Here is a 57671-nt window from a genome sequence, read left to right on the forward strand (position 1 = left end):
TGCCATTTCGCTTGTTTTAAAACGATTGTATCTTATTTAAAAAGAACTGACTATATAAAAAGTTTATGAATAAATCTAAGCGTATTGAATATAAAAATGAGTATTGATTCTAATGATCTTTACTTTCTCGGCTAAATTTGTTCTTAATAATATGAATTTAGCCAAACATCACTATTAGAACCTCTAATAGCGATATAAGTATCAAATATCGGTGTAAGAATCTTAAGCATCAAAGCTGTAGCCAAACCACAACCTTGATTAGTAAAGTTAACGAGTAATTATAAACTATCGGGATAACCCCACAGTCAAGTAGTTGAGCGCAGAATTTATGGTTAGAAATCGTAATATCAGCTTTTGTGAATGCATGAAATGCTGTCATGGCAAGCGCCATCTTCATTAACAGCTAATGTACAGTCATACAACGGTCAATGAGAAATAATTGTAAACTTTTGTGAAAATAGCATAACCATATAGATTGTAAGGTCTTTAATTAATGATAAATAAAGTTTGCCAACAAAACAAAAACTTTAGCAACTATTAACTGTGACCATTAACACAATTACTCATTAATGGTCTTTACCAACAGTTAATGGCTGCTAGCCGCAAGTATTGACAGCTGTTATGACCATACTGACTACAGCAAGCGTGCGCTAGCCAATTCAGTCAATTGATATAAACCTGTGCGATAACGATTGTCAGGTAGCGTACTCAGTGATTGTTGCGCCAGCTTGGTTTCTTCCCAAGCGCGTTGCTTACAGTAATCTAATGATCCTGAGCGGCGTACTAACTCAATAAGCTGCTCAGCGTTCGGTGTCTTTCCAGTTTGTACAGCCACACGCAACTGCTCATAGCCTTCGATGTCGCTGTCTTTTAGCAGCTCAAGCGCTTTGATGGTTGGTAGGGTTGGCTTACCTTCAGCGAGGTCGTCTCCTAAATTTTTGCCCATTACCTCACTATCACCACTATAGTCGAGCACATCATCGATAATTTGAAAAGCATTGCCAAAGTGTTGACCAAAATCGCCTAAAGCCTGCATATACTCTATTCTGTCTTGTAAAATTGCAGCGCCCTGAGTGGCCATCATAAACAGCCGCGAGGTTTTACCGTCAATAATGCGCAAGTAATCCTCTTCTGTCGCGGCAGGGTTATGCTGATGCTGGAGCTGTAATACTTCGCCTTCAGCGATATCGCAGGTGCCATCTGAGAATACTTGCAACAGTGGCAGGCTTTGGAAGCCAACTAATAAATTAAAGGCACGAGCTATCAGATAGTCACCGACCAGTACCGCAGTGGCATTATCCCAAGTGGCATTAGCAGTCGGCTTACCACGGCGCTGTCCTGACTCATCAATCACATCATCATGAACCAAGGTCGCTGTATGCAGCATTTCAGTAATAGCGGCTAGATGCATGGCTTTTTCTGAGGGCTTGTCCTCAAACATGCGTGCACATAACAAGGTAATCAGCGGGCGCATGCGCTTACCACCAGCATTGATTACATGCTGTGAGACGCTCATTACCAGCTGAACTTTGGAATTAAGACTACCGAATACTTGCTTGTCCATAATCTCAAAATCATCCGCCACGATACTTTGAATATCAGCATAATTAGGCGTTGATTGAGTCATTGAATCTGTTTTATGTGAAGGGATGCTGGTCATAATAAATAGTCATATTAATAAGAATAAAGAGAATTTTTTATAGCCTTAGTTTTATAGATAGGTAAGGCATTATTTTCTATAATAGCATAGCTATGCCTTTAGATTGTGGGTTAAAACGTGCCTAAAACATCGCGCCTATCTTTCATATAAGATTTACTATATATAGAAATTGACATAAAAACTGTAAAAATTGGCTGAAATTCCACTAGAGTTAATGGTCATTTATCGGCGGTATTTAAGGTCATTTAAGAGATGTATAAAAGGCTGTAAGTCGCTGATTATATAAGTTATAATAGCCGCTATTATTATATAGTGTTTTTTTGTTGGAGTAGCATCTTAGATGCGCTCCTAATCAGCAGTAGATATAATAAAAAGTGAGGTGGTTATTCGTGTAACTGCCTTACAAAAATCAGTCAAACAAGTGAGATAGACGGCTTGCTTTTATGAGCAAAAAGCCGTAAAATCTTGCCTTTAATTTTTCCCTGTCGTGTTCGTCGTAAAAGCGTTGGTATAACATCAGCCACGGCACACGGGTTAAACGGAGTCATACAATGTACGCAGTAATCAAAACTGGTGGTAAACAGCACCGTGTAGTTGTCGATGAGTTGCTTAAAGTTGAACTACTAAAAGCGGAAACTGGCGCAACAATTAAATTCGAAGATGTGTTGATGGTTGTTGACGGCGATAACGTCAAAATCGGTCAGCCTGTTGTTGACGGTGCTAGCGTAGAAGTTGAAGTTGTTGAGCATGGTCGCGGCGAAAAAATCCGTATCATCAAGCACAACCGTCGTAAGCATTATCACAAAGAACAAGGTCACCGCCAATGGTACACCTTGTTAAAAATCAAAGCGATTAATGCCTAATTATCCACTTAGCAATTATTGCTAAATAGCGCACTAAATGCTTAAGAGTTATCGCATCAGCGATAAGTCAAATTAACAAGGAGATTTTCTCATGGCACATAAAAAAGCTGCCGGTTCGAGCCGTAACGGTCGTGATTCAAACCCAAAAATGCTAGGCGTAAAAATCTTTGGTGGCCAAGCTATCACAGCTGGTAACATCATCGTTCGTCAACGTGGTACAGAATTCCACGCAGGCGAAGGCGTTGGCATGGGTCGTGACCATACTTTATTTGCACTGAATGACGGTGTTGTAAAGTTTGCGACCAAAGGTAAATTTAACCGTCGTTATGTTACGGTTGAAAACGCATAATTATCTATTTAGGTCGTTTTATTCACTGAATAGAATGATCAGATAATTAAAAAAGCCCTTACTGCCTTATGGTAGTAGGGGCTTTTTACGTTTGTAGGGTGATATAAATTAATAATAATTCTTTTGAGCGATATTTTTAAGGCCACTATTAGCTTAATTACTGTAGCTAACACTTATAAATGCAAACTTTTACCGTGTAACTGTATTGGTTACAAGCGTGTATGGCAGCCGTAGTAAAGATTGCAAATCATGACTAGGCGCGTAATAAAAAAACTGGCACACTGTTGTCATTGTTTATGAGCACCCGTTTTATGGTTGTTAGATAAACATTTATGGAAAACAAAAATTTTAATAAGATGTCTTATTTTTAAGCGACAATTTTTAAGCGATTATGCATTTTTAGAGAGGATTTATAATGACTTTATTAACCAACAAAACAACTTTAAAACAAAAAATGATGAGCGGTGCTTTAGCTGGTGTATTAATGACATCGCTCGGTATTGCAGCCCCGATGATGGTGTTGACACAATCAGCTACTGCTGCACCAGCTGATAACTTGACCGCTGCCAAACGTTTAAACAAGCTGCTGACACATACCAAAAGCATGACGGCTAACTTTAGCCAAACGACCAAAGGTGCCAACAGTGGTACTTTTACGGGTACGATGAGTGTACAACGTCCAAATAATTTTCGCTGGGAAACAAAGTCGCCGTCACAGCAATTGATCGTTGCTAATGGTAACTCCATGTGGGTTTATGACAAGGATTTAGAGCAAGCGACCAAGCAAAACGTTGACAGCCAAGTTGGTAATACGCCAGCACTGCTGTTATCAGGCGACCCAAGCCAAATTGACAAGAATTTCAAAATTACCCAGCCATATGACAATAAAAATTACTACGTGTTGTATCCAAAATCAGACAGTGCCAGCTTTAAGAGCTTATCAATGAGTTTTAGCGGTGGGAAGCCCGTAATGATGGTGCTAAATGACAGCCTTGGTCAAACCACTTCTATTAAATTCAGTAGTATCAAACTAAACCCAAGCATCAGTAGCGGTCAGTTTAAGTTTACGCCACCAAAAGGTGTTGATGTTATCAATCAATAATAGGCCGTTGGCAAGAGCCAATTGTTAAAAATCAATTAAAGACTTTATTGATTAAATGAAAAAGACAGATCCTATGTGGTCTGTCTTTTTTTTGAATGAAGATTCTCTGGAGAATAATGCTAAATCTCTTCTATATCATGTTTTAAATGCTTAATGATTTTTAAAGGCTTCACGCTCTAAAGGCTTAAGACATCGCTTTTATGGCGCTGATATCTGGCATCGGTGGTAAATCGCTCAACTCACTCAGTCCAAAGGCATCTAAAAATTGTGGCGTGGTATGTAGCAATGCTGGGCGACCCAAGGTTTCTTTGTAACCTTTCTCTTCAATCCAGCCTTTATCAAATAGTTGACGCAGTATATTGCTTGATAGCGTCACACCGCGCACGTGCTCTATGTCGCTACGGGTCACTGGCTGTTTATAAGCAATCACACTAAGCGTCTCAAGTAAGGCTTGGCTCAAGCGTTCTTGGCGCTGCGGGAAGACGCGTTGAATTAAGGCACTATAGTTATTCGCGATTTGCAGTCGATAACCGCTGGCAGTTTCGTGCAAGCTTAGTACGCCCATATCCAAGCGCTGTCTTAGTAGCGCCAAAGCCTGTGTTAGCTCTTTAGCCGTTAAAGACAGGTGTTTTCTTAAGACAGTGGCGGTGAGGGGCGCTTCGGACGCATGTAATAGCACTTCGATATGCTTGCTTAAGTCTTCTAGATGCTGTCGCTGCTCATCGGTCAATGACAGTAAAGCGCTAGATAATGAGGGTGGTTTGTCATAATCTTGCTTGGTATTGTCAGTATCTGTCATTAGAAAGCGACTCTTTTTAAATGATAATGTGTATCGATATTTATAGGAATATACAGGTCGATAATAACTATGCCAACCACTGTAACGTTAAGGGTTTAGTATGACGGTCTTCAGCATCATTATTGTCAGTGGTAGGGTGACTTTCTAACTCAGTATTTACGATACCAACCAACTGTCGTTTTATCAGCTCTAGTATGGCGACGAAGCTGACAACCACACCTATTTTACCTTGTGTTTTATCTAGTAGCTCATAAAAAGAGTGCTCACCATCCGTACTGAGCTGTCGGCTAATACTGGCAATACGATCAGCAAGGGGAACAGCGTCGACTTTAATGGTATGTATTTGATAATCGGGCTGCAGTTGCATTTTAAATAAGCTGTCAATCAAAAGGTTTGGCGAATAGCTAGGTAATTCCGCATTCATGACTTCTTGACCGGGCATACTGACCATGGCTAAAAACACATCACGCTCAAGACGCACCAGATTATCTAAGCGTTGACTGGCTACTTTGATTTGCGCATATTCTTCAAGGCGCTCAATCAGTTCTGCTTTTGGATCACGCTCATCGCTCGGAGTTTCAGGCTTGGGCAGCAACAGCTCGGTTTTAATGGCAATCAACGTGGACGCCATCAACAGATAATCGCCTGCCAATTCAAAATGCTCGGTATCTAATTCGCTGATGTAAGCCAAATACTGCTCCGTTATGGGTAGTATCGGCATTTGGGTCAGATCAACATTATTTTTTTTGACCAAATATAGCAAGAAATCTAATGGTCCGGCAAACTGCTCAAGCCAAATGGCAAAGGCTTGCGGCGGCACATAGAGATCTTCTGGTAGATGTTGTACGGATGTCTGGTAAATGCGTAAAGACATATCATTGATAGCTGAGCCGTCGTGCGCGCGCTTAATATCTAAAGAATCAGAGGCTTGAGGTACAGTTAGAGGAAGAGCGGCTTTTGGTAAAGCCGCTTGTTCATTCTTTAGCTCAGTCTGCACGCTTAGCATCCATCTTGGTTAACATAATCAAATGATTATTTAAGTTTGGCAAGTGGACGGATACCAATGGCACGACGAGTCTTATCTAATTGCTTACGGCTATGACGACGGGCTTTTTCTGCACCCATTTGTAAGATTTCTTCTAGCTCTTTTGGGTTAGCCATAAGATGCTCATAACGCACGCGGAAGGGTGCTATTTCCGTATTTATTTTCTCAAACAGGGCTTGTTTGGCATCGCCCCAGCCGATACCAGCGGCAAACTGCGCGCGCATATCAGCAATTTCTGTAGGAGTAGCAAAGGCTTTATAAATCTCAAAAATAGCAGAGTCATCAGGGTCTTTTGGCTCGGAAGGCAGTTGTGAGTTGGTCACAATTTTCATGATGGCTTTATGTATCTGTTTTTCGGCGCTGACTTGTGGATTACCATCACCAAATAGCGGAATGGTATTGCCATAGCTCTTGCTCATTTTGCGACCATCCAAACCCGTTAGTAATGGGATATCGTCATCTACAACGGCAGATGGTAAGGTAAAGAGCGTTTTATAGCGATGGTTAAAGGTACCAGCAATATCACGTGCCATTTCGACATGCTGAATTTGGTCGCGACCGACAGGTACATGTGTGGCATTAAACATCAAGATGTCTGCTGCCATGAGTACAGGGTAGCCAAATAATCCCATATTAATACCTTGATCAGGATCGACGTCTTCTTTTTTCATATTAGTATCAACAGCTGCTTTATAAGCATGAGCACGATTCATTAAACCTTTGGCACATGAGCAGTTTAAAATCCAAGCAAGCTCTGGTATTTCCGGCACATCTGATTGACGGTAAAAAGTGACGCGCTCAGGATCAAGACCACAGGCAAGCCAAGTCGCTGCAATGGCTTTAGTCGATTCGTGAATAATAGCAGGATCATAACAGCCGATAATGCCATGGTAATCTGCTAAAAAAAAGAATGCTTCGTCATCACTGTTTTGGATAGACTGAATGGCTGGACGAATCGCGCCAACGTAATTTCCTAAATGCAAGGTACCCGTCGGTTTGATGCCCGTCAAAATGCGCTTGGCTTGCGTTGAGTGATCAGGAGCTTGGTTGTCAGAACTTTGGTTATCAGAAATATGAGTATTATTCATGGTAAATCCATTATGTGGTTCATCAAGGTTTTATTTATAAAAGTTTCGTTTTTCAATTTATTATAAATTCATTGTTATTTATATGCAGGTAATATAAAAAATATAAGCTGCAAAGTATAGCAAATTTTCTGGCGATTTTTCGTAGCAATACACGCTTACTTATAGATATCAGTACGACCATCAGGACCATTTTTGAAACGACGATGGAACCACATCCACTGAGTGGGATCAATACGAATCAACCCCTCTAGCAACTCATTGACTCGCATCGCATCAGCCAATTCATCGTTACTTGGATAGTTTTGAATTTCTGGGGTAATCGTTAGATGATAGTGCGGGCGTTTGCCTTTAGGTAAACTGTCTGGTGTCTGCCGGTAAGTATGCAGCGCCATTAATGCGGGTGGATGTGCCTTGTCGCCTAATTTTGCCATGCGCCGTGATGCTGTAATAGTCGCTGCTGGCACACCAAAGAATGGTGCCATGACGCCTTGTTTTAGACCATAATCTTGGTCAGGTGAGTACCAAATCACGTGACCAGCTTTAATTGACTCAACAAAACTGCGCATGTCACGACTGGCTATTTGCTTGCTAAGAATACTGGCACGACCATTATAAACAAACCAATCAAGTAGCGCGTTATTCTGCGGTCGATACATCCCATCCATCGGAAAAAACTGCGTACAGAGCATGCCGCCCAGATCAAGCATCGTATAATGAGCGCCCAGTAAAATAACAGGACGACCCTCATTCTGTGCATTGACAACGTGCTGTAATCCCGAAATTGAAACGGTACGAGTAAAAACATTTGGACGATACCAAGCACATAAGGTTTCAAACACACCAATGCCTTGATTGACAAAGACCTGTTTTGCCATCAATTCGCGCTCGACGTCTGGCTTTTCTGGAAAAGCCAGTTTCAAATTGATAAGCGTATCACGCCGACGTGAGCCTGCTACTTTATAGATAAATATGCCCAGCTGACGTCCCAGCCAAAACTGCCAACGTAGTGGCAAATATATGATGGGTAAGATCATTGCTGCCAATAGCCAAATGCCCCAATATTTAGGCAACAAAAACTGCCATTGAAAAGGCTTTTTTTCGATGGGTGCTGTGCGCTTATGATTTTGGGTAATCGTTGGCATGCCAGCAGGTATCGCTGGGGACTTAGCAGGCTGCTGCGTACTTGACGGTGGTAGGCTGCTTTTGGTAGGTGGTTTGCTGGGGTCGTATTGTTCAGGCGCTTTCATAAAATTGTTACTAATAATGAAAAGTTATCATCATGATGGGGTAGTCAGCATTGCTTTGCAAGGTGATTTACGCACAAAATCACGAGCAAATGCAAAAGTCATCAGCCATAAAAAAACCTTATAAGCTGCGGACAGCTTATAAGGTTTTGCAAATCTACTCTTTTCTTTAAAATTGTGACTGTCGCTCTGAGATAAAGACAACAGCCGCAAAAAGATAAGAGATAGCTTTGATTAACGTTTCGAGAATTGTGGACGTTTACGTGCTTTACGTAGACCCAATTTCTTACGTTCAACTTGACGTGAGTCACGAGTAACAAAGCCAGCTGCTTTTAGTGCAGGTTTGTTGGCTTCGTTTAGCTCAATCAATGCACGCGTGATGCCGTGACGGATTGCGCCAGCTTGACCACTAATACCGCCACCTTTTACAGTGATGTAAAGGTCATAAGCAGTAGGTGAGTCAAGTAATTCTAGAGGCTGACGAACAACCATACGTGAAGTTTCACGGCTAAAATACTCATCAAGTGGCTTACCGTTAACAACGATGCTACCAGTACCTTTAGCTAAAAAGACACGAGCAGTAGACGTCTTGCGGCGACCAGTTCCGTAATTGCGTTCCATAAGTATATCCTTAGATGTCTAGTTCTTTAGGTTGCTGTGCAGTATGTGGATGTTCAGTACCCGCATATAGCTTCAGCTTCTTGATCATCGCATAGCCAAGAGGGCCCTTTGGAAGCATACCCTTAACTGCTTTGTGTAGAACATCTTCAGGCTTATGTGCAAGCAACTTACTGAAGTTGGTTTCCTTGATACCACCTGGGTAGCCACTGTGACGATAGTATTTTTTATCTTGCGCTTTTTTACCCGTTACCGTGATTTTATCAGCATTGATGACAACAATGAAGTCACCAGTGTCAACGTGCGGCGTAAAAGAAGGCTTGTGCTTGCCACGTAAGCGACTAGCGATTTGAGTGGCTAAGCGACCAAGGGTTTTGCCGTCAGCATCTACGACATACCAGTCATGGGTCACTTCAGCTGGTTTTGCACTAAGTGTTTTCATGATAAAACCTTAAAATTAGAATTCGTTGAGAGTTTAGCTGGGAACGGGGCTCTCAAAAAACAGACTGCACATTATAAGCAGTAGTGCCTACGCTTGCAAGCTGCATTGGGGTTTATTTTCGCCTTATATACATTAAACTGCAGCGTTGGCCAGTTTTTAGCGGTTCTAAACATTTGTAAAATTTGTTAATGGCAGGCATTAACCCGACAATTATGACGATGATAAACGATAAAGTCCAGCAACAACTTGTCCAACCTTGGTCTGTTTGACACATTCAAAGCGGATTATTTGCTGAATAGTACCTGATTGGATATCTGGATTTTTATTAAGCGTCTCTTCCAGTTGCTTCAATTGGCTCTCTAAATCTTTATCCGCTTCTAGATAAATCAGGGTTTCACTATCAATTAATGACTGGGTAATCAATGCCATTAAAATAGGTTGCCACAGATCTTGAGCATACGGTGGATCGATGAATACAATATTGAAAGGGCGCGGAACAATCTGCTCTTGCATCAATACTCTCTCTGCAGTGCCTTGGATAATTTGATGGGTATCAGTGCTCAGATGCAACTGTTCAGCACTTTGACGTAGCATATTACTTTGCGCAGGATTTATTTCGATAAAGGTGGTATGCGCGGCACCACGAGACAATGCTTCAAAACCTAAGACACCGCTACCGGCACAGCTATCAAGCACATAAGCGCCATGAATATCAGGAAGTAGCCAGCTAAACAGCGTCTCTCGCAAGCGATCTGGGGTCGGACGTAGACCCTCTGTGTCGATAAACCGTACAACACGGCGTTTAAACTGACCACCAATGATCCGCACGTCGCCCGCAGCTATATTTTTGCTCTTATGATTGTTCCTATGCTCGCGGCTGCTTATAGATTTTTTCATAATATTTATATGTACCGTATCTCGTTTAGCGTATTTTTACTCAGAGGTCGTAGTGGCCGTAGCTGCTTCCGCCTCTGCCTTTTCTTCTAGCGCTTTTTCTTCTTTTTCACGCTGGGCATCACGCATCAATTTTTCAAAAGCTTTTTGGCGTTTGATGACTTTTAGTTGATCAGCCGTTGGTGGCAAGATAGGGTCGTTTTTGCGCTGTAATATCCAGTAGTCAAATAGTGCGCGACCTATCGGTGCAGCGACTTTACTACCGCCACCGCCATTTTCGACCAATACGGCAAGTGCAATCTCAGGATTTTCTACGGGTGCAAAACCATTGAACCAAGCATGATCCCAGTGACGTTTGTCTATGGCAGATTTATCATAACGTTTGCCTTGCGCAATGGACTTGACTTGCGCAGTACCTGTTTTGCCCGCAATACGATAGCGCGGCGTATAAATCCCATGTCCAGTCCCCCTTTTGACTGTATCTTCCATCGCATCATGCATACGTAACCAGTCAGAGGGTTTGCCATTGTAGTCAATTTTACCATCTGGTTTAGTGATTACGTTAACTTGTGCTGCACCATCGCTACTTTTTAGTAGATGCGGAGTAATGTGATAGCCTTTGTTCGCTGTCATGGCGGTTGCATTGGCAATCTGTAATGGTGTGGCTAAGAAATAACCCTGCCCGATACTGACTGAGATGGTTTCACCCGGCAACCAGCCTTTACCATAGGTGTCTTTTTTCCATTTCGGTGATGGCATAATTCCTGATTTTTCATTGGGCAAATCAATGCCTGTCGGCTCACCAAATCCAAAGCGTGTCATCCAATCGTGTAGGCGCTGGATGCCCATCTCATAGGCCAATTTATAATAATAGGTATCCACCGACATCATAATTGATTTTTTAAGATCTACTGACCCGTGACCACCGCGCTTCCAGTCACGGAATCGATGTGAGTCTCCCGGTAAGCTAAAATAACCGGGATCATAGATAGTGGTTTCCCAATTACGCAGCCCATAATGAATGCCGCCTAAGCCTTCAAAAGGCTTAATAGTGGAGGCAGGAGGATACATCCCTTGTAGCGCACGATTATAGAGCGGCTGATCCAGATCTTCACGCAGATTGCCATAATCCTTAAAGGAGATGCCTGAGATAAAAGGGTTGGGGTCATAGCTTGGATTACTGACAAACGCCAATACATCGCCATTTTTTGGATCGATTGCCACGATAGCGCCGCGACGACCGTCTAGCTGCTGCTGGGCGACTTGCTGTAAGCCATAATCTAAGCTCAGCGTAATGTCATTACCAGCTACGGGTGGTTTAGTGTCTAATTGACGCAAAATATTGCCAAGAGCATCGGTTTCTACCGACTGATAACCCGGTTGCCCTAGCAATATATCCTCGTAATAATCTTCGATACCGATTTTACCGATAAGGTCAGTGCCAGCGTAGCGATCTTTGTCAATGCGTTTGGTTTCTTTATCATTGATACGCCCAACATAGCCGATGACGTGTGCAAATAGCTCGTCATAAGGGTATGAACGTGTCAGCTTACTTTGAATGGTCACACCGCGAAAAAAGGGTTTGCGCTCACTAAACTGCGCCAATTGGGCATCGGTTAAGTCAATTTTGATGGTCACAGGATCGTTTTTGCTTTTACTCAGTCGCGCTAAAATATCGGTAATATTCTCATCTGTTAGCTCAAAAATAGGCGCAAGCAAATTTAGCGTACGCTCTGGATTTTCGACTTCATCAGGGCTTAACATGGCCGTAAATACGGGCTGGTTGTCTGCCAGTATGATCCCATTGCGATCATAAATATAGCCGCGGCTGGGCGGTGCAGAGATCAGCTTAATACGGTTATTGTCTGCTTGCGTCGTATACTTATCGTGCGCATAGACTTGCAGGTAACCATAACGCACGATCAAGCCGCTCAATCCAATGAATATCAGAATTCCAAGGATAATAATACGACTGGTGAAAACACGATTGACCTGTTCAGTATTGGGAGTTAGCGGTTTATTCATAGAAAGTAAGAGCCCAAACGGTCAGTGAGTCAATAAAAGAGAGTAAAAGGGCAGGGTCGTTCACCAAAGTGCGGCGAGCATAAAGGATAATAATAAGAATTTCAATTACATGGACTGATATGAGTTGAAATAATAATCCCTCAATCTATATACAGCGATGTGCGGTCATACAATCACAAATTATAACAGAACAAATGAGCCGCCGCAGTACACCGCCATTTATTTTGTGGTCGTTATTATCTAAAGCGCCTGTAGATGATATTCATATTGTTACTATCGAAAGTAATAGTAAAACGTGTCATCCCTAGTCACAACTTACCTAGGCTCGACGTGTGCTAATGAATGGCAAGTATGCTAAAATCAGGAGATTTATTTGATAATAATTATCATGGGCAGAGCGGCTTTTTGTTAAGCGTTCTAATTTGCTAATCCTTTTTAATTAGCGACGACAATTAACCTGTCAGGGGCAAGATAAGTCATGGATGCAACTTCATTGTGGCAGACAATAGCTGAACACCCAGAGTTTTTTGCCATGCTGACTATTCCGCCTGTGACCGCATTTGTCACATGGATACACGTGTGGATGGCGCTTAAAATGCTGTTCTATCCGATTAAGTTTCGGGGTATTCGTATTCCAAACTTCCCGTTTTTTGGGTTGCCGGGTATTGGCTGGCAAGGTATCGTCCCACGAAAGGCTGGCAAGATATCAGGCGTTATCGTGGATCAAACGCTATCAAAGCTTGGTTCGCTTGATGAGTTTTTTCAGGCGATGGAGCCTGAGCAGATGGCGGTATTTATCACGGATACCGTGGACAAAAACCTTGAAGCATTGATTGATGAAATTATGCTGGACCATTCGCCAGCGCTGTGGGGTAACCTCCCTTATGCGTTGAAGCGCCGTGTCTATGCTCAAGCGCATCAAGAGCTGCCCAATATCATGCAGTCTTTGGTGACTGACTTGACCCATAACGTCGAAGACTTGGTTGATATGCGCAAAATGATTGTTAACACGATGGAAAGTGATCGTCGATTAATGGTCAATATGTTTTTGAAGGTTGGTCAAAAAGAGATCGATTTTATTTGGCATATCAGTGCTTTGATTGGCTTGGTCTTCGGTATTATCCAAATGTTTATATTTTTGGTGGTGCCGCAGCATTGGACAGTGCCGTTTTTTGCCGCGATTTGGGGCTTTCTTACCAATTGGATTGCTATTTGGATGGTATTTAATCCTGTAGAGCCGCGATTTATTCCTTATGTGAAGTTTTTTGCTGTCCAAAGTCGCTTTCCCTTTATTAGACTGCAATTACCACATATCGCCCAGTACCGTTTGCAAGGCGGTTTTATGAAACGCCAAGAGGAAGTTTCTGAGGTTTTTGCTGAAATTGTCGTAAAAGATTTGGTGACGCTTGAGAACATCATGAATGAGATGATGTATGGCGACCGTGCTGCGCAAACGCGTGAGTTGATGAAGTCGCATTTATATAAAGTGCTAGAGTCGCCAGTGATTAGTACGACACTGCGCCTAGGCTTGGGTCGCCGCGAATATGGACAGCTAAAAAATACTATCATTGATAAGTCGATTGTTGCGACAATGGTGCCATTGCGAGATCCTGAGCTCAATGAAAGCCGTGCCAGTAAAATATTTGGGCTGTTTCGTGACCGTATTCGCGCGCTGACGCCAGATGAGTTTCAGAACTTATTACGTCCCGCTTTTCGTGAAGATGAGATGACCTTAATCGTGTTGGGTGGTTTGACAGGGTTTTTAGCCGGCTGGTTGCATCTGGTCTTAGTGTTTTTTCCTGCAATTCAGTAATGACGCATTTTTTATGTCTTTATACACATCGCATACAGAGTGGATACAGAAACGTGACAAGTTGACGCTAATGTACCTTGCTGTAAGCGCCCTCAGCTGCAATGGCTAATGGCGCTTTTATAATAAATAATACTAATAAAGACCAGCAGTATAAATACTCGTAGTAACGATTACTGGATACTTTCGAATATCCTAAAAAACCAATCCCTAAAATAAACAATGACCGTATTAAGGTAAACAAGGTTAGACCGTATGTTAATCACAGAATTGGGTTATTTTGCCTTGCTAGCCGCCTTTATATTGGCGATTTTGCAGGTGGTATTACCAACCGTCGGTATCATGCGTGACCACGTTGCGTGGCAGCGTTTGGCACCAAGTCTGGCGTGGGCACAATTTGCTGCCATGATCACATCATTTGCCGCGCTGATGGCAGGCTTTTATTACAATGACTTCAGCCTCGTCTATGTCACTCAGCATTCTAATACGCTGTTGCCTTGGTATTATAAGCTGTCGGCAACTTGGGGTGGTCATGAGGGTTCATTGCTGCTTTGGATGACCATCATGGCTACTTGGTGTGCGCTGGTCTCTTACTTTAGCCGTGGTTTGCCACTGTCTATGCGTGCGCGAGTGTTAGTAATTTTGGCCGGCGTGCAGATGATGATGCTAGCGATGCTGATTTTTACCTCGTCGCCATTTGATCGTACATTGCCAAACTTACCTGTTGATGGTGCGGATCTAAATCCTGTGCTACAAGATTTCGGTTTGATTATTCATCCACCGATGCTGTATATGGGCTATGTGGGTTTGGTCGTGCCGTTTGCCTTTTGTATGGCGGCATTGTGGGAAGGTCGTTTAGATGCAGTGTGGACACGCTGGTCGCGTCCGTGGGCATTGGCGGCTTGGGGCTTTTTGACCGTTGGTATTGCGCTTGGCTCATGGTGGGCCTATTACGAGCTTGGCTGGGGTGGTTGGTGGTTCTGGGATCCAGTAGAGAACGCTTCATTGATGCCATGGCTGGCTGGTACTGCGCTGTTACATTCGCTTGCCGTTACAGAAAAACGTGGTGTCTTTAAAGCATGGACGATTATGCTGGCAATTTTTGCTTTCGCACTCAGTCTATTGGGCACCTTTCTCGTGCGTTCTGGCGTTATTACCTCGGTGCATTCGTTTGCCGCTGACCCAACGCGTGGTCTGGTCATTCTAGTCATTCTCGGTGTGATCATCGGTGGTGGCTTGTTGATGTTTGCGGTACGTGGTTGGCGTTTAACGGTCGAAAGTCAGTATCAACTGATCTCACGCGAGTCATTTTTAGTCATTAACAACGTTATTATTTTGATTTCGACTTTGGTCGTACTACTCGGCACGCTCTATCCTATCATTGCTGACTCCTTTAATTTAGGTCAGGTGTCTGTCGGCCCTCCTTACTTTAATGCGCTATTTGTACCGCTAACGTGGCTGATCTTAGTGGCAATGGGTATGGGCTCGAACATTCGCTGGAAAAAAGACAGCCGTCCGCTATTGGGCGCTGGTATGGTCATTGCAGCCAGTAGTTTAGTGCTTGCGGCAGTTATCACGTATTTTGTGAGCCCGTCTGCGATGCTTAATATTGGCGTTACCTTGGCGGTCAGTTTTTGGGTACTGCTATGGATGGTGGTTGATTTCAAAGACAAAACCAAAAACGCACCCAATTTTGTTAAAGGGTTAAGCCAGTTACGTCTGAGCTATTGGGGTCAACAGACCGCTCATATCGGTGTCATTATTGCCGTCATCGGCGTCGCATTTACCAGTACGTTAAGTATTGAACGTGATGTCGCGCTTGGACCAAACGATAGTGTTCATGTCCAAGGCTATGACTTTACCGTTAAAGGCTTTCGTGAAGTCAAAGGCAGTAACTTTGATGCCACCCAAGCTGAGGTTGAAATCAGCAAAGATGGCCGTGCTGTGACTACGCTGTATCCTGAAAAACGTAATTACATCATTAGTATGATGCCAGTCACAGAAGCCGCGATTGATGCTAGCCTCATGCGTGATGTTTACGTGGCACTGGGCGAACCTATCGCCGAAGATAGCAACGAATGGGCAGTACGTATTTATGTGAAACCGCTTATCCGCTGGATATGGCTAGGCGCTCTGATTATGGCGTTTGGTGCAGTATTGAGTATTCTTGATCATCGCTATCGTATTAAGAAAACCAAGACACCTGCACAAATTGCGGCGAATAAAGCAGGTTTTACCACCGTCGCCGATTTGGATGAGTCAGTATTAAAGACAGGGGATAATTAATATGAGCACATCAAAGCAATCCCCTGAGCAAAATGCAAAGCAAGAAAAGGTAGGTGGCACGAAAACCATGAACAAAAAGCAACTTAAGCTATGGTTTTTGATTCCACTGATCGTTTTCATTGGCTTAATTATCATGCTATATCTGCGTTTGGGTAAGCCGACGGATATCGTTACCAATACGGCACTTGAGCGCCCAGTTCCCGCTTTTGAGCTGCCTTTATTATCAGATACCAGTCGTATCATGACCAATGAGAATCTGCCTGATAAGCCCTTTTTGATGAACATTTGGGGCTCTTGGTGCCCAACTTGTATTATTGAGCATCCTTTTCTTATGCAACTAGAGGAGCGCGGTGTCAATCTGGTCGGGGTCAACTATAAAGATGATATTGGCGATGCCCTAGGCTACTTAAACCGAGGTGGCGATCCGTTCTCGATGTCTATTCAGGATTTATCTGGTCAGTTTGCTTTGGACTTAGGTTTGACGGGTGCGCCTGAGACTTTCGTAGTCGATGGTAATGGTATTATTCGTCAACACATCATTGGTGAGATCAATGAAAGCAACTGGCAAAGCCGTATCACGCCCTGCTTGATGGTGCTCAATGAAGCCAATAATAATGACGTCAGTCCAGATCCGATTCAGGTTGCGGAGGCGTGTAAATGATAGCCAATAAAATAACAGCCGTTACGTTAAAAGTCGCGAGCCTATTAATAGCTTGTCTAATAAGTATGGCAAGCTATGCTGCTATTGAGGTTTATGACTTTGATTCTGTGCAGCAAGAAGCCCAATATCGTGGTCTCATCGAAGAGCTGCGTTGCCCAAAATGTCAAAACCAAAATCTTGCAGGATCGGATGCGCCCATTGCTCAAGATCTAAAGCAAAAAACCTATGATTTGATAAAAGACGGTCGTAGTGATGGCGAGATTCGTGCTTATATGCAGGAACGTTATGGCGATTTCATCACTTATAAGCCGCCTGTCCGTCCATCAACGTGGATTTTGTGGTTTTTTCCGCCACTATTACTCATCAGTTTACTCATAGGCTGGTTCTGGCAAAGCAAACGACGTCAGCTTGTCGCTAGTGGTGAAAGCGGGGTAACGGTCAATAGTACGGCTGCTGCTCTATCTGCTGCCGAAAAAGCCGAGATTGATCGTCTGTTATCACGTGCTTCGAGCGATGACAAAAACGACCATGATATTACAAGCCTCAAGGACAAAAAATGACCATATTCTCTACTGTGGGCTTATTTATTGCTCTAAGCTTACTCATCGCCTTAATACTCGCTGTTATCACTATCATGCCTTGGCTGCGAGCATCACGCTCGCCAGAAAAGCCTCTGGACAATCAGTTGTTGGATATCAACGTTGCTGTGTTCCGTGAGCGTCTAGCAGAACTAAAAACAGATAAAGACAATGGCACTATCGATGACAGCCATTACCAGAACCAAAAACTGGAGCTTGAACGCCAGTTATTGGATGCTCAGCGTGAAGTCACACCGATGGTCGCTCCTGGTATCAAAAGCCGATTGATCATTACTGTCTGGGTGCCTGTCTTGGCAGCGATGGCGTATTTGATGGTCGGCGATCGTACGCCTGTGTTCGAGCTTTGGGCAGCTGAAGACAAAGTGGGTCAAGTGGCTGATGACTTATTAACGGGTAAGATTGATCAGCCGCCTGCTTGGGCGATTGAAGATGGTCAACAGCTGATTAGTGCCATGCAAACCAATGTCTATCGTCACGCTGATGATCCAGATCGCTGGATGCGTTTATCAGAATTATTCTTATCATTAGAAGCCACTGACTCCGCAATTGAAGCCTTATCGCGTGCTTATCGTTTGTCACCAGACAATGAAGAGATTGCAACCACCTATGCACAGATTAGCTTCTTTGCCAATAAAGGCCAATTAGACGCTAATAGTCGCCGAGTGCTACAAGACGTGTTGGCTAAAAATCCAGAGCATGAGGGCGCGCAAATGCTCATGGCAATGGGTGAGGCACGGAGTAGTAATTTCGATCAAGCACAAGGCTGGATTAAGCGTCTACGTGACAGTATTGCGGCTAAACCTGGTGATCATACCAAAGCATTGGCGAGTCTAGATGAGCTAAGTGCTAATGTCACCGCTCAGCAACAGCAAGCCTCTGAAGGTGTTGAAGTGACTGTTACGATTAATGCTAGCCTGCTGCCGTTAGTTAAAGCCGACGATGTGTTGTTTGTCGCCATACGTGATGTCAATGGTGGACCACCATTTGCTGCCAAACGTTTGCCGATCAATGTTATCAAGCAAGGTGAAGCCAGCATTAGCCTAAGCGATTTGGATGCCATGATGCCTGAACGTACTTTGAAATCGGCGAGAGCGGATAAAGTTCAGTTGGCTGTCATCGCTCGTATCAGCCATAGTGGCACTGCCAGTGCAGAGTCAGGGGATTTGTCAGGTAATCCAGTGGTGATTAGTGCGGAACAAAATCAGGTCAATGTTGAAATCAATCAACAAATTCCATAGTATTTATATCTGTTGTTGTCAGCACCTCTGACGTAAGCGCTGTTGTCCGATACAGCAGCGCGCAACAGCATTATATGAACAGATAAGTCATGACAACTTATCACTGCAAATAATGAAAATACTTGAGCTTTGCCAAGCCACAAGGTAAGGTAGCTTGGCAAACAACCAATCCCTGAGTTTTATTAGTCCCAAAATCCTATCTATTAAGGAGAATCGTGTAATGATGCGTATTATTTTGCTAGGTCCACCAGGCGCCGGTAAAGGTACCCAAGCCCAGTTTATTTCTAAAGAATATGATATCCCGCAGATCTCAACTGGCGATATGCTGCGTGCAGCGATCAAAGAAGGCAGCGAGCTTGGCAAAAAAGCCAAAGACATCATGAATGCTGGTGGTTTGGTTTCTGATGACCTCATTATTAACCTAGTGAAAGAACGTATCGCTAAGCCTGATTGTGCCAATGGTTGTATTTTGGATGGTTTTCCGCGTACGATTCCACAGGCTCAAGCACTTGCAGATGCTGACGTTGCTATCGATCATGTAATCGAAATCAGCGTGCCAGATGACGAGATTGTCAAGCGCTTATCTGGTCGTCGCCAACATCCTGGTTCAGGTCGCGTTTATCACGTTGATCACAATCCACCTAAGGTCGATGGTATCGATGATGTGACTGGTGAAGCGCTAATCCAGCGTGAAGATGATAAAGAATCTACCATTCGTGATCGTCTAGCGACTTATCATGAGCAAACATCAGCGCTTGTTGGTTTTTATCAAGACAAGGCCAAAGAAGGTGCCGATGCCCCTAATTATGATAAGTTTGATGGCACGCAAGGCATCGATGATGTTAAGCAACAAATCTTGTCAGCGTTAAAAGGTTAATCATCGATTTTGAATAATTGATGACGCGATTGAAGACCCTGTTTATTAGCAGGGTTTTTTTATGTCTGATGCTTTTAACTGTATGTCTTACAATATTACTAAACAGAACTCTCATTGCTTAACGATTCTTTTGAGTAAGCGCTTAAACAGCATCCACAAAAAAGCCGCTCACTCGTGATGAGTAAACGGCTTTTTTATCAAAATATACTGCGAATAAAGCTAGCACATTTTTGCTTAAAACTTATGCATTACCTTCAGCATCAACTTGTGCTTGTTGCTGGCTTTGCGCGTAAGCTTGATCAAAGTTGACAGGGGCTAGCAATAACTGCGGGAAGCTACCACGCGTTACGATGTCGCTGATGACTTCACGAGCATACGGGAACAAAACATTAGGACAGTATGCACCTAATATTTGACCGATTTGGTCTTCTGGGATGTCTTTTAATAAGAAGATACCTGCTTGATGCACTTCAGCGATAAATGCCGCTTCTTCCGCATTTTTTGCTGTAACGCTCACCGTTAAGATGACTTGATAATGATCGTCATCCAGTTTTTCAGCGTTGCTAGACAAATTGATATCAAGCTCAGGATTCCACTCTTTGGTGAACACACTAGCGCCTGGGACTTCAAGTGACATGTCTTTTACGTAGATACGCTCTAGCGCTAATTGTGGTTGTGCTTGTTCTTCAGCCATGATAAATCCTCTAAAAGTTGATCAAGTAGTTGGACAAACTGTCATTTTAATAAAAGTTCATTGTAATATAAATCGAGACAAAATCTGGATGTTTTTATTACTCTCTTTTATCTTTGCCGCTGTCTATCATTGCACAGGCAAAGACAGACAGCAACGAAAAGTAGCAGATTAACCTGCTAATAGCTCGTCAAGTTTGCCTTGTTGGTTCATTTGATTGAGCTCATCAAAACCACCGACAAAGGTCTCGCCGACGAAAATTTGCGGTACAGTGCGATAGTTATTGGTTTTTTTCATTAATTCTTGACGCTCTTCGCGGCTCATATCGTGCATGCCAATTTCTTCGTAGTCAACGCCTTTAGTTTTTAAGAGTTGTTTGGCGTTTGAGCAATATGGGCAGATAGGCGTCGTATAAACTTTAACAGCGACAGTCATGGTAAATCCTTATTTATAAGTTTAGAAGGTAATCGTTTTATTATAAAAAGTATTATAAATAATTATTTGATAAAAATTCTTATAATCCGTTACCAGCAAGTAAATTGAAGATAGATTCGGTGATGCTCGTTATTAAAGTGGGGATGAGCAGAGCAAATTCAAGATGTTTGAGTATAAAAGCTCTGACGGTAGCACAAATGCCACAAACAAAAAAACACCTATCGATAAGGTGTCTTTTTTATTTGTGAATATTCAATGCGCCTCAATCATATATCAATTGATACGGTCTAAATATTTTTTAAACAGCAGTATAGCGGACTACTTATGTAGACTTGGTTTGGCTTTGCCTTTATTTTTAGGCTTTGCATCTTTTAACCCAACCAATGGCATACCCGCTGCTTGCCAGCCGCCGATACCACCTTCTAAGCGATAAACACTGTCCTTGCCGATCATCTGAATCGCCGCGCCTGCTTGCACACCCATATCACAAATGATAATTACTGGCTGCTCAATTGCACGGATTTCTTCTAAGCGGTCTTTAAGCTCAGTGAACGGTATGTTACGGCTGCCTTGGATGTAACCAGTCTCAAACTTCTTTTTGGCACGAATATCGATTAGCTGCGCGTTTTGCGAGTTAACCATCATACCTAAGGTATTGGGCGATATTTTTCTGCCACTACGTTTGTTTTCAATCGTAAAAAATAGCACGGCAAGTACGGCTAATATACCAAATAAAAACGGGTGGTTGCCCACAAATTCCAGCGCACGATCCAAACCATACCTCCAAAAAAATAAGTGTTCGGTTAAGCTGAGAAGACAGCCTAACGATACTGAACAAGGCGCTATTATACCGATTAGACCATCCATAGTAAACGGGCGATGGTCAACCAAGCGATTAACGATCTATAAGGCAGCGATTAATAAGGCGGATACTAATAATGCCAATACTAATAGGGCTTAGTATCTGCCTCTTCTCTTAGGGTAACGAGATTTTCCACACGGCGCTGCAATACCACGCCGTCAGCAACCGCTTGCCATAATGCGCAGCCTTTGCTGTTGTGAGTATGACGACAATCACGGAACTGACAGTTGCCAGATAACGGTGCAAGCTCCACAAATCCTGAAATGATATCATCGGGTGTGAGATGCCAAATGCCGTACTCGCGGATACCTGGGGTATCGACGATACCGCCTTGGGTCAAGTCAGCTGGATTAAATGGTAATAAGCGACTGGTGGTGGTGGTGTGTTGACCAAGTTTTGAGTTATCAGAGATGATATTGACGCTTTGTGCCGATTCAGGTAGTAGGGCATTAATCAAACTGCTTTTACCGACACCAGATTGCCCTGCAAAAATAACCAGTTTTTTATCGATATAACGTTTTAATTCATCCAGCCCTTCTTGCTCATCACTATCTGCGACGTTTTCAGGACAGTCGACTGAGGTGAGAACGCTCTCATAACCGAGAGAAGCATATTGTGCCAATAATTCTTTGGTATCGACGCCGTTTTCTTCTGCCAATAAATCGGCTTTATTAAGCACCAACAACGGCTTTACGCCAGCATGATGACAGACGACCAAATAACGATCGATGAGGGTTGGCGCGGCAGCAGGTAGCGGCGCGAAGACAATGGCTAAAATATCGACATTGGCGGCGACAGGTTTAAGTTTATGATAACGATCAGGACGCGAGACCAGAGAGGTACGCGGCTTGACCGATTCAATACGTCCAAAGCCAGTATTAGGATCAGCACTCCAGCGTACTTGGTCGCCAGCGGCTAGCATCGGTAAATTGGTACGCACATGACAACGCCAAATATCGCCTAATGCCAGCTCTTGCCAAAACGGCTCAGGATCATCGGGTGCAATCTCCGGCTGCACAGGTATCACCGCAGGCAAGCTGGTCACTTGTACTTCCAACTGCTTGCCATAATGCGCCATGACCACGCCATCCATCAAACTGTCATCGATGCTGTCTTGACTTGCCAGCTGTTGTTTGTCGATGCGACGAATCTGTTGCTTAGTCAGTTTGCGTTGCCGAATTAATGCCATGGGTTTTGAACCTATTAAAAAATATTGCTAAGTGTAGCGTGAAAGTTTGATAACATACAGCCTAAAGCGCCTGCTGCAGACAGAGATTTTGTAACGTTTTAAGGGTTATAAATCAGTAGATGCAACGTTTTGCTACAGTTTGCTACTTAGGCATGAACATTGACAGGCGATTTATCTAATTAATATTGCTCCAAAGTTGTTCTAAACTTTATTGACCATAGGATATTTTATGAGTACCGGTGACCACCCCAACAAGATTAAAATCAGAAACCAAGGCAAAAAAGGGCTGGTATGGATTGACCTAGAAATGACCGGGCTGGATACCTTAAATGACGAGATTATCGAGATTGCTACCGTTGTCACTGATGAAGATTTAAATGTCCTAGCCGAAGGGCCAGTGTTCGCTATAAAAGTATCGGATCAAACGTTAAATAAAATGGATGATTGGAATACCAAGCAGCATGGTCAGTCAGGATTGGTCGACCGTGTCCGCCGTAGTACCGTGACATTGGCAGAGGCCGAAGCTGAGACGATTAAGTTTCTCAATAAATGGGTCGATAGTGGTAAGTCGCCAATGTGTGGCAATTCGATCTGCCAAGATCGCCGTTTTATGGCGCGTCAAATGCCGGAATTAGAAAAATTCTTCCATTATCGCAATCTGGATGTGTCGTCAATTAAAGAGCTTTGCTTCCGCTGGCGTCCTGATATTCTCAGAAACTTTGAAAAAGGCGGCAGTCATTTAGCATTAGATGATATTCGTGATTCTATTCGTGAGCTAAAGCATTATCGCCAACATTTCTTTAAATTAATACCGTAAATTAAGAGTTGAGCGATCAATAGTTTGACACTTAGATTCGCGTCAATCATGCACTGTCATTTATAGTAAAAAAGGTCTGTTGATAATTCAACAGACCTTTTTTATTGTTTAGAGGCGCTCGAAAAAAATGACATTAAATGAGCGATTTAAACTCAATCAATCTAAATTCAGCAGCATTACTACTAAAATTGTCATTTGAGTGCTCGTCGCCTGTCACTGCGCCAATCACCGCACTGACTTTTGGCTGGCGTGTATTGCTATCGAGCAATCGCCAGTCGCCGAGCACGTAGCGTTTTTTATCAGTGGTAGCCTGATGAATAGCTGGACGATGGGTATGTCCGTGCAGTAAAGCATCGCTATCGCTGATGGCTTGATGAACGGTTTCATCGTTCACATCCATGATATGCGCCGCTTTATTGGCATTATTCTGCTGGCTCTTTTGCCGCATTTTATCAGCGATTGCCAAGCGTTTCTCTAACGATTTATTGAGCAAATACCACTGAGTCAAACGATTACGCATGATTTTGCGAAAAAACTGATACTTTTTATCATCAGTACACAGCGCATCACCGTGCTCTAAGCGATAGCTTTGCTTACCGACAGTTAAAGTATACGGCTCATAAATAAGCTCGCCACCGAATAGACTACAGAATGGCTGACCTAACAAAAAATCACGGTTGCCATGCATGACCAAAATCTCACAGCCAGCTATGCGCAGTTTCTTTAATTTAACGATAAGCGGAGTGAGCCAATGACTTTGTCGTTCCTCGTCGGATAAAGACAAATAAAAGTCATCACCGAGCCAAACTTCAAACCAATCACCTAAGATAAACAAGCGTTTGAGCGCAGGCAGAGCAAGGCAATCATCAAGCAGCGCCAAAAAAGCCTGCACTAAGGCAGGCTCTTCAGGCGATAAATGCAAATCGCTAATCAAAACTTGCCGTACCTCATGAGGGCGGGTCGTTATTAAATGATTAAAACTTTGCATTTATCTTTATCCTCGTCATTTATCATGAGTAACGATTATTCAGAAATAATAGTCGCTGATTTGATAACCACTGGCTCTTTTGGCACATCAGCATGCATGCCGAAACGACCAGTAGGTACGCCGCGCATTTTTTCGATGACATCCATGCCGCTTGTTACTTTACCAAATACGGTGTAGCCCCAACCTTGCATGTTTTTGCCAGAATGGTTTAGGAAATCGTTGTCTTTTACGTTAACGAAAAACTGGCTGGTTGCTGAATGCGGATCTTGCGTACGCGCCATCGCAATCGTACCAGCGTCGTTTTTTAGACCGTTGTCTGCTTCGTTTTCAACTGGAGCATTGGTCGCTTTTTCATTCATTTCAGCGTCCATTCCGCCGCCTTGAATCATAAAGCCGTCAATAATGCGATGGAAAATCGTACCGTCATAATGACCAGATTTTACATAGTTTAAAAAGTTTTCAACGGTTTTTGGTGCTTTTTCTTCATTGAGTTCGATAACGATCGCACCCATATTGGTGTCTAGTTCTACTACTGGTGGCATGTCTACCATGTGATATTCCTCTTTGATTGCAGCGCCTAAAATGACGCTGTTAAGTGGTGGCTAAAAAGTTGGTGGTTAAAAAGTTATGGCTAGTCTAACGGCTTTTTTATCTCGTGTCATGTATCAGGCTGTTAATGCCTTCGCAAAAGCTGATAGAATAACGCAACTTTAGCTTTTTATTATCATTTTTAATAACTTGTTTTTAATGATTTGGTTTGAATTTTCCATGCTGCGTGATGGCACGTAGCATGAACTGACAATTTGCGTTAGGAGCAATGCCCGATGAGTGAGCACTCAAGCAATAATGCACAAAAAGACGAACAAAAAAACGATTTTATTCGCAATATCATTCGTGATGATGTCAAGGCGCAAAAATACCCACAAATCGTGACGCGCTTTCCGCCAGAGCCAAACGGCTACTTGCACTTGGGGCATGTAAAATCTATCTGCCTAAACTTTGGCGTGGCCGAAGAGTTTGGTGGTGTTTGTAACCTGCGTTTTGATGACACTAACCCTACCGCAGAAAAGCAAGACTTCATCGACAACATCGAGAACGATGTGAAATGGCTTGGATTTGAGTGGGCAGGAGAGGCGCACCATGCGTCAGGCTACTTTGACCAGTTGTATGCGTGGGCTTTGCAGTTGATTAAACAGGGTGATGCTTATGTAGACTTGCAGTCACCTGAGCAAATTAAAGAAAACCGAGGCTCATTCAATGAGGCAGGCACAGCGTCACCACATCGTTCTGCCAGTGTTGAAGAAAACTTGACCCTCTTCAATGACATGAAAGAAGGTAAGTTTGCGGGAGGAAAAGCGGTGTTGCGCGCCAAGATTGATATGGCAAGCCCAAACATGAATATGCGTGACCCTGTCATCTATCGTGTCATGCATCAAGCGCATCACCAAACGGGTGATAAATGGTGCATTTATCCGATGTATGATTTTGCCCATCCGCTCTCTGATGCACTCGAAGGCATTACCCATTCATTGTGTACGCTGGAGTTTGAAGATCATCGTCCATTTTATGATTGGGTCATTGACAAAATTGGCTTTGATGTACCACCGCATCAGTATGAATTTAGCCGCTTAAATGTCGATCATACCTTGACCAGCAAGCGTAAGCTTAAACAGTTGGTTGACGAAAATATCGTTAGTGGTTGGGATGATCCGCGTATGCCGACTATCGCTGGCATGCGTCGCCGTGGTTATACACCAGAGGGTTTACGTGATTTCTGTGAGCGTGTTGGTGTAACCAAAGTAGACAGCGTCGTTGACTTTCGCTTATTAGAATTTAGCATTCGTCAATCATTAGAGACGACCACAGGTCGTGGTATGGCGGTACTTAAGCCATTAAAAGTGACCATTACCAACTTTGCTGAAGCGGTCAGCAGTTGGGAGTCGCAAAAGGCTGATAGCGTTAATGCGCGTTGGGACGATGATGCACAGACTTTATGGCTCACGCAGCCAAATCATCCTAATGTCGATATGGGCGAGCGTGAAATTCCTTTCACTGAGACCATCTATATCGATCAAGGCGATTACGAGATTGAGCCGCCAGCAGGTTATAAGCGTTTGTCACCAGAAAAGAATGAGATTCGTCTGCGTAACACCTATGTGTTGGCAGTGACCGAACATGTACTAGATGACGCAGGTAATGTCGTTGAACTAAAAGCGACGATTGATCCGACGACGTTGGGTCAAAATCCTGAAGGCCGTAAGGTTAAAGGCGTGATTCATTGGGTATCAGCTAGCCAAGGCATTCCAGCAACGGTGCGCATGTATGAGCAGTTATTTAGTGTTGAAGACCCAAGTGGCGTCGCTGACGTCCATCAAGCATTGAATCCTAACTCGTTGACTGAACTCAATGCCGTGGTGGAACCGTCATTGGTGAATGCGGACGCTGGCACACGCTTCCAGTTTGAGCGTGAAGGTTACTTTATCTCTGATAGCGAAGACCATAGCACTGATAAACCAGTCTTTAACCAAATCGTCAGCTTGCGTGATAGCTATAAGCCAGCTTAATTTATCACTATTAGCGGCATTAGCGCTTATTTGAAAAACTACTGAACAATAGTAGTTTGCAAGCTTGCCCATTTCTAGTACGCTAGGGATGGGCTTTTTTGTGCATGATTATAAAGTGATTGATCGTAAGATTTGAGGAAAGAATAATGGCAAAATTTTTAAACAGCAGTGGCACGACTTACCATTTAGAAGAATTGATTAAAAATGCGTCTGATAGGTTGATTATCATCAGTCCTTATCTAAAGCTGAATGAGCGTATTAAAGAGCTATTAGAAGATCGTAATCGCCTAAAAATCGATATTCGCATTGTCTATGGCAAGAATGATTTGCACCCAGAAGAAATAAACTGGCTCAAAAATCTGACTTTTATTCGTACCAGTTTTTGTAAAAATTTGCATGCAAAGTGCTATCTAAATGAAAACGAATGCATCATTACCAGTTTGAACCTTTATGAATTTAGCCAAGTCAATAATAATGAAATGGGTGTGCTGATTTATCGTAATGAAGATGCCAAACTATATGCCGATACTTATGAGGAGGCACAGCGCATTATTCGTATCAGCGATGAAGTGCGCATGTCGCTTGAAAAAGTGACCGAATCTGATGGTAGGACTGATAATACTGCTACTGCCAGTCATACAATGCCCAGCAATAATGCTAAGACAACGGTCACACCTACTGCTACAGAAGCGGCAACGCCTAATTACTCTAAATTAACGACGGCGAAGCTTGCCAAAGAGTTGGGTTTTAAGACACAAGAGTTAAATGATAAGTTGCTTGCAGCGGGATATTTACAAGAGCAAGAAGGAGAGCTTACATTAACAGATGCTGGGCGTGCAGCAGGTGGCACCAGTAAAAAAGGTAAATTCGGTGATTTTTGTTTGTGGGATTCTGGAATGGTGGTTTGATTCATTGGTTAGGTCTATGCTAGATTACTTAGTAATAAACAGAATAACCGCATTACAATCTTTCACAAGACAGTCATAACCAGTTTGCTAAGATAAAATAGAATTTTTACTGACGTGCTTTGAGTTATTGTGTAATATCTGATAGGGCACGTTGATAATAAAAAGTACGTTGATAATAATAGAGCACGCGAATATCTTTGGATATTAGTGCTCATCACTAACATAGCTAAGGAATTAAGCATGGCACATTTACGTTTAGGCGATACCGCACCGAATTTTGACGCTGCAACCACAGAGGGTAATATCAATTTCCACGAGTGGGCAGGCGATAATTGGGTCGTTTTTTTCTCCCATCCAGCTGATTTTACGCCAGTATGTACTACTGAGCTTGGTCGTGCTGCGGCATTGAATGGCGAATTTCAAAAGCGTGGTGTCAAGCCAATTTGTATCTCTGTTGATGGTATCGATGACCATCATGCGTGGGCAAAAGACATTGGTGAGACGCAAGGTACTGAGCTAAATTTTCCAATCATTGCTGATCCGAACAAAGAAGTCGCTGAGCTATATGATATGATGCATCCAAATGCAGATAGCACGCATACGGTACGCAGTGTCTTCATTATTGATCCAAAGAAAAAAATCCGCTTAACGCTGACTTATCCTGCGAGCTGTGGTCGTAATTTTGACGAGATTATCCGTGTCATTGATGCTCTGCAACTGTCTGATGAATATAATATTGCGACACCAGTTGACTGGAAAGACGGTGATGATGTCATCATTCCACCAAGTGTTAAAAACGAAGATATTGCGGCTAAATACCCTAAAGGTTATACAGAAATTAAGCCTTATTTACGTACCACGCCTGCACCCAATAAATAAGTAGTATGATTGGATGAATGCAATGAAGCCTCATGACGTAACGTTGTGGGGCTTTTTGTTGTTTAGTCTCTGATCAAAAAAGCAAGCCTAATAAGGCTTTGCTATGATGAGCAGAGTAGGATATAACTGTTGTATAAATGATGGTTAGTCTTCATTTATCATCAACAGCGTGATAATCATAATAAAACTAGATAGCGTTGAATCGCTTTTGTTCAATCTTACAAGGAGTTTGCCATGAAAAAACTATACGTCACCCGTACTGCACCCAATCCACGTAAAGCCCTTATTTTGTTAGCATCAAAAGGCATCGATGTCGATGATATGGATGATGTGGATGTGATTGATATTGATTTTGCGGCCAATGAGCAGATGTCAGACGAGTTCACCAAAATAAATCCAATGCAGACCGTGCCAGTTCTAACACTAGGGGATGGAACAGTACTCAATGATTCACAGGCTGTATGTGAGTATCTCGACCGTGTCTATGGTGAGCGTTCGGTGATGGGTAATGATGTGATACAACGTGCGCAAGTGTGCGCTATGCGCCGCATTGCTGAGTTTGAGGTATTATATAATTTTATGCTGGCTTTTCAGCACAGCCATCCGTCCAAAGCCCAACGCGTTGAGCAAGTACCAGAGTTTGTTGCACCCTCTGTTGCCCGCGCTGTTAAAGCCCTTGCTTATTTTGAGAATATTTTAGAAGGTCGTGAGTATTTGGTCGGTGAACAATTAAGCTTTGCTGATATCGTCCTATATCTCGGTTTGGATTTTGGTAAAGTCCTGAACGTAAATCCGAATGAGCAGGGCGAAAATCTTGCGCGTTTTTATCAAATGATGAATGAGCGTTTCAGTATTAAAAATATGGCAAAAGCCAAAATTTCTCATACAAACGAGTAAGACTAGCGCGAAAAATTAAAAAGGTGACATCATTGATGGTCTTGAATAATTGATGAAATTTCCAATTATCTGAGACCATTGATTTTTTATGGTACTTTTAAATATTAAAATAGCAGTTACGATGAATCCATAAAAATAAACACTTTGTTACAACCATGGTAATCAACGGCGCTATAGTGGTGAATTGTGACGCTTTAATAAAGTGGATATCATCAGCCCCTTATTGTTAAATATTTAACCTGATTTTTTAAATACTTTGACTTAAAAAAGGGATAACCACAAGGTATGACTGCTATGACCTCATCTGTTAAAAAACGGCCAATTCGATTCACTTTACTACCAAGTTTGTTGGCACTAAGCTTGGCATTAAGTGCTTGCCAAGATGCTTCTTTGCCCAATGAAAGTGATGTACAAGCAGGCAATAAGACAAGCGCTGATGCAATAAATGATGATGGCATAGATATGAATGCTGATGCAGTAACGGATGAGACTCAGATGGATAAGATGAGCGATGAAGAGAAAATGATTGCCAATCTTTCACGTTATCGTTGGACATTGATGTCTGTAACGGATAAAGGCGCACAGCCATTAAACATGCTGACGGATATTAAAGACCAAGTGCGTTTGTCTTTTAATCAATACCAAGGTGAGAATACGTTAAGTTATAGCGTTGGCTGTAATACTATGAGCGCCGGCTACCAATTGCAAGGTCACACTTTGACTATTGAAGAGGGTATGAGTACGAAAATGTCTTGTGGCGAGCTTGATAAGGCTGAAAATAGTTTAAATCAGCTGATGCAAGGTGAAAGCCAGTTAACATTAATGAAAGCTAACAGTACCAAAGATGGCGACGCTAAAGACAATAACTCTCAGGATGATAGTCTCAAGAGTGATAAGCCAATATTAACTCAAGTCACCAGTGATGGAGCAACGTTGGTTTGGGAAGGTAGGCTTACCTCACAAGCCAAGTATAATAGTAAAGGTGAGACCGTATTTTGGGCAGTAAGCTCGAAAATGATACCTTGCACCGATAATGGCTCTGAGATGTGTCTACAAGTGAAACCCATTACCTATGATGACCAAGGTATTAAAACGAGCGAAGGTAAGTGGGCAGTCTTTACGGGTGAAATCGATGGTTATCAGCATGATGGCATGCATGATGAAGTATTACGTCTGCAGCGTTACCCATTAGACAGTGACGATAGCAATAGTATAGAAGGCGAAGAATATGCTTATGTGTTGGATGCAGTGATTGAAAGTGCCGTCGCAGAGTAGTCGGTTTAAGCCGTTGCATTTTTATAGTAAAGCGATTTTATAGCAAAACGATAGTGTAAATAACTTAGACAGTTCGAAAAACACGCGCCATTTAGACGCGTGTTTTTTTATGCTTGTTTTATAAGCGTTCTTAACGCAAGTTCCCTAGATCTTCTTCTGTCAAACGCCAGCGACCTTTTTTCTTAGACGCACCGCGCCCACGCATAGCGCTGTTTAATATTAATTTATTCATGGAATGGCTTGAATGCGCATGACAGATGGCGCAGGCAAGACCATCGGCAGCATCTTGCTGTGGCACGACATCCAAAGATAGTATGCGGCAGACCATCTCTTGCACTTGCTCTTTTGCCGCTGCACCATAACCGCAAACGGCTTGCTTAATCTGGCGAGCGGTATATTCTGATACTTCTAAGTCTAGAGCAACCATGGCGGCAATAGCAGCACCTCGCGCTTGCCCAAGTTTCAACGCTGAATCAGGGTTTTCTGCCATAAACACTTGCTCAATAGCCGTATAGATAGGCTCATCAGCATATTTCAAATGATGCTGTGTGATGCGCGTCAAGCCATTAAAAATCCGCTTTAGACGTTCAGGCATCTCTTTGGTGTCGGTACGTATGGTACCTGCATCGATATAGGTGAGTTTGTCGCCCGTCTGTTGGACGATGCCATAACCGGTCATGCGCGAACCAGGATCAATTCCAATAATAATTGCCATAATATCCCATCTTGCTTATATTTTATTTTATATTCAATCCTATATAATTTGGATACGGTGTCAGACTCGCTCAGTCTACTACTCGTAGTACTTTTACTCATCTTCCTTGTATCCAGATTATATCTTACCGACTATATGGCTTAAAAATTAGCCTTAAGTTTGATAGTATAGCAATCAATCCCCATATACATCATATGTTAGCCATCTTAATTTGCATGGCGCTCAATTTATTGGTTTTTATTTTATAGGACGACACTTTATGGGTCAGATAGTTGGTATTGCCATTGTTTGGTTTATTATCGAAATGCTACTTTGGTATTTGCTTGCTCAGTTTATGAGTGGTTGGTGGGTATTTATATGGTTTATTATCGCCGCAGTCATCGGTATCTCCCTCTTGCGTAAAGGGATGGCTGCCCTCAATCCAATGGCACAGCAGATGAAAGCAGGTGGCATGATGAACCCATCGATGCGTCCGCAAGAATCAACCATGATGAAAAGTGTGGCCATGGCAGCGGCTGGTATTTTGCTACTCATTCCAGGTGTGCTGAGCGATTTACTCGCATTATTGGTGATATTGCCACCCGTGCAAAAGAAGCTCAAAGACTTTGCTAATAATTATGTCATGAATAATCAGCAAAAAATGATGGAAATGATGGCCAAGCAGATGGGCGGACAGATGGGCGGCGGACAAAATCCGTTTGGGGGTATGGGCGGTCAAAACCCGTTCGGCGGCGCAGGTGGTATGAATAATCAAAATCCATTTGGTCAACAACAAAACCCGTTTGGTGATGGGTTTAAACAGCATACAACGATTGATGGGACAGCAAAAACCATTCCCAAAGATGTGAAAAAAATCACCAAATCTGCCAATGACGAATAGTTGAATTAATAGGCAAGCATAGAAAAACCCCCTTTTATCAATGATAAAAGGGGGTTTTTAATGGTTATTACTAAGTCTTTATGAGTTGATAAGTAAACCTACCGAATATAAATAAAATAATAATTAACCGAATAGAACAACCGAAGTGCCGCTGTAAGATGGTGACCCATGAACCGTGAAGTTCAGGGCGGATGCGTCACTGCCTCTGCAGGTTTCCTGATACACCGCAAGCGGTGCAGGCATACACAATGAAGCAATAGGTACCACATCCTGGTAAAGCATTATCGGCTCAGGGAATAAACATCTACTAGCCAACACTTCAGAATATAATTATCTTAACGAATGGTTTGAATGATTGCAAGTATGATTTACAGATTGATACGTAGATTTAGAGATTGGTATTATTGCTATTAAGTTTTAACTGCCTTTTCTACTGTATAAATGTGCTTTAAATAAGTATGCTTTAACGCTTAAGAGTGGGCGTAAAATGACGATTTTTCAGCTATTTTAAGATGTGTGTTAATATAGAGGGCTTTAAACATCCTAATATAGCATTATAGGCGTTCATTCACTTGAGGAGCGGTAATCCATGACCAATACCCAGCAACAATCAGCATTTATCGATGATAATCAGGCTCAGCTCAATAGTAAGCAGGATGGCGATCAAAATAAAAAAGTGCCGCATGTCTTAATGATATTAGATGGTTTTGGGCATCGTGAAGACGATAAGGATAATGCGATTGCTGCCGCCAATATGCCAAATTTGGATAGGATTTATCAGCAATATCCGCATGGATTGATATCTGCTTCTGGAGAAGATGTTGGTTTGCCAGATGGGCAGTTTGGCAATTCAGAAGTTGGGCACATGAACTTAGGTGCGGGTCGCGTTCTGTATCAAGATTCGACTCGTATCTCAAGTGAAGTAGCCAATCGTGAGTTTTATAAAAACGAAGCCTTAGTCAAGGCGGTTAAAGCCGCGAACGAGTTGGGTGGTAACGTCCATATCATGGGTTTGCTGTCAGATGGTGGTGTACATTCGCATCAAGATCACATCGAAGCAATGTGCCACTCGGCGTTAGTGCACGGCGCCAAAAATGTCTTTGTTCATTGTTTTTTAGACGGACGCGACACCCCACCTAAATCGGCGGATAAGTATATTAATCGTCTGCGGGATCATATCAATAAGCTTAATGCTCATTATGAAGGCGGCCGCGTACAGATTGCCAGTATCATTGGGCGCTATTATGCGATGGATCGTGACAATCGCTGGGATCGTGTGCAAAAAGCCTATGAGCTTATCACTGAAGGTAAAGCCGATCGTCTGTCTACGCGTGCAGATGGCGCAGTACAAGCTGCTTATAAGGCACGCGAAACCGATGAGTTTATTAATCCAACGGTAGTGATTGGCCGTGATGAGGTGCCATATACCGTTGATGACAATGACGCGCTTATCTTTATGAATTTCCGTGCTGACCGTGCCCGTGAGCTGGCGCAAGCTTTTGTCTTGCCAGATCATGAGTTTTCAGGTTTTGCCCGTAATAAGCAGCCAAAACTTGCGGCATTTGTGATGCTGACCAAATATTCTGACGTTTTAGCAGACAATCCAAAAACTAGCGTTGCTTATTATCCCACGTCATTGACCAATACGCTTGGCGAGTATTTGCAAGACAATGGTAAAACTCAGCTGCGTATCGCTGAAACTGAAAAATACGCGCATGTGACGTTTTTCTTTAGCGGTGGTCGTGAAGAAGAGTATGATGGCGAAACACGTATTCTCGTACCCTCTCCAGATGTGGCGACTTATGATCTGAAACCAGAGATGAGTGCGCCTGAAGTGACCGATAAATTAGTGGCTGCCATTGAATCAGGCAAATATGACGTGTTAATTGTCAACTATGCCAATGGTGATATGGTAGGCCATACGGGGATTTTTGATGCGGCTGTAAAAGCAGTAGAGGCACTAGATGTCTGTGTTGGCCGTATTGAGTCAGCGGTACGCGCTGCTGGCGGTGATATGCTTATCACGGCAGATCATGGCAACTGTGAGCAGATGCAAGATTACGAAAGCGGTCAAGTACATACTCAACATACCACTGAGCATGTACCGCTCATTTACGTGGGTGAGAAAAAGCTACAAGTACGTAGTCGTGGTAAGTTGAGCGATGTCGCACCGACTATTTTGGCGCTGATGGATATTGAGCAGCCTGCTGAAATGACGGGCGAAAGTCTATTGGTTCCAGCGTTGTAAGTCAGGCATTTAATACTATTGTATTGACCACTTACTAGCGTTGTTAGAAGTAATAGAAAGGGGAGAGATATTTATTGTCTCTCCTTTTTTTGATTTGTTTTTTAAGAGATATTTGGCTGACTTTATTTATCTTTAAATGTTTGGATAGTGAGAAAAATAAGGGCAAGTATGATATTTAGCCTGCTAAACAAACTTGACACCGTTACTCATCATTTGATGAAATCATATCAGTTATCGTGAATGTTACTTGCAATACTCTCCTAGTCTTAGACTGGCTCTTGATGCTATCTTATGAGATAAATATTCATCTATATATCTATAAAAATAATTCTATTATTAAACGAGTTCTCTTATGCGTTCTATTTATTTTATGCGCTTACCAGTGACGAAGCGATTGGGCAAACAAGCAATGAAGGTATTCACTGCGCCGACTATTTTTAAACCTGCATTGATGATAGGTCTGATTGGGCTCAGCACTGCTAGTATGTACGCACAAGCAGCGAAGTCACCAGCTAATGCGACCATCAATAACCCCACCGCCAGTCTACAACTGATTAGCTTAAATGCCGATGAGATAGCCACAGAAGATGACACTAATAATTTATCAGATGTCGCTGATATGCTTGAGTCGGCCGACCAAGTTGACGACTCGATAGACAGTGTCGCAGATGAGAGTGCCTTGACCGATGACACGAACGAGATTGATGTCAGTATTCCACCTGAGGTTGCGCAAGTATCATTGAATGCCATTTCTCCAGAAACGCTCAAGACGTTTGTTGCGGTAGTGGATTTGGTACGCCGTGAATATGTAGATGCGGTCAATGATGAAGAGCTGTTCAATAATGCGTTGAGTGGTATGTTGACTAAGCTAGATAGTCATGCTGAATTTTTAGATGCTGAGGCTTATGAAAATCTGCGTGCCTTTACCGAAGGTGATGTGGGTGATGTGGGTATCAAAGTCAATTATCAGCCTACAGATGGCTATTGGGTGATTACAGAGGTTATTGATGCATCGCCTGCAGATAAAAAGGGCATTGCGGTTGGCGATTATTTACATCAAGTCGGTGATTTCAAGCTTGATGAAGATAAAGAAAGTAACGATATTGAGCAGCTTTTGACAGGGATTGCGGGGACGCAAGTAGATGTTGTCACCTCAAAAGCTGGTCGCCGCAAACATACCACGACCTTGCAGCGTAATAACAGTCACCCTCAAACGGTCGAGGCAAGTCTCATTGACGGTGTTGCTGTTATTAAGTTACCTGCCTTTCAAAATAATAGCCGTGAAAAACTCTTGGAAGGCTTGATAGATCTAGACGCACCTATTACAGGTATCTTGCTCGATATGCGTGATAATCCAGGTGGGGTGCTAACGTCGGCGGTGAGCGTGGCCAGTTTGTTTATGAGCGACACTGATGTGGTACAAGTAAAAGGTCGTCAAAGTGACACGCGTACGCTATCCACTCAAGGTCTGGCGATACTTGAATCATTGCCAGTGGTGGTGCTGCAAAATCGCTATTCGGCGTCAGCGGCAGAGGTGCTGGCCAGTAGCTTACAAGCACAAAAACGTGCCACAATCGTTGGTGAAGTCAGCTATGGTAAAGGATCTGTACAGTCGGTCATCCCACTGAATGATGAGCAGGCTGTCAAACTAACTGTCGCCAACTACATGACAGCGTCAGGCAATAAGATCGATGGAATCGGGGTAGAGCCTGATATGATCTTGTCAGGAAGTGAAAGTACATGGGAGCAGCAAGCGCTCGCTTTACTAAAAACAAAAGCACTTGATTCGGGTATTCGTTTTGTCCGAAAACCTGCCAAAGTCGATCAAGCGGTGGCAGGCAATAGGGTTCAGTAAGGCTCGCTTAAAGACAGGCTATCACGATATATCAACGTTAAAATATCATTTATCGTTATTCAAAAATAGCGAATGCTATGGCTCGAATTGATCCTCAGCTATCTCTAGTTTTTTCATGCGATAGCGTAAAGAGCGAAAAGTGGTGCCTAGTAGTTCAGCTGCTTGCGTTTTATTCCAAGCCGTTTGTTTTAGCGCGGTAATAATCAACTGTTTTTCTTGTTCTTGTAGGTAGTGTTCCAACCCTTGAGAGGGTAACTGACCATCCTTTAATTTGCTTAGAATTGCTTTTTCATCACTTTCTTGCAGAATAGGTCGATGGGTGACAGATTCTTCATGATTATGATGGGCCGTATGGTTTGGGCTTTCTGCATGATAACTTTCTGAACGCTGTATCATAGAAGGGTAGTGCTGAGCGTTAGTACGATAAGGGTGCAAGTTGGTCGTCACTTGCTTGACCTGTGGCGCTATAGTCTCATCCATAGATTGAATGACTTTTTCTCTATTTTCTATCGATTGAGCGATCATTTGATGGTTTGTTTGACGCTCAGAATGTTGAGTGCTATCAACAACCGCTGGCTCACTCTGATTTTGAGAGACTGCGCGGTGATGGGTTATATCAATATCAGGCAAACCCAAGTGGCTGATGTCAATGTGCGGTGTCTCTGCTAGGGTTACTGCACGTTCAAGGACGTTACGCAGTTCACGAACATTGCCCGCAAAGTTATGATCTTGCAAACGCTCGCATGCCTCAACAGTGAGTATGGGCGGATTCTCTAACTGCCATTCATCAGCAATTAATGCTAAAAAGTGCTTGGCTAATACAGGGATATCATCACGACGTGCATTGAGCGTCGGCAGTTTTAACTCAATCACATTGATACGGTAGTACAAATCTTGTCGAAACGCACCGTCTTGTACCAATTGGTTTAAATTTTTGTGGGTGGCGGACAAGATACGAATATCTACGGGAACCTCTTTGGTATCACCAATGGCTCTCACCGTTTTTTCTTGAATGGCGCGCAGTAGTTTTACCTGCATGGCTAAAGGCAAATCAGCCACTTCGTCTAAAAATAACGTGCCGCCATTGGCCTGTTGAAACAGCCCTTGCTTGTCAGCGACAGCTCCTGTAAAGCTGCCTTTTTTATGACCAAAGAACTCTGATTCCATCAGCTCTGATGGTATCGCCCCACAGTTTACTGGTACAAAGCTGCCATCACGGCGTGGGCTTAAATCATGAATCAATCGGGCAACCACTTCTTTACCAGTACCCGAAGCGCCTGACAAAAATACAGGTGCTTGTGAGCGTGCCAATTTTAAAATAGTATTTTTCAGTGGGTGCATCACCGCAGAATGACCAATGAGCCTACTGTCCAGCAGTTTTTGTTCAGGTGAGCATTCGGCTGTGGCTTTTGCTTCATTGTCTTGATGAATAACTCTTAAAGCATTTTCCACCAGTTGACGTAGGCGCGGTAACTCAAGAGGTTTATTCACAAAGTCAAAAGCACCAAGCTTCAATGCTTCAATGGCGAGATCCATACTGCCGTGAGCAGTAATCACGGCAATGGGTGTACTAGAGCTATTACTGATTTCTTTTACCAACTCTAGTCCTGACCCATCAGGCAGCTTTAAATCGGTCAGACAAAAATCGTAATCATTGTCTTGCCAGTATGATCTTGCTTGTGACAGAGTATATGCTACATCACTTTTAATGCCCATTTTGGTCAAAGTAATTTGCATCAATCGGCACAGATCCACTTCGTCATCAACGACTAGCGCGGTTGTTGTCATACATCATCTCATCGTATTCAATAGCTATAAAATGGTAAAAACCAAGAGGCCTTAATGGCAAAGTATTCCATAGTATGTTAATACTTGGTAACGTTAATTTTTATAAAATACTGGTATTAACATTATGTTCAGTTTTATTTACATGAGTATCAGCACCAATAGCAGGTGCTATCAAGCGAAAACAGGTTTTCTCATGTTCAGGAATATAAAGCAAACGAGTTTGGTTAGCCTCACAAAAAGCTTGTGATAAATACAGTCCCAAGCCTGTCCCTGCTTGGTCTGTCGTAAAAAAAGGATTAAATAAATGTTCTAAGTCTTTGGTGCTAACCCCGCGACCAGCATCCAAGATATCAATTATAACATCGTTATCCGCACAATAAATCTCGATTTCCACATAGGCATGAGGGTGGGCGTAGCTACCGTAGCGCAAGCCATTGTTAATTAAATTGATTAAGACTTGTTCTAGTTGATGTGTGTCGAATGATATGGTCGGTTGTGTTTTTACGTGTAGAAAAACATCGTGTCCTTGAAAGTAATTCTCTAAAAATGTTGGCATCCAGTCTGCCAATATAATCGCCTGCTGGTTTGCAGTTTGTTGGCGAGACAATTTTAGTACATCTTCGATAATGCGATTCACGCGTTTTGTTTGTGAAAATATCATTTGATAAAGCTCATGATTCGCCGCCATATCATCACTTGAAATAGGCGGCGTTATCGTATTATCTGCTGTATCGACTTCTAGATTGGCTTCTATGACATCTTCCATTAATAATTGGCTGGCTTGTGATATCGCTGCCAAAGGATTCCTTATTTCATGGGCGATGCTCGCTGTCAATTGCCCTAAAGAAGCCAGCTTCAATTGTTGGGCACTGGCTTGTTCGCGGCGTAAATCCTCTAACATTATCAGTTTACTGTCATCTTTCAATGGAATGATTTGTACGCGCAGTTTACCGAATATGGAAGCGTTTGCGACTGCAGGCAAATCATAAATAAAGGTGCGTGATTGGCCTGCCGCTACTGACAAACAGGCTTTAAATAGCTGCGTGTGTTGTTGACCAAGCTGCTGCTGAAAGTTAGATAAGAGTGCACTGCGAGTATTGTTTCGAGTATCTTTTATATCAATAGAGGTGTTGTGCAATGATGCGGAAGGGGTGTGTGAAAGGCTAAGTAATTGGTGAGCGGCAAGATTTGCTAAAACGATATGCTGTTTATCGATGACGATGACACCATTGACCATTTGCGTGATGACTTCTTGGTTGATGACGTTTAATCGTTCAACTTCTTTAGCGTGACTCGCTGCTACTTTTTCAAGTTGTACCAAACGCTGTGAGATGGACCAGCTCAAACCACCAACCGCCAAAAAGCTGGCTGACATGAGCAATGCATCCCCTAAATTTGCTAAGCTCATACTATTGGCAATGGCATAAAAGAATTGCTGATAAATGACAAAAATAATAGCGAGTAGGGTAATAATTAAGGCTTGTGAGCCGTGTAGCAACATAAAACTCGCTGCGACGACCACCATATATAGCATGGTCAACTGTAAATCAGGCGCACCCGCTGTATATAGCAATAAGCTTAATATAATGACGTCTAATACTAAACCAAAGGCCAACTGCCGCCGCATTTGCTGATTAACGACATAAAACAAGCCAAGTAAAATAAGGCTAAGCAGGAAATAAAAGCTAAGCGTTGTTTGTTGTAAAAAGCTTGGTAGAGAGAGGCTGTTGTCAGAGTGAGCGGTGATATACACCATCAGTAGAGAAAACAGACTAACAGCAAAGCGGTAACTGCTATAAATAAGCCCTAACCTGCGCAATTGAGGTGGAGATAGCGTGTCATCACGATGCAAATAGTGAGTAACAGCAGAAACGATATTAGTAGCAGGCTTCATAGATTGACCGCAATAAGGGAACAGTTGCTAGGGTGTATCTTCATTTTAAAATAGAGATAAAATGAGATAAATTACAATCAAACAAGGAATATATCGCCATTAATATCAGGATATTTGACGATACTTGATAAAATTTAGCCATTTTCAGCCCATGTAGATGTCCATCAGTTGAATTGAGGACACGCCCTAATGAGTTATGGCTGAATTAGACCATGACGAATGGCCAAATGTGTTAACTTCACATCGCTATCAACCCCAACTTTCTCATAAATACGATAGCGGTAAGTGTTGATGGTTTTGACACTCACAAATAGCTGATCAGCGATTTGCTGCGGGCTTTGACAGTTAACGACCATCATTGCCACCTGTTTTTCGCGATCACTCAGTAAGTCAAAAGGTGAGTTGGCATTATCTGACAGCAAAACATCAGCCAGTTGCTCAGCGACATCTTGGCTAAAATAACGACCACCTTGATAGATTTTTTTGACAGCGCGAATCATCTCATCGAGCGGCGTGCCCTTCGTGATATAGCCATTGACCCCCGCTTTGATAAGCATCGAAGGATACGGCTGCGCTGACATACTGCTGACCGCCAATATTTTGATACCCATATCCAGCTGAATTAAGCGTTTGGTTGCTTCAAGCCCACCAATATTAGGCATATTGACATCAAGCAAAACCACATCAGGGCGCAATTGTTTGGCTAATTTGATGGCCATGTCACCGCTGTCCGCTTCGCCGATTACTTCGATATCGATACTATCTGACAACATGCGGCTAATACCCATTCTCACCAAATCATGATCATCTACTACCAGTACTTTAATCATAACGATACTCTTTGTTGTTTGTCAGAATGAAGGCTTTTACTGACGCTAAATGACAAAAAATAAAATCATTAGAGTCGTTTTTTTAGTTTTTGAAAAAAATAAAATATTGCTAATCTTTTAGATAGATAGCATTGTTTAATATAACAAAAAACGAATAATTACAGTGTTCAAAGTTAAGATATATTGCTGCAATGTGAGTCAATGTTTCTGTAATATAAAGTGGTTGTAGTAAAATTTGAATTACACCAAAATAAATTATTAAATCAGCTTGATACATTAAACTTAAATGCAAACCATGATACACTAAAAATACAAAAACTCTATACGAGTACTTATAAACCCATTCATAAACGCTACGTACGTTGTTGCTATTGGTTAGTATGTAACTGATTCTCTAATTAACAGCATCGTGACAGCAGGAGGCATAATGAAGCAACTACCATTAACCAAACAGCAATTAATCGCTGCTATGATTTCATTGAGTTTGGGCAGTGTTGCACAAGCCGCACTTACTATTAATGGTAGCGCTGACACTAGCTCTAGTGCTCGCATGAGTTGGGGCGGTGCCGATAGTTTGTCTGAAGCACGCAATATTATGTACAAATCCAAAGGCTCAGCTATCAAGAAAGTTGATAGTGGCAATGGTACGACCAGTATCACCAACGCCAATAGCTTCGGTAGCAGTAATAACAGTTACAATAGCAGTAATAGCTACAATACAACGTATCGTGGCTCATTTGGTAGCAGTAACATGATACCGATCAGCACTGATTCGCGTAGTGTTGCGGTCATCGATGCTGAAACGGGCGAATCTATTTATGAAAAAGATGCTGACATTGCACGTCCAATGGCCAGTATCTCTAAAGTGATGACGGCCATGGTCGTATTGGATGCTGGTCTCGATATGCGTGAAGAGCTCACACTCGATCCAGAAGATTTCGTCGGCCCTAAGCGTGCCAGCTCTAACCTTAAATCAGGCGATCGTTTGAATCGTGCCGAGATGTTGCTCATGGCATTGATGAAATCAGAAAATCCAGCAGCAAAGAGTTTAGCGCGTAATTATCCAGGTGGCTATACTGCCTTTATACGTGCCATGAATCGCAAAGCTCAAGATTTGGGTATGACCACGGCGTTCTTTGGTGATCCAACGGGTCTTGATAAGCGCAACGTCGCTTCATCAAATGACTTGGTTAAAATGGTTCGCGCGGCGGGTAACTATGACGTGATTCGCCGTTTCTCGACCACCAAGAGCTATGACTTTTATGTGTCTAACTACTCAAGTGGTAACCGTACTTATAAAGCCAATAATACCAGTAGCTTGGTTCGTGCCGGTGATTATCCAATTGGTATCTCAAAAACAGGTTTCATCAATGAAGCTGGTCGTTGTGTAGTAATGGAAACGCGTGTAAATAACCGCCCAGCAATTATCGTCATCTTAGGAGCGAACAGCTCAGCCACACGTTGGGGTGATGCTAAAAATATTCTAAACAGTTTAGCGACACGCCGCACGGTATAACTTTACTGTTTTAGCATTTATAAAAAGGCTGTTATTCGATATAACAGCCTTTTTATTGTGTTGAATTTAAGGTGTGTCTTTAATTTAATCAATGGACTTCTACATGGGCTAAAAAATTATCTCATTTTTATCTCCATTTTTAAAATGAGGACACACTCTAGGAAAAATAATATGACCCAAACACCGACTGTTATATCAGCGCCAAAATTATATTTACTGACCAATGACGATGAGTTTGCGCTGCTGTATCGCAAATTAGAAGCAGCACTAGCAACAGGATTCATCGCGCTATTACAAATTCGTCGCAAGCAGATACTGGCGCTACCTGATGGTGAGTCTCGTCTATACGAAGAGGCTAGACAAATAGTTGAGTTGGCGAAAGCGTACAACGTACCAGTCGTCATCAATGACAATATTAAATTGGCTGCCAAGCTCGGCGTTGGTGTGCATTTGGGTCAACAAGATGGCGAAGTCACTGATGCTAAGCACGAACTCCAACCAAACCAAGTGATCGGACGCACTTGTCATGGCAATTTGGAATTGGTTGAAGAAGCAAAAAATGAGGGCGTAAGCTATGCCGCTATGGGTGCGATTTTTACCTCAAATACAAAACCTAACGCCAATATTATCTCGCGCCAGCAGCTCATAGATGGCTGTCAGCAAAATATAGCGATATGTGTCATCGGTGGCTTGACGGCAGAAAATGTCACCGAGCTGGCAGGTTTGCCCATTACTTACGTGGCGGTCGTTGGGGATATTATGGATTTGCCCGTGGATCAAATCGCTGTGCGATGTAAACAGTGGCAGCAGGCGTTCTCTCAATGGAAAACACCTACTTGATCACTGGAACTTTGATTTGGAATGGCTGTCTTAGAGTAAAATGAGTCGTTATTCAGCATGTTCCATACATAGGGTAGCGTAAGGCAGTGCTTGTAAGCGTTGCTCTTCAATTTGCTCGCCGCAGACTTCACATTTACCATAAGTCCCGTTTTCAATACGGCTTAATGCATTTTCGACATAGATCAAACTTTGACGGGCTTCAACCATCAAATTTGTACGCATGTCATTTTGACGATAAGAGATGGCTTGGTCTTCCCAATGCTCATTGAGGTCGTCTTGCGGGTTTTGGATATGATCTTCGATTTTATCGATACGAGTCTCATATTCTTCTTTAAGTGTCAGTAGGTTTTGTTTGGCAGCTTGAAGGTCGATACTCATTGGGTTCTCCTAATGGGTTATTTTTATTGTGGATATTATTTATTATCAGTGCTAATAGTATCTTAAACAGCCTTATTACTAAGTGCCACCACGAAATGTTACTGATTTTTATTAAAATTTAGCCATTTGTCTTATTTTTATCCCCATTTTCAAAATAAGGACACGCCCGAGTAAAATTTAATAGTGCGTTCTTTATGAGCACTTGCTAGAAAACTGCTAGAATACACCGCCTCAAATTCTTGCTTGGTTACTTTTATAAAGCCACAGACAAGAGCAGCCGATTTGATAAATATTTTCAGCAATGAGTAAAAAGCCAACCGATAGATTAACAAGAGATGATGCATAGGAGCAGGTAATGAATTTTTTGCGTATGAGTGAGCTGAGCTTAACGGATAAAGTGGTGTTGATTCGTGAAGATCTCAATGTGCCTATTAAAAACGGTAAAGTCGCCAGTGATGCACGCCTGCAAGCCAGTTTGCCTACGATTAAGATGGCGTTAGAAAAAGGCGCGGCCGTTATTGTTTGTTCACACTTAGGTCGTCCAACTGAAGGCAGTCCTGAGTCGATATATTCGCTAGCACCAGTTGCTGAGTATTTAAGTGATAAATTAGCCACAGAGTTATCAAAGCCCGTTAGCTTAAACAATGACTACCTTACTAAAGGCGTGGCAATTAAAGCAGGCGAGGTCTTGCTATTAGAAAACGTGCGCTTTAATCAGGGCGAAAAGAAAAACGATGCGGATTTAGCACAGAAGTACGCTGACTTATGCGATGTATTCGTGATGGATGCATTTGGCACCGCACATCGTGCGCAGGCCTCAACAGAAGGCGTTACTCAAGCTATGCATCGAGCAGGAAAAACAGCTTGTGCAGGACCTTTATTGGCGGCTGAGCTTGATGCGTTAAGCTTGGCACTTGAGACCCCAGCACAGCCAATGTTGGCAATCGTTGGTGGTTCAAAAGTATCGACAAAGCTAGAAGTGCTGCACAGTTTGTCTGAATTATGCTCGCAGATTATCGTTGGTGGCGGTATTGCAAATACATTCCTAGCCGCGCAAGGTCATAGCGTTGGTGCATCACTTTATGAAGCGGACTTGGTTGAGACAGCTCGTGACATTATGACTAAGACTGAGATTTTATTACCTGAATATGTTGTCGTTGCTGATAAAAATGAGATTGATTTTGCTGACTTCACGGGCTCATTACAACAAGCTACTGCGACCATCAAATCTGTCGATACGATTGGCGAAAATGACATGATATTGGACATCGCTCCAGAAAGTGCCAAGCAATTAGCGGATGCTATTATCAACGCAAAAACCATTTTATGGAATGGTCCGGTCGGTGTTTTTGAAGTCGATGCTTTTGGTCAGGGCACACAAATCATAGCAAATGCCGTTAAAAACAGCGAAGGATTTTCGATTGCTGGTGGTGGTGATACGCTTGCTGCAATTGATAAATATCAAGTGGCAGATGGCGTTAGCTACATGTCAACAGGTGGTGGCGCATTTTTAGAGTTTGTAGAAGGCAAGGTATTGCCTGCGGTTGCTGCTCTACAGATTGATGCGTAACGCTTTAACGATATTTAGCAGATGAGTAACATTAGCCGTACAATTTAGCCTCACCATCTCATGTACGCTGTATCAATAATATTTTGGCTACTATTCTTATGTTATTGTTTTAAGAGAAATAAGAATCAGTGGCCACTCATTATTATTAAGTAGTAATTATTTGTTTCTATACTGAAAATTATGATTGCATGTCTAATTTGCACTCTATAAAATAGCGCAAATCATGTATTTGACATGCTTTATTTATGAGGGATTTATTATGTTAAAACGCCATTTATTACTTGCTAGCGTACTTGCTGGTACTTTTGCAATCACTGCATGTAGCCAACAAACAGAAGAGAACGCCGAAGCTGCTGTTGAGTCTGCTGGTGATGATGTTGCCGCTAACGCTGATACTGCCGCTGCTGAAACAGAAGCCGCTGCTGCTGAAGCTGAAGTTGCTGCACAAAATGCTGGTACTGAAGTTGCCGAAGGCGCTGAAACTGCCGGTGTTGCTGCTACAGATGCACTAAAAAACACTGGTGAAGCAGTTGTGGTAGGCGCAAATGAAGCCGTTGCCAAAACTGCTGAAGTGGTTGCCGATGGCGCCTCTGCTGTTGAGAATAAAGCCAGTGAAAACGCAGTAGAAGCAGAACAACAGTACTAATCATCAATACATAAGCAACTGAACCTAAGCCATTGATCTACTAATTTATCGATTAATGAATAGCTTATTAAGCTGTTGGTTGCAGGTATTGATTGCTGTATAAGCCCTCAAAATATTTAAAAAGCTTTGGTGATAGCCAAGGCTTTTTTGTATTTAAAATCACAATCTAGCGGTTAGGGTGTGTCCTCATTTTTAGCCCATTTAAATATCCATTGATTGAATTGAGGGCAGGACTTAGTCAGTCAAAAATATGGTGCACAAGGTTTATCCGTTTTTCAATTAGCTGTGTATCATATGGAACTTATCAAATTGTTTTATGAATCAAGCAAAGAAAGAAATAGTCGGTTAACCGCTACGAAGCGCTGGCAATTTTTGCTATAATCACGGCGTAATAATTACGATCAAAAAACACTGGTTTTTTGCTGGTCTGGCTATTATCAGGCTAGGGTTTTAGGGCAATTGTTGCAACATCGTATTTTTAAGAATGATTTCTTAATATCATATTCAAAATTTAATCAGAGAGCGTCTTATGGCTTTAATATCGTTACGTCAACTTCTAGATCATGCCGCCGAAAATAACTACGGTGTCCCTGCTTACAATGTTAATAATTTAGAGCAGATGCGTGCAATCATGATGGCAGCCGACGCCTGTGATTCTCCTGTTATCGTACAGGCTAGTGCTGGCGCACGCAGTTATGCAGGCTCTGCATTTTTGCGTCATCTGATTATTGCTGCTATCGAAGAATGGCCACATATTCCAGTCGTTATGCATCAAGATCACGGTATGTCACCAGCGATTTGCCAACGCTCAATTCAGCTTGGCTTTTCATCAGTGATGATGGACGGCTCGCTCGGTGAAGACGGTAAAACGCCAATGGATTATGATTACAATGCCAGCGTGACTCGCGAAGTTGTCAAGATGGCACACGCGTGCGGTGTTTCAGTAGAAGGTGAAATTGGCTGTCTAGGTAGTCTTGAGACTGGTATGGCTGGTGAAGAAGACGGCTCTGGCGCAGAAGGCATCTTAGATCACGAGCAGCTATTGACCAGTGCTGATGAAGCAGAACAGTTCGTTAAAGACACCAACGTCGATGCGTTAGCCATTGCTATTGGTACCAGTCATGGTGCGTATAAATTCACCCGTCCACCGACAGGCGACATCCTATCGATTGAGCGCGTAAAAGAGATTCATGCCCGTATTCCTAACACCCATTTGGTCATGCATGGCTCGTCATCAGTACCGCAAGAGTGGCTAAAAGTTATCAATGAAAATGGTGGCAACATCGGTGAGACTTATGGTGTACCGGTTGAGCAAATCGTTGAAGCGATTAAGCATGGCGTACGTAAGGTAAATATCGATACCGATTTGCGTTTGGCATCAACGGGCGCTATTCGTAAATTCCTTGCTGAAAACCCTAGCGAATTTGATCCGCGTAAATACTTTAAAGCCTCTATGGTTGCGATGTCAGATATCTGTACCAATCGTTTCGAAGCCTTTGGCTCAGCTGGGCAAGCGCATAAAATTCGTCCAATCAGCCTTGAAGGTATGGTCGATTTTTATAAATAAGCATGTCGGTGAGATATGCTTATTTAATAGCATTTATCATTAAATAGCAGCTCAGTTCATTTTTTATATCAGCTCTAATAAAGGTAGTGGATTATGATTGGATTGATTAGTGGTCAAGTGCAGTATTTGATGGCACCGACTGCCTGTGTCATGACTACCTCTGGTGTCGGCTACGATATAGAGCTGCCGCTACCGTCATTTTGCCAGTTGCGTCTCAATGAGCAGGCGAGTATTTGGACGCATTTTCATGTGCGTGAAGATGCGCAGCTGCTTTATGGTTTTATCGATCGCAAAGAGCGTGATGTCTTTCGGCAATTGATCAAGATCAATGGCGTTGGCGCAAAAATGGCGTTAGCAATGCTATCTGCGATGTCAGCTGCTGAGCTAAAGATGCATGTCGAGCAAGAGTCAGAGACGGCATTAACCCGTATTCCCGGTATCGGTAAAAAAACAGCGCAGCGCTTATTGATTGAGCTAAAAGATAAGCTGAAAAATATCGAAGTCGATAGCAGTCATTTAGAGTTTGCCATGCAACCTGCTGAGGTATCTCACGAGGGCAGCATCATCGCTGAGGTAGAAGGCGCGTTGATTAGCTTGGGCTATAAAGAAAGAGAGGCACAGCAAGCGATTAAAGCCGCTAAGAGTAATGGTAATACCTTTGCCGATACGCAAGGTTTACTAAAAGCCACATTGCAACAGTTGTCAGGATTTTGATTCATTCAGCTCACTACCATCAATAAGTATCAATAACTCTTAAACAGATAAGCGACATTCATTGTCGCTTATTTTCGTTTTAGACTGTGCTTTATTTAGTAGCTGCTTTATGATGTTTTGCATGACTTATACGTAGCGTTTGGTTATGCTATTTATACCTATTCTTTAAAAATAATGATTTAATATAATGATAAAACCTATGATGCAAGATCGTTTGATTAATCCATTTGAAGGGGCAGGCGATGCGCCTGATTCTAATATTCGACCGGCATTACTGGCTGAATATATTGGTCAGCCAGTGGTACGTGAGCAGATGGAAGTATTTATTGGCGCAGCACGTGGTCGAGGTGAGGCATTAGATCATACTTTGATTTTTGGTCCGCCTGGTCTTGGAAAAACAACGCTTGCCAATATTATTGCTCGTGAAATGGGTGGTAACTTGCGTTCTACCTCAGGACCTGTGCTTGAACGCCCCGGTGATTTGGCAGCCATGCTAACCAATCTAGAAGAGGGTGATGTGCTATTTATCGACGAAATTCATCGATTGAGTTCCGTTATTGAAGAGATACTGTACCCCGCCATGGAAGACTTTCAGCTGGATATTATGATTGGTGAAGGACCTGCGGCACGCTCTATCAAGCTGGATTTACCGCCGTTTACCTTAGTCGCGGCAACCACGCGAGCAGGATTATTGACCTCACCACTGCGTGATCGTTTCGGCATTGTGCAGCGGCTCGAATTTTATAATATTGCTGATTTGACCACGATTGTGAGTCGTGCCGCACGTTTGATGCGTGTACCGATGAGTGAAGATGGCGCGGTGGAGATTGCTCGCCGTGCGCGTGGTACGCCAAGGATTGCCAATCGTTTATTACGCCGTGTACGTGATTATGCTGAAGTGAGAGGCGACGGTAGCATTAATGGCGCGATTGCGGGCAGTGCGCTCGATATGCTGGCAGTTGATAGACGTGGTCTTGATCATTTGGACAGACGTTATATTGAGATATTGCACGAACGTTTTGATGGTGGTCCAGCTGGCGTTGAAGCGGTAGCAGCAGCAATGGCTGAAGATCGCGGTACGCTTGAGGATGTGATTGAGCCATATCTTATTCAGCAAGGCTACGTATTACGTACTGCACGTGGACGCGTACTGACCCAAATGGCGATTGACCAGATGTTATGAAATTAGCCTAAAAAATGCGCCTACGTTTAATACTCTAGTTAAACGTAGGCGCATTTTTTAGGCTTTGATCTCTTATAAGCACCATTCGACAGTTAAACAGCGGTTAAAGGCTCAGGCCATATTTTACCTGGATTTAAGATATTGTTAGGGTCAAGTGCTGATTTAATTGCTTGCATCAGCACTAAGGCGTTACCGTGCTCTTGCTGCATATATTTTTGTTTGCCTTGCCCGATGCCATGCTCACCTGTACAAGTGCCATCCATTTCAATAGCGCGGGTAGCTAAGCGGCTGATAATACCTTCAGCAGTAGCGATTTCTTCAGGGTTATCGGTATCGACCAATAACAAAACATGAAAATTACCATCGCCGACGTGACCGACGATAGGCCCAATCATGCCCGACGCTTCGATGTCTTTTGCTGTCTCACTGACACATTCTGCTAAGCGTGAAATGGGCACACAAGCATCCGTCGATAAGGCGCTGGCTTCAGGACGTAGAGCAGAGCTGGCATGATAAGCGTTATGCCGTGCTTGCCACAGACGCTTGCGCTCGGCTTCATTGGTATCCCAAGCGAAGTCACGACCGCCGAATTCTTCGATAATATCCGTAAACATTTGAGCTTGTTCAGCGACGCTGGCATCTGTGCCATGAAACTCTACAAATAGGGTAGGCGTCTCATCCAGATCAAGATTGGCATATTGATTACAGGCTTTAATTTGCATGGCATCAAGTAACTCAATGCGCGCAATCGGCAAGCACATTTGAATGGTCAGCATCACTGCCTGACAGGCATCTTCAATCGTTGGGAAATGGCAAATACCGCTACCAATACACTCGCTGATGCCGAATAGTTTAAGCGTCACCTCAGTAACAATACCAAGTGTCCCTTCTGAGCCGATCATTAATCTCGTCAAGTCATAACCCGCGGCAGATTTTTTGGCACGGGTACCAGTGCGGACAATCTCTCCACTAGCGGTGACTATCTCAAGCGCGAGTACCACGTCTTTCATCGTGCCATAACGTACCGCATTGGTGCCTGAAGCGCGAGTGGCGACCATACCGCCGATACTGGCATTGGCACCCGGATCTATTGGAAAAAACAGTCCTGTATCACGTAAGTAGTGATTGAGCTGCTCACGTGTGACGCCTGGTTGTACGGTCACCGTCAGATCTTCATTATGTACCTGCAATATTCCATCCATCGCATGCATATCGATGCATAATCCGCCATATGGCGCATTTAATTGACCTTCTAAGGATGAGCCAATACCAAATGCAATCACTGGCATTTGATACTGATTGCAAATCTCCACCGCAGCTGCTACCTCGTGCTTATCTTGTACTGTCAAGACGGCATCGGGTGGCTGATTGGCAAGCCACGTCATCGTATGCCCATGCTGCTCACGTACCGTTATATTGGTAGTAAGTTGTTTACCGAAACGAGTTTGTAAGGCAGCAATAGCCTCGCTGTGGTCTTTTTTAGCAATTGATATTTTAGCGGTAGACATGGGTGACTCCTATACAGGGCGTCTTTTTTAACGACACAATGAGAAATGAGGCAATGTAAAAACTAGGCTCTCACTCACTTTAAATGTCACTAAAAAGCAATGAAAGTGAGTGAGAGCTTATTGAGTAAAAATTAGATAGTAATGGCTATTAACCAATGCTTATTTTTATTAAAAATAACAGAGCGTTAGGCTAAAATACGCCAAACGACAACCAAAATAGCCAATATATAAAAGATAGGCGAGAGCCAGCCAACAACCTGTGTTGCAATGGCGATGAAAATGGCAAAACCTGACAGTGCTAGCCAATCTCGGCGGCGATCATTAAGCATATCCGCACGAATTTGTTGTATTTCTCGCAGTTGACTGTCTTGGCGTGATCCTTGTGAGGCAAGGCTTTGTAAGCCTTGATCCAGTAGCTTTGGAATATCAGTCGTCGATAATAAAATCTCTGGTAACTGCTGACGCAGCTGTTGTAAATTACGCATCGGATCGAGCTGCTCTTTAATCCAACTGCTTAAAATCGGCTTGGCAAGTGACCAGATATCAAGGTCAGGATACAAGTCGCGACCGAGTCCTTCAACATGAACCAAGGTTTTCAATAGCAGCATGAGTTGCGGCGGGATACTCATATGGTGACGACGAGCGATATCTAAAATTTGCATTAAGACACCGGCAAAGTCGATATCATTGATAGATTTTTGCAGCATTGGACCAACCGTGCGTTTCATATCGCGCATTAAGGCATGCTTGTCTGTATTTGGTGGAATCCAACCGGCACGGCTGACGATATCAACCATCACCGTAAAGTTGTTATTCATCACCGCCAACAGCATGCGCGCGACGATAAGCTGATCGTCTTTTGATAGCGTGCCCATGATGGCACAATCAAGTCCGATATAGCGTGGTTCATGACCTAAGTCAACCGCTGCCATATCTGCGGTGAGTGTTTTAACCGGCGGTGTCTCTACAAACACATTACCCGGATGCATATCGGCATGGAAGAAGTTGTCGCGGAATACTTGGGTAAAAAATATCGTTAAGCCTTTTTCTGCTAGTGCTGCTCGGTCGTAACCAAGTTGATCAAACACTGCAACTTGCGAGATAGGAACGCCTTGGATACGCTCCATGACCATCACATTTTTGGCAGAATCATAGACTTCTGGTACATACATCAATGCGGAACCCAAGAAGTTGTTGCGCATCTGAGTGGTATTGTCTGCCTCTAAGGTCAAATCCAGCTCGTTTAACATCACTTGGCGATAGTCTTCGACAATATCGACGATATGGATGGCACGTGCCGCTTCAATACGCGCTGATGCCCAATTGGACAGCTCACGTAGCAGCTCAAAATCAGCAATGATGGTGGTACGAATATCAGGACGCACTACTTTTACCACCACTTCACGACCATCATGCAGCGCAGCAGTATGTACTTGGGCAATAGAAGCCGCCGCTAGAGGTTTGACATCAAAGCGTGCGAACAAGGTGCCAATCGATTGACCAAGACCGTGTTTAGGGTCTTGGATTTGGGTAATGGCCACATCAGAATTGAAAGGTTTGACTTTGTCTTGTAGTTGAACCAATTGCTCGATAATCTCAGGCGGCACTAAATCGCGACGCGTTGACAGCAGTTGGCCAAGCTTTAAAAACAGCGTGCCCATGTCTTCAAGCGCATATTTAATCGCATTGGGTTGGTGTTTTTTACCCCACGCCGCTGGATGTAGGCGAATTAAACGCGCCAAAGGTTGCAGCTGTGGCGCGTCTTCGATAGAAAGATGAGTATCGATGCGATAAGTTGCGGCGATACGCCAAAGCTCAAGTAAACGGGCGCGATGAGATAATAGCATGAGGTATGGGTACTCTAAAGAAAGTCGAAAATAGGGTGGGCACTGCACTTATTTATAAACTGTGCTTATCTATAAATTGCACTTATCTATAAACAGTGCTGTCGATAATAGGATTTAGCGATCATCGACGACAACAGTTATTGATGAAACGAGTTATTGAGAAAGCGTGCCTGTTCATCTTTGATAGCAGCAAGTTTGGCCTCTTCACGTTCGACATCAGCCCGCAGCTTTAATAGTTGCTGCTTAAGATCGTTTACTTCTGCTGTCTCGATAGGATCAGGAGCACTATTACCAGCCACCTCATTAGCCCAGTCGCTGACATCGTCAAAAGCGCGTTTGGCACTATGGCGCCAGCTACCTTTTAGCTGTGATATAAGTATATGTAACTGACTGGCCATCGGTTTACCAATAAATGGCTCAAGCTGTCCTGCGACGTCTGGATCGAAACCTGCGACCAGTTGTTTGAGCTGCATTAGTACCTTGTAATCACCCGCGATAGGCAGGTTGCCCTCAGTGCCACGCATCAGATTCAGCAGTTGCGCTGCGTTATCTACAGTAATGGTACAGTCTGGACGACTATGACCAATCCGTGCGCGCTCCATACTGGCTTGTTGGTGCTCGTTCATCGCGCCACTTTGCTCAAACACACTCTCGGTTGTCACCGGCTCAAAACGTAAACGCTCATGAGTGAATAAAATATCCAAACGAATCTCAGGCATTGCCATATTGAGTCGCAACACTTTGCCAGCAAGCGGTGCCAATCCTGATTTGGTAATTTCATCACTCGCAATAGCAAGGTTAATCAGCTTTTCGGCACCCGCCAAAAGTAGAACAGTCAGCATAAGGCTCTCGCATAGTCAGTTGAGCGCCTTAAAAGAGCGCATCATTTGTAAAGGTCAGTTGCCATCGCTGTAAGTGATGGCATGTCTATTACGATGGTTTTTAACTTAATCTTACGCTTTAAAGCCGCGATGGACAGCCACAATACCAGCCGTCAAGTTATGATAATCACAATTTTCAAAGCCCGCTTGCTGCATCATTTGTTTCAACGTCTGTTGATCAGGATGCATACGAATCGATTCGGCCAAGTATTGATAACTCTCAGAATCATTGACAATCAGCTTGCCCATAAGAGGTAAGGCAGTAAATGAGTATAAATCATAGGCTTTAGACAATGGCTCAAATACTGGCTTGGAGAACTCCAAAATTAATAAACGACCACCTGGCTTCAGCACACGGTACATCGATTTTAACGCAGCATCTTGGTCTGTGACATTACGCAGACCAAAACTAATAGTGATTAAGTCAAAGCTATTGTCATCAAATGGCGCGAGTGTTTCTGCATTGGCAAGTACAAAATCGACGTTGTTGCAGCCAGCATTGATTAAGCGTTCACGACCGACTTCGAGCATGGCGGCATTGATATCTGATAACACTACATGACCGTTTCTGCCGACTTCACGGCTAAAGACTTTGGCCAAATCACCCGTACCACCAGCGATATCAAGCACATGCTGACCGGCGCGTACACCTGACAAGCTAATCGCATAACGCTTCCATAAGCGATGAATACCAAAAGACATTAAGTCGTTCATGATGTCGTATTTTTTGGCGACCGAGGTAAAAACATCGGCGACGCGCGCTTGTTTTTCAGCCTTATTGACAGTCTTATAGCCAAAATGCGTTTCTTCATTACCATCAACATCAGGTGTATGTGGGTTATTGATGTCATCACGCTGATTAAAAAGCGTTTGCTTAGCAGTTTGTGTTTGTGCAGATGCATTATCTACAGTGTTGCTGCTGGTATTGTTATTTGGCATAGTGGTTTGTTGGCCTTGTGGCGTTCCCGTTGGTAGGTCTTGGACTTGTGTAAAGTCATTTTTCTTGCTGTTTTCGACGCCAGCATCAATACCCGTATTAAGCGTGGTATTAGTTTCATAGTTCTGACGTGCTTGCACTTGTGCCGTGATGTTTTGATTGTGGGTGATGCTATCTCTGACCAATTTATCTTGTAGATGACCATTGATGGTAGGTTTTTGATCGAGATGAGCGTTGTTATTATGGATGTTATCGGTCATAGCATTATCCTGTTATTTACTTTTATGATTATTGGTTTGCAAGGTATAAAATAGCAGCTAACCAAGCAAATGATGCGTCTATCATACACCAAACGTCATTGGCTTACCGCCATTATCCGTCTCATGAACACGGTCAATAATCTCAAGCTCACGCTCACAAAACGGTTCAATAAAGCCGCTGACACTTTTTAGTGGTTTCATCGCTTTAAAGCCTGAATCGATAAATTCATACAAAGGCTGATAGTTGTAACGGTAGGCGGTGCCTTTAGCCAAGGCAAAGGCTTTTTGCAACATAAAAGAGTTTATATACTTATCAGTACGATAGCACACCTCTTTTAAATGACCGATTTGGATACGTCTGGTGTCGGCTTCATTGACCGCACGATAGGCGGTCAGCATGTTGTCTTCGTTAACGGCTAAATCTTGAGCCAATAGCCATTCTGCTAAATGTAAATCCAGCTCTATCGCTAAGATAGCGGCTTGTATCGCCATGCTGCCAGTCTCTAAAGCCGCTGCTGGCGCAAAACGCTCGACTTTTTGTGCCTTGGGTACAATGCGTTCTAACTGTTTGGCCAGCAATTTAAACTCATCGCCGCCATACAATTGTGTCAAAAAATAATCTGCCATTAATTGATTTTGAGGTTGCTCAAACAAGTCTTTATGAGTGTTCTGAATACGATCTCGTTGCCAAGCTTGCACCTCACTAAGTTTATCGTTTAATGCCAAATTTTCATGATAAGGCAGTGCCCAAAAACGGTTCAAATGTTGTTGTAAATCGGCTAAAGAGGCCATGGTCAGTAAACCTGCATAAAAGTAAAGAGGGTTAAAAGGTTGCAAATAAAAGGCTCAGGATAAACCATGTTTTATACTTTTGGTTTTTGTATTTATAGAGCGTGATTACAGCATGTGTCTGAGATTGTGTTCACCTTAAAAGAAAATAAAGCAGAATACAAATGTCAAACTGTTACATAGCAGCGTTATTTACCGAATTGCTGCAATGCTATGATGACGCTAACACGCTTTCAATCATAGGATGATGACAGTTATGAGCAAAAATAATAAGACGGCTGAACCCACTGCACCACAAGCGCTAAGTGTACAATTTAGTGAGCAAATTGTCGATGAGCGCCTAACCCCCAATCCCCTGAGCCAGTTTTCTATGGACAAAGATGCACTGAGATTGGCACTGGTCACGGCCCAATATGCTCTACGAGCAACGCGGCAACAGACGCCGCCAACCCTCAATAAACCAACAGGGCTATTGGTATTGGTCAATGGTATGGAGCAGGCAGGCAAGGGGACTGCTGTCAAGCAATTGCGCCAATGGGTAGATCCTCGACTACTTAAAGTTGAGGCAACCGTTGGTGATTGTCCTTTAACGTATCAGCCGATTTGGCAGGCACATACCAAGGCGTTACCCCGTCATGGCGATGTGATGGTTTATTTTGGCAACTGGTATGCTGACTTGCTTTATAACGTCATGCGTATGGCAACGTCAGACAATGACAAGTCTGCCAAAGACAAAGCGTTACCGATTGCGCAATGGCAAGCATATTTACAGCAGCAGCTTATTAAGCTACAAGCATTTGAACAAGACCTAGCTGCCAATCAAACCCGACTGCTTAAATGCTGGTTCCATGTCGATATCGAAACGTTGCAAGCGCGATTGAATGACGATGAAGCCGATCCGCAGTTTTTATACCAAATTGACTGGAATAGTAAAAAAGTTATCGAAACCTTTAATCAAGTAGCTACCATTCTGTTACGCCAGCAAGATGATTGGATCATCATTGATGGTGATGACAAGTCAGATGCGGCTGACCATTTTTGCCATGAAGTGCTACAAGCGATGCAAACCGCGCTAATGAGTAGTAAAAAAAATACAGTAAACACCTCTGATAAATCGAAGGCTAAGAAGCAAGCTCAGCAAGCACTCAAATCAGCAAAGTTTGAACCTGTAAAAATTCCTAAATGTCTAAAAAATATCGATGATGCAGAGATTGATAAGTCGGACTACCGTGATGAGTTGGTAGAAAAACAAGTTCGCCTTGCCCAGTTGCTGCGTGCGCGCAAAGGGCGTCATATCGTTTTTGCCTTTGAAGGAATGGACGCTGCTGGCAAAGGTGGCGCGATCAAAAGATTGGTGGCGCCGCTCGACCCACGCGAGTATCAAATTTATAATATCAGTGCGCCAATGCTGTATGAGCTGCAACATCCTTATCTATGGCGTTTTTGGACCAAACTTCCGAACGAGCAAGCCGACCGTATTAGCCGTATTGCCATTTTTGATCGGACTTGGTATGGGCGCGTTTTGGTTGAGCGCATTGAGGGTTTTGCCACGGATGAGGAATGGCAGCGTGCTTACGATGAAATCAATCGCTTTGAGGCGGATTTAGCCGCGGCGGGGACAATCGTTATCAAATACTGGTTGGCTATCGATAAAAAAGAACAGCTTAAACGTTTTGAGGCACGTCAAAAGACACCGCACAAGCAGTTTAAGCTGACGGAC

51 protein-coding genes and 1 other RNA gene (1 of these 52 running past the window's edge) are annotated in these 57671 nt (G+C 43.1%); 26 read left to right on the forward strand and 26 right to left on the reverse strand.

Going from position 1 to position 57671, the window contains the following annotated elements; all coding sequences use genetic code 11:
• Positions 1-634 precede the first annotated feature (634 nt).
• On the reverse strand, positions 635-1660 hold the full coding sequence (locus I3252_RS10905) for a polyprenyl synthetase family protein (RefSeq protein WP_238035207.1): 1026 nt from the start codon (positions 1658-1660) through the stop codon (positions 635-637).
• A gap of 551 nt (positions 1661-2211) precedes the next feature.
• On the opposite strand from I3252_RS10905, the gene rplU reads away from it, so the two are divergent.
• The 3 genes from rplU to lolA all read left to right on the forward strand — a co-directional run bounded on the left by rplU (position 2212) and on the right by lolA (position 3974).
• Positions 2212-2523 (forward strand): 50S ribosomal protein L21, encoded by a 312-nt coding sequence (gene rplU / locus I3252_RS10910; protein WP_238035208.1) that lies wholly within the window; start codon positions 2212-2214, stop codon positions 2521-2523.
• 91 nt (positions 2524-2614) lie between these two features.
• The gene (rpmA, locus tag I3252_RS10915; protein WP_021813611.1) at positions 2615-2872 is read left to right on the forward strand and encodes a 50S ribosomal protein L27; all 258 of its coding nucleotides are present in this window, start codon (positions 2615-2617) and stop codon (positions 2870-2872) included.
• Between the two features lie 415 nt (positions 2873-3287).
• Positions 3288-3974 (forward strand): outer membrane lipoprotein chaperone LolA, encoded by a 687-nt coding sequence (gene lolA / locus I3252_RS10920; RefSeq protein WP_238035209.1) that lies wholly within the window; start codon positions 3288-3290, stop codon positions 3972-3974.
• A 184-nt stretch (positions 3975-4158) separates the two neighbouring features.
• Here lolA and scpB read toward each other — a convergent pair whose 3' ends face one another.
• From scpB to mrdA, 8 genes are all read right to left on the reverse strand, one after another.
• Entirely contained in the window at positions 4159-4710 is a 552-nt protein-coding gene (gene scpB, locus I3252_RS10925; RefSeq protein ID WP_238035242.1) for an SMC-Scp complex subunit ScpB, read from the reverse strand.
• A 130-nt stretch (positions 4711-4840) separates the two neighbouring features.
• Positions 4841-5647 carry a segregation/condensation protein A gene (locus tag I3252_RS10930; RefSeq protein ID WP_238035243.1) on the reverse strand — a complete coding sequence of 269 codons (807 nt, stop codon included), beginning with the start codon at positions 5645-5647 and terminating at the stop codon, positions 4841-4843.
• Positions 5648-5805: 158 nt separating this feature from the next.
• A complete protein-coding gene (locus tag I3252_RS10935) occupies positions 5806-6906 on the reverse strand; it encodes a tryptophan--tRNA ligase (RefSeq protein WP_238035210.1) in 1101 nt (366 codons plus the stop codon).
• Positions 6907-7061: 155 nt separating this feature from the next.
• Complete coding sequence (locus I3252_RS10940) at positions 7062-8153, reverse strand: lipid A biosynthesis acyltransferase (protein ID WP_238035211.1); 1092 nt, start codon at positions 8151-8153, stop codon at positions 7062-7064.
• A gap of 231 nt (positions 8154-8384) precedes the next feature.
• Positions 8385-8771, reverse strand: coding sequence for a 30S ribosomal protein S9 (gene rpsI / locus I3252_RS10945; protein WP_045451158.1), 387 nt, complete (start codon positions 8769-8771; stop codon positions 8385-8387).
• 10 nt (positions 8772-8781) lie between these two features.
• A complete protein-coding gene (gene rplM / locus I3252_RS10950) occupies positions 8782-9210 on the reverse strand; it encodes a 50S ribosomal protein L13 (RefSeq protein ID WP_045447009.1) in 429 nt (142 codons plus the stop codon).
• 210 nt (positions 9211-9420) lie between these two features.
• Positions 9421-10107 (reverse strand): 16S rRNA (guanine(966)-N(2))-methyltransferase RsmD, encoded by a 687-nt coding sequence (gene rsmD, locus I3252_RS10955; protein WP_238035212.1) that lies wholly within the window; start codon positions 10105-10107, stop codon positions 9421-9423.
• 36 nt (positions 10108-10143) lie between these two features.
• Positions 10144-12129 (reverse strand): penicillin-binding protein 2, encoded by a 1986-nt coding sequence (mrdA, locus tag I3252_RS10960; RefSeq protein WP_238035213.1) that lies wholly within the window; start codon positions 12127-12129, stop codon positions 10144-10146.
• A 478-nt stretch (positions 12130-12607) separates the two neighbouring features.
• On the opposite strand from mrdA, the gene I3252_RS10965 reads away from it, so the two are divergent.
• The 6 genes from I3252_RS10965 to adk all read left to right on the forward strand — a co-directional run bounded on the left by I3252_RS10965 (position 12608) and on the right by adk (position 19600).
• Positions 12608-13942 (forward strand): hypothetical protein, encoded by a 1335-nt coding sequence (locus I3252_RS10965; protein ID WP_201560158.1) that lies wholly within the window; start codon positions 12608-12610, stop codon positions 13940-13942.
• Between the two features lie 252 nt (positions 13943-14194).
• Entirely contained in the window at positions 14195-16225 is a 2031-nt protein-coding gene (locus tag I3252_RS10970) for a heme lyase CcmF/NrfE family subunit (protein ID WP_238035214.1), read from the forward strand.
• Position 16226: 1 nt separating this feature from the next.
• Entirely contained in the window at positions 16227-16886 is a 660-nt protein-coding gene (locus I3252_RS10975) for a DsbE family thiol:disulfide interchange protein (protein ID WP_238035215.1), read from the forward strand.
• Complete coding sequence (locus I3252_RS10980) at positions 16883-17446, forward strand: cytochrome c-type biogenesis protein (RefSeq protein WP_087815522.1); 564 nt, start codon at positions 16883-16885, stop codon at positions 17444-17446. Before I3252_RS10975 ends, I3252_RS10980 begins: the two co-directional genes overlap by 4 nt.
• Positions 17443-18723 carry a c-type cytochrome biogenesis protein CcmI gene (gene ccmI / locus I3252_RS10985; RefSeq protein ID WP_238035216.1) on the forward strand — a complete coding sequence of 427 codons (1281 nt, stop codon included), beginning with the start codon at positions 17443-17445 and terminating at the stop codon, positions 18721-18723. Before I3252_RS10980 ends, ccmI begins: the two co-directional genes overlap by 4 nt.
• Before the next feature lie 220 nt (positions 18724-18943).
• Positions 18944-19600, forward strand: a complete 657-nt coding sequence (gene adk / locus I3252_RS10990; protein ID WP_045451169.1) for an adenylate kinase — start codon at positions 18944-18946, stop codon at positions 19598-19600.
• 241 nt (positions 19601-19841) lie between these two features.
• Here the strand turns inward: adk and secB are convergent, their stop codons facing one another.
• The 4 genes from secB to rsgA form a co-directional block, all read right to left on the reverse strand.
• Positions 19842-20294, reverse strand: a complete 453-nt coding sequence (gene secB / locus I3252_RS10995; protein ID WP_045446997.1) for a protein-export chaperone SecB — start codon at positions 20292-20294, stop codon at positions 19842-19844.
• Between the two features lie 168 nt (positions 20295-20462).
• Entirely contained in the window at positions 20463-20726 is a 264-nt protein-coding gene (gene grxC / locus I3252_RS11000) for a glutaredoxin 3 (protein ID WP_045446994.1), read from the reverse strand.
• A gap of 318 nt (positions 20727-21044) precedes the next feature.
• Positions 21045-21500, reverse strand: coding sequence for a rhodanese-like domain-containing protein (locus I3252_RS11005; RefSeq protein WP_045446990.1), 456 nt, complete (start codon positions 21498-21500; stop codon positions 21045-21047).
• A gap of 173 nt (positions 21501-21673) precedes the next feature.
• Entirely contained in the window at positions 21674-22777 is a 1104-nt protein-coding gene (gene rsgA / locus I3252_RS11010; protein ID WP_055123794.1) for a ribosome small subunit-dependent GTPase A, read from the reverse strand.
• A 229-nt stretch (positions 22778-23006) separates the two neighbouring features.
• Here rsgA and orn point away from each other — a divergent pair, with 229 nt between their 5' ends.
• Positions 23007-23594, forward strand: a complete 588-nt coding sequence (gene orn / locus I3252_RS11015; protein WP_045446983.1) for an oligoribonuclease — start codon at positions 23007-23009, stop codon at positions 23592-23594.
• Positions 23595-23727: 133 nt separating this feature from the next.
• Here the strand turns inward: orn and I3252_RS11020 are convergent, their stop codons facing one another.
• The gene (locus I3252_RS11020) at positions 23728-24582 is read right to left on the reverse strand and encodes a UDP-2,3-diacylglucosamine diphosphatase (protein ID WP_238035217.1); all 855 of its coding nucleotides are present in this window, start codon (positions 24580-24582) and stop codon (positions 23728-23730) included.
• 35 nt (positions 24583-24617) lie between these two features.
• Complete coding sequence (locus I3252_RS11025; RefSeq protein ID WP_095849316.1) at positions 24618-25133, reverse strand: peptidylprolyl isomerase; 516 nt, start codon at positions 25131-25133, stop codon at positions 24618-24620.
• 273 nt (positions 25134-25406) lie between these two features.
• On the opposite strand from I3252_RS11025, the gene I3252_RS11030 reads away from it, so the two are divergent.
• The 5 genes from I3252_RS11030 to I3252_RS11050 all read left to right on the forward strand — a co-directional run bounded on the left by I3252_RS11030 (position 25407) and on the right by I3252_RS11050 (position 31105).
• Positions 25407-27146, forward strand: coding sequence for a glutamine--tRNA ligase/YqeY domain fusion protein (locus tag I3252_RS11030; protein WP_238035218.1), 1740 nt, complete (start codon positions 25407-25409; stop codon positions 27144-27146).
• 146 nt (positions 27147-27292) lie between these two features.
• Positions 27293-28054: a phospholipase D family protein gene (locus tag I3252_RS11035; RefSeq protein WP_238035219.1), complete on the forward strand. Its 762-nt coding sequence runs from the start codon at positions 27293-27295 to the stop codon at positions 28052-28054.
• A gap of 240 nt (positions 28055-28294) precedes the next feature.
• Positions 28295-28933, forward strand: a complete 639-nt coding sequence (locus I3252_RS11040; RefSeq protein WP_201604571.1) for a peroxiredoxin — start codon at positions 28295-28297, stop codon at positions 28931-28933.
• 234 nt (positions 28934-29167) lie between these two features.
• Positions 29168-29830 carry a glutathione S-transferase family protein gene (locus I3252_RS11045; protein ID WP_238035220.1) on the forward strand — a complete coding sequence of 221 codons (663 nt, stop codon included), beginning with the start codon at positions 29168-29170 and terminating at the stop codon, positions 29828-29830.
• A gap of 294 nt (positions 29831-30124) precedes the next feature.
• Complete coding sequence (locus tag I3252_RS11050) at positions 30125-31105, forward strand: META domain-containing protein (RefSeq protein WP_238035221.1); 981 nt, start codon at positions 30125-30127, stop codon at positions 31103-31105.
• A 130-nt stretch (positions 31106-31235) separates the two neighbouring features.
• Here I3252_RS11050 and ruvC read toward each other — a convergent pair whose 3' ends face one another.
• Positions 31236-31820, reverse strand: a complete 585-nt coding sequence (gene ruvC, locus I3252_RS11055) for a crossover junction endodeoxyribonuclease RuvC (RefSeq protein ID WP_045446965.1) — start codon at positions 31818-31820, stop codon at positions 31236-31238.
• A 259-nt stretch (positions 31821-32079) separates the two neighbouring features.
• On the opposite strand from ruvC, the gene I3252_RS11060 reads away from it, so the two are divergent.
• Positions 32080-32700 (forward strand): FxsA family protein, encoded by a 621-nt coding sequence (locus I3252_RS11060; protein ID WP_238035222.1) that lies wholly within the window; start codon positions 32080-32082, stop codon positions 32698-32700.
• 133 nt (positions 32701-32833) lie between these two features.
• On the opposite strand, the gene ssrS is transcribed toward I3252_RS11060, so the two are convergent.
• A non-coding RNA gene (gene ssrS / locus I3252_RS11065) (6S RNA) lies at positions 32834-33029 on the reverse strand.
• 260 nt (positions 33030-33289) lie between these two features.
• On the opposite strand from ssrS, the gene gpmI reads away from it, so the two are divergent.
• Both gpmI and I3252_RS11075 read left to right on the forward strand, forming a co-directional pair.
• Positions 33290-34948 carry a 2,3-bisphosphoglycerate-independent phosphoglycerate mutase gene (gpmI, locus tag I3252_RS11070; RefSeq protein ID WP_275949303.1) on the forward strand — a complete coding sequence of 553 codons (1659 nt, stop codon included), beginning with the start codon at positions 33290-33292 and terminating at the stop codon, positions 34946-34948.
• 352 nt (positions 34949-35300) lie between these two features.
• A complete protein-coding gene (locus tag I3252_RS11075) occupies positions 35301-36803 on the forward strand; it encodes a S41 family peptidase (protein WP_238035223.1) in 1503 nt (500 codons plus the stop codon).
• A gap of 75 nt (positions 36804-36878) precedes the next feature.
• Here I3252_RS11075 and I3252_RS11080 read toward each other — a convergent pair whose 3' ends face one another.
• The 3 genes from I3252_RS11080 to I3252_RS11090 form a co-directional block, all read right to left on the reverse strand.
• Positions 36879-38591, reverse strand: coding sequence for a sigma-54 dependent transcriptional regulator (locus tag I3252_RS11080; protein ID WP_275949304.1), 1713 nt, complete (start codon positions 38589-38591; stop codon positions 36879-36881).
• 100 nt (positions 38592-38691) lie between these two features.
• On the reverse strand, positions 38692-40485 hold the full coding sequence (locus I3252_RS11085) for an ATP-binding protein (protein WP_238035224.1): 1794 nt from the start codon (positions 40483-40485) through the stop codon (positions 38692-38694).
• A 194-nt stretch (positions 40486-40679) separates the two neighbouring features.
• Positions 40680-41315, reverse strand: a complete 636-nt coding sequence (locus I3252_RS11090; RefSeq protein ID WP_055123802.1) for a response regulator — start codon at positions 41313-41315, stop codon at positions 40680-40682.
• Between the two features lie 427 nt (positions 41316-41742).
• On the opposite strand from I3252_RS11090, the gene I3252_RS11095 reads away from it, so the two are divergent.
• On the forward strand, positions 41743-42831 hold the full coding sequence (locus I3252_RS11095) for a serine hydrolase (RefSeq protein ID WP_045451193.1): 1089 nt from the start codon (positions 41743-41745) through the stop codon (positions 42829-42831).
• A 171-nt stretch (positions 42832-43002) separates the two neighbouring features.
• The gene (locus tag I3252_RS11100) at positions 43003-43671 is read left to right on the forward strand and encodes a thiamine phosphate synthase (protein ID WP_238035225.1); all 669 of its coding nucleotides are present in this window, start codon (positions 43003-43005) and stop codon (positions 43669-43671) included.
• Between the two features lie 48 nt (positions 43672-43719).
• Here the strand turns inward: I3252_RS11100 and I3252_RS11105 are convergent, their stop codons facing one another.
• The gene (locus I3252_RS11105) at positions 43720-44049 is read right to left on the reverse strand and encodes a TraR/DksA C4-type zinc finger protein (protein ID WP_045446956.1); all 330 of its coding nucleotides are present in this window, start codon (positions 44047-44049) and stop codon (positions 43720-43722) included.
• A gap of 355 nt (positions 44050-44404) precedes the next feature.
• Between I3252_RS11105 and I3252_RS11110 the strand changes: the two genes are divergently transcribed.
• The 5 genes from I3252_RS11110 (at position 44405) to ruvB (ending at position 49729) form a co-directional block, all read left to right on the forward strand.
• Entirely contained in the window at positions 44405-45619 is a 1215-nt protein-coding gene (locus I3252_RS11110; protein ID WP_238035226.1) for a phosphoglycerate kinase, read from the forward strand.
• A gap of 259 nt (positions 45620-45878) precedes the next feature.
• The gene (locus I3252_RS11115; protein ID WP_045446952.1) at positions 45879-46265 is read left to right on the forward strand and encodes a hypothetical protein; all 387 of its coding nucleotides are present in this window, start codon (positions 45879-45881) and stop codon (positions 46263-46265) included.
• A 529-nt stretch (positions 46266-46794) separates the two neighbouring features.
• Positions 46795-47832: a class II fructose-bisphosphate aldolase gene (gene fba / locus I3252_RS11120; protein ID WP_238035227.1), complete on the forward strand. Its 1038-nt coding sequence runs from the start codon at positions 46795-46797 to the stop codon at positions 47830-47832.
• Positions 47833-47925: 93 nt separating this feature from the next.
• Entirely contained in the window at positions 47926-48546 is a 621-nt protein-coding gene (ruvA, locus tag I3252_RS11125; protein ID WP_045446946.1) for a Holliday junction branch migration protein RuvA, read from the forward strand.
• A 202-nt stretch (positions 48547-48748) separates the two neighbouring features.
• Complete coding sequence (gene ruvB / locus I3252_RS11130) at positions 48749-49729, forward strand: Holliday junction branch migration DNA helicase RuvB (protein WP_045447074.1); 981 nt, start codon at positions 48749-48751, stop codon at positions 49727-49729.
• A gap of 92 nt (positions 49730-49821) precedes the next feature.
• Here the strand turns inward: ruvB and I3252_RS11135 are convergent, their stop codons facing one another.
• The 5 genes from I3252_RS11135 to I3252_RS11155 form a co-directional block, all read right to left on the reverse strand.
• Positions 49822-51237, reverse strand: a complete 1416-nt coding sequence (locus I3252_RS11135; protein ID WP_238035228.1) for an FAD-linked oxidase C-terminal domain-containing protein — start codon at positions 51235-51237, stop codon at positions 49822-49824.
• 185 nt (positions 51238-51422) lie between these two features.
• Entirely contained in the window at positions 51423-53084 is a 1662-nt protein-coding gene (locus I3252_RS11140) for an AarF/UbiB family protein (RefSeq protein ID WP_238035229.1), read from the reverse strand.
• A gap of 137 nt (positions 53085-53221) precedes the next feature.
• Complete coding sequence (locus I3252_RS11145) at positions 53222-53926, reverse strand: hypothetical protein (protein WP_238035230.1); 705 nt, start codon at positions 53924-53926, stop codon at positions 53222-53224.
• A gap of 111 nt (positions 53927-54037) precedes the next feature.
• Positions 54038-55162 carry a bifunctional demethylmenaquinone methyltransferase/2-methoxy-6-polyprenyl-1,4-benzoquinol methylase UbiE gene (gene ubiE / locus I3252_RS11150; RefSeq protein ID WP_238035231.1) on the reverse strand — a complete coding sequence of 375 codons (1125 nt, stop codon included), beginning with the start codon at positions 55160-55162 and terminating at the stop codon, positions 54038-54040.
• A gap of 81 nt (positions 55163-55243) precedes the next feature.
• Complete coding sequence (locus I3252_RS11155) at positions 55244-55954, reverse strand: hypothetical protein (RefSeq protein ID WP_238035232.1); 711 nt, start codon at positions 55952-55954, stop codon at positions 55244-55246.
• A 253-nt stretch (positions 55955-56207) separates the two neighbouring features.
• On the opposite strand from I3252_RS11155, the gene I3252_RS11160 reads away from it, so the two are divergent.
• A protein-coding gene (locus tag I3252_RS11160; protein ID WP_238035233.1) for an ATPase crosses the window boundary here: on the forward strand, positions 56208-57671 show its 5' portion. The gene runs 180 nt beyond the window's last position; only the first 1464 of its 1644 coding nucleotides appear in the window; its start codon is at positions 56208-56210; its stop codon lies off the right edge, out of view.

The sequence above is a fragment of the Psychrobacter sp. Ps4 genome (assembly GCF_022129285.1).
Lineage (GTDB): Bacteria > Pseudomonadota > Gammaproteobacteria > Pseudomonadales > Moraxellaceae > Psychrobacter > Psychrobacter immobilis_A.

What these genes read in the sequence shown, in the direction of transcription:
- ruvB (WP_045447074.1), top strand. Translation starts at nt 48,749, where the DNA reads ATGCAAGATCGTTTGATTAATCCATTTGAAGGGGCAGGCGATGCGCCT.
- ccmI (WP_238035216.1), top strand. Translation starts at nt 17,443, where the DNA reads ATGACCATATTCTCTACTGTGGGCTTATTTATTGCTCTAAGCTTACTC.
- I3252_RS10935 (WP_238035210.1), bottom strand. Translation starts at nt 6,906, where the DNA reads ATGAATAATACTCATATTTCTGATAACCAAAGTTCTGACAACCAAGCT.
- ubiE (WP_238035231.1), bottom strand. Translation starts at nt 55,162, where the DNA reads ATGACCGATAACATCCATAATAACAACGCTCATCTCGATCAAAAACCT.
- I3252_RS10905 (WP_238035207.1), bottom strand. Translation starts at nt 1,660, where the DNA reads ATGACCAGCATCCCTTCACATAAAACAGATTCAATGACTCAATCAACG.
- ruvC (WP_045446965.1), bottom strand. Translation starts at nt 31,820, where the DNA reads ATGGCAATTATTATTGGAATTGATCCTGGTTCGCGCATGACCGGTTAT.
- lolA (WP_238035209.1), top strand. Translation starts at nt 3,288, where the DNA reads ATGACTTTATTAACCAACAAAACAACTTTAAAACAAAAAATGATGAGC.
- grxC (WP_045446994.1), bottom strand. Translation starts at nt 20,726, where the DNA reads ATGACTGTCGCTGTTAAAGTTTATACGACGCCTATCTGCCCATATTGC.
- I3252_RS11095 (WP_045451193.1), top strand. Translation starts at nt 41,743, where the DNA reads ATGAAGCAACTACCATTAACCAAACAGCAATTAATCGCTGCTATGATT.
- I3252_RS11040 (WP_201604571.1), top strand. Translation starts at nt 28,295, where the DNA reads ATGGCACATTTACGTTTAGGCGATACCGCACCGAATTTTGACGCTGCA.
- rpsI (WP_045451158.1), bottom strand. Translation starts at nt 8,771, where the DNA reads ATGGAACGCAATTACGGAACTGGTCGCCGCAAGACGTCTACTGCTCGT.
- I3252_RS11030 (WP_238035218.1), top strand. Translation starts at nt 25,407, where the DNA reads ATGAGTGAGCACTCAAGCAATAATGCACAAAAAGACGAACAAAAAAAC.
- I3252_RS11025 (WP_095849316.1), bottom strand. Translation starts at nt 25,133, where the DNA reads ATGGTAGACATGCCACCAGTAGTAGAACTAGACACCAATATGGGTGCG.
- I3252_RS11140 (WP_238035229.1), bottom strand. Translation starts at nt 53,084, where the DNA reads ATGCTATTATCTCATCGCGCCCGTTTACTTGAGCTTTGGCGTATCGCC.
- I3252_RS11090 (WP_055123802.1), bottom strand. Translation starts at nt 41,315, where the DNA reads ATGATTAAAGTACTGGTAGTAGATGATCATGATTTGGTGAGAATGGGT.
- gpmI (WP_275949303.1), top strand. Translation starts at nt 33,290, where the DNA reads ATGACCAATACCCAGCAACAATCAGCATTTATCGATGATAATCAGGCT.
- I3252_RS11080 (WP_275949304.1), bottom strand. Translation starts at nt 38,591, where the DNA reads ATGACAACAACCGCGCTAGTCGTTGATGACGAAGTGGATCTGTGCCGA.
- ruvA (WP_045446946.1), top strand. Translation starts at nt 47,926, where the DNA reads ATGATTGGATTGATTAGTGGTCAAGTGCAGTATTTGATGGCACCGACT.
- I3252_RS11110 (WP_238035226.1), top strand. Translation starts at nt 44,405, where the DNA reads ATGAATTTTTTGCGTATGAGTGAGCTGAGCTTAACGGATAAAGTGGTG.
- I3252_RS11050 (WP_238035221.1), top strand. Translation starts at nt 30,125, where the DNA reads ATGACCTCATCTGTTAAAAAACGGCCAATTCGATTCACTTTACTACCA.
- I3252_RS11145 (WP_238035230.1), bottom strand. Translation starts at nt 53,926, where the DNA reads ATGCTGACTGTTCTACTTTTGGCGGGTGCCGAAAAGCTGATTAACCTT.
- rplU (WP_238035208.1), top strand. Translation starts at nt 2,212, where the DNA reads ATGTACGCAGTAATCAAAACTGGTGGTAAACAGCACCGTGTAGTTGTC.
- I3252_RS11020 (WP_238035217.1), bottom strand. Translation starts at nt 24,582, where the DNA reads ATGCAAAGTTTTAATCATTTAATAACGACCCGCCCTCATGAGGTACGG.
- orn (WP_045446983.1), top strand. Translation starts at nt 23,007, where the DNA reads ATGAGTACCGGTGACCACCCCAACAAGATTAAAATCAGAAACCAAGGC.
- I3252_RS11135 (WP_238035228.1), bottom strand. Translation starts at nt 51,237, where the DNA reads ATGTCTACCGCTAAAATATCAATTGCTAAAAAAGACCACAGCGAGGCT.
- mrdA (WP_238035213.1), bottom strand. Translation starts at nt 12,129, where the DNA reads ATGAATAAACCGCTAACTCCCAATACTGAACAGGTCAATCGTGTTTTC.
- I3252_RS10975 (WP_238035215.1), top strand. Translation starts at nt 16,227, where the DNA reads ATGAGCACATCAAAGCAATCCCCTGAGCAAAATGCAAAGCAAGAAAAG.
- secB (WP_045446997.1), bottom strand. Translation starts at nt 20,294, where the DNA reads ATGGCTGAAGAACAAGCACAACCACAATTAGCGCTAGAGCGTATCTAC.
- I3252_RS10940 (WP_238035211.1), bottom strand. Translation starts at nt 8,153, where the DNA reads ATGAAAGCGCCTGAACAATACGACCCCAGCAAACCACCTACCAAAAGC.
- I3252_RS11075 (WP_238035223.1), top strand. Translation starts at nt 35,301, where the DNA reads ATGCGTTCTATTTATTTTATGCGCTTACCAGTGACGAAGCGATTGGGC.
- rpmA (WP_021813611.1), top strand. Translation starts at nt 2,615, where the DNA reads ATGGCACATAAAAAAGCTGCCGGTTCGAGCCGTAACGGTCGTGATTCA.
- adk (WP_045451169.1), top strand. Translation starts at nt 18,944, where the DNA reads ATGATGCGTATTATTTTGCTAGGTCCACCAGGCGCCGGTAAAGGTACC.
- rsgA (WP_055123794.1), bottom strand. Translation starts at nt 22,777, where the DNA reads ATGGCATTAATTCGGCAACGCAAACTGACTAAGCAACAGATTCGTCGC.
- I3252_RS11115 (WP_045446952.1), top strand. Translation starts at nt 45,879, where the DNA reads ATGTTAAAACGCCATTTATTACTTGCTAGCGTACTTGCTGGTACTTTT.
- I3252_RS10965 (WP_201560158.1), top strand. Translation starts at nt 12,608, where the DNA reads ATGGATGCAACTTCATTGTGGCAGACAATAGCTGAACACCCAGAGTTT.
- I3252_RS11105 (WP_045446956.1), bottom strand. Translation starts at nt 44,049, where the DNA reads ATGAGTATCGACCTTCAAGCTGCCAAACAAAACCTACTGACACTTAAA.
- I3252_RS11060 (WP_238035222.1), top strand. Translation starts at nt 32,080, where the DNA reads ATGGGTCAGATAGTTGGTATTGCCATTGTTTGGTTTATTATCGAAATG.
- I3252_RS10980 (WP_087815522.1), top strand. Translation starts at nt 16,883, where the DNA reads ATGATAGCCAATAAAATAACAGCCGTTACGTTAAAAGTCGCGAGCCTA.
- I3252_RS11155 (WP_238035232.1), bottom strand. Translation starts at nt 55,954, where the DNA reads ATGGCCTCTTTAGCCGATTTACAACAACATTTGAACCGTTTTTGGGCA.
- rsmD (WP_238035212.1), bottom strand. Translation starts at nt 10,107, where the DNA reads ATGAAAAAATCTATAAGCAGCCGCGAGCATAGGAACAATCATAAGAGC.
- rplM (WP_045447009.1), bottom strand. Translation starts at nt 9,210, where the DNA reads ATGAAAACACTTAGTGCAAAACCAGCTGAAGTGACCCATGACTGGTAT.
- I3252_RS10930 (WP_238035243.1), bottom strand. Translation starts at nt 5,647, where the DNA reads ATGTCTTTACGCATTTACCAGACATCCGTACAACATCTACCAGAAGAT.
- I3252_RS10970 (WP_238035214.1), top strand. Translation starts at nt 14,195, where the DNA reads ATGTTAATCACAGAATTGGGTTATTTTGCCTTGCTAGCCGCCTTTATA.
- I3252_RS11035 (WP_238035219.1), top strand. Translation starts at nt 27,293, where the DNA reads ATGGCAAAATTTTTAAACAGCAGTGGCACGACTTACCATTTAGAAGAA.
- I3252_RS11085 (WP_238035224.1), bottom strand. Translation starts at nt 40,485, where the DNA reads ATGAAGCCTGCTACTAATATCGTTTCTGCTGTTACTCACTATTTGCAT.
- I3252_RS11045 (WP_238035220.1), top strand. Translation starts at nt 29,168, where the DNA reads ATGAAAAAACTATACGTCACCCGTACTGCACCCAATCCACGTAAAGCC.
- fba (WP_238035227.1), top strand. Translation starts at nt 46,795, where the DNA reads ATGGCTTTAATATCGTTACGTCAACTTCTAGATCATGCCGCCGAAAAT.
- I3252_RS11100 (WP_238035225.1), top strand. Translation starts at nt 43,003, where the DNA reads ATGACCCAAACACCGACTGTTATATCAGCGCCAAAATTATATTTACTG.